The sequence below is a fragment of the Bacillus sp. EB106-06-01-XG163 genome (assembly GCF_058791615.1).
Genome location: NZ_JBYTDS010000008.1, coordinates 1 through 57671 on the forward strand (window position 1 = coordinate 1; position 57671 = coordinate 57671).

General features: G+C 49.7%; 35 protein-coding genes (1 of these 35 running past the window's edge). 17 read left to right on the forward strand and 18 right to left on the reverse strand.

Features of this window, described 5'->3' with window-relative positions:
- Positions 1 to 102 precede the first annotated feature (102 nt).
- Genes AC3WTF_RS11170 through AC3WTF_RS11185 form a run of 4 tightly spaced genes read right to left on the reverse strand, consistent with a single transcriptional unit; the run spans position 103 to position 2847 of the window.
- Positions 103 to 564, reverse strand: a complete 462-nt coding sequence (locus tag AC3WTF_RS11170) for a hypothetical protein (protein WP_007410251.1) — start codon at positions 562 to 564, stop codon at positions 103 to 105.
- Positions 564 to 791, reverse strand: coding sequence for a non-oxidative hydroxyarylic acid decarboxylases subunit D (locus tag AC3WTF_RS11175; protein WP_007410250.1), 228 nt, complete (start codon positions 789 to 791; stop codon positions 564 to 566). Before AC3WTF_RS11175 ends, AC3WTF_RS11170 begins: the two co-directional genes overlap by 1 nt.
- A 17-nt stretch (positions 792 to 808) precedes the next feature.
- Positions 809 to 2230 (reverse strand): phenolic acid decarboxylase BsdC, encoded by a 1422-nt coding sequence (gene bsdC, locus AC3WTF_RS11180; RefSeq protein WP_007410249.1) that lies wholly within the window; start codon positions 2228 to 2230, stop codon positions 809 to 811.
- A 2-nt stretch (positions 2231 to 2232) separates the two neighbouring features.
- Positions 2233 to 2847 (reverse strand): non-oxidative hydroxyarylic acid decarboxylases subunit B, encoded by a 615-nt coding sequence (locus AC3WTF_RS11185; protein WP_106080111.1) that lies wholly within the window; start codon positions 2845 to 2847, stop codon positions 2233 to 2235.
- 93 nt (positions 2848 to 2940) lie between these two features.
- On the opposite strand from AC3WTF_RS11185, the gene AC3WTF_RS11190 reads away from it, so the two are divergent.
- The 6 genes from AC3WTF_RS11190 to AC3WTF_RS11215 all read left to right on the forward strand — a co-directional run bounded on the left by AC3WTF_RS11190 (position 2941) and on the right by AC3WTF_RS11215 (position 7687).
- A complete protein-coding gene (locus AC3WTF_RS11190) occupies positions 2941 to 3813 on the forward strand; it encodes a LysR family transcriptional regulator (protein ID WP_015416796.1) in 873 nt (290 codons plus the stop codon).
- A gap of 128 nt (positions 3814 to 3941) precedes the next feature.
- Entirely contained in the window at positions 3942 to 4739 is a 798-nt protein-coding gene (gene tcyA / locus AC3WTF_RS11195) for a cystine ABC transporter substrate-binding lipoprotein TcyA (protein WP_020955311.1), read from the forward strand.
- A complete protein-coding gene (locus AC3WTF_RS11200) occupies positions 4726 to 5430 on the forward strand; it encodes an amino acid ABC transporter permease (protein WP_003156375.1) in 705 nt (234 codons plus the stop codon). Before tcyA ends, AC3WTF_RS11200 begins: the two co-directional genes overlap by 14 nt.
- Positions 5431 to 5442: 12 nt before the next feature.
- Complete coding sequence (tcyC, locus tag AC3WTF_RS11205) at positions 5443 to 6186, forward strand: cystine ABC transporter ATP-binding protein TcyC (protein WP_012116781.1); 744 nt, start codon at positions 5443 to 5445, stop codon at positions 6184 to 6186.
- Between the two features lie 81 nt (positions 6187 to 6267).
- A complete protein-coding gene (locus AC3WTF_RS11210; protein WP_077392018.1) occupies positions 6268 to 6915 on the forward strand; it encodes a YczE/YyaS/YitT family protein in 648 nt (215 codons plus the stop codon).
- A gap of 97 nt (positions 6916 to 7012) precedes the next feature.
- Positions 7013 to 7687 (forward strand): 4'-phosphopantetheinyl transferase family protein, encoded by a 675-nt coding sequence (locus AC3WTF_RS11215; protein WP_007410244.1) that lies wholly within the window; start codon positions 7013 to 7015, stop codon positions 7685 to 7687.
- Here AC3WTF_RS11215 and AC3WTF_RS11220 read toward each other — a convergent pair.
- Complete coding sequence (locus AC3WTF_RS11220) at positions 7682 to 8992, reverse strand: aminotransferase-like domain-containing protein (RefSeq protein ID WP_007410243.1); 1311 nt, start codon at positions 8990 to 8992, stop codon at positions 7682 to 7684. The two genes, AC3WTF_RS11215 and AC3WTF_RS11220, sit on opposite strands and share 6 nt — an antisense overlap.
- A gap of 118 nt (positions 8993 to 9110) precedes the next feature.
- Between AC3WTF_RS11220 and AC3WTF_RS11225 the strand changes: the two genes are divergently transcribed.
- Entirely contained in the window at positions 9111 to 10073 is a 963-nt protein-coding gene (locus AC3WTF_RS11225) for a DMT family transporter (protein ID WP_007410242.1), read from the forward strand.
- On the forward strand, positions 10070 to 10609 hold the full coding sequence (locus AC3WTF_RS11230) for a YcxB family protein (RefSeq protein WP_007410241.1): 540 nt from the start codon (positions 10070 to 10072) through the stop codon (positions 10607 to 10609). The genes AC3WTF_RS11225 and AC3WTF_RS11230 overlap by 4 nt, the downstream gene beginning before the upstream one ends.
- Positions 10610 to 10643: 34 nt before the next feature.
- On the opposite strand, the gene AC3WTF_RS11235 is transcribed toward AC3WTF_RS11230, so the two are convergent.
- From AC3WTF_RS11235 to hxlR, 6 genes are all read right to left on the reverse strand, one after another.
- On the reverse strand, positions 10644 to 11954 hold the full coding sequence (locus AC3WTF_RS11235) for an aminotransferase class I/II-fold pyridoxal phosphate-dependent enzyme (protein ID WP_039062591.1): 1311 nt from the start codon (positions 11952 to 11954) through the stop codon (positions 10644 to 10646).
- A 121-nt stretch (positions 11955 to 12075) separates the two neighbouring features.
- Positions 12076 to 12807: a surfactin biosynthesis thioesterase SrfAD gene (gene srfAD, locus AC3WTF_RS11240; protein ID WP_020953883.1), complete on the reverse strand. Its 732-nt coding sequence runs from the start codon at positions 12805 to 12807 to the stop codon at positions 12076 to 12078.
- A 19-nt stretch (positions 12808 to 12826) separates the two neighbouring features.
- A complete protein-coding gene (gene srfAC / locus AC3WTF_RS11245) occupies positions 12827 to 16663 on the reverse strand; it encodes a surfactin non-ribosomal peptide synthetase SrfAC (protein WP_119001702.1) in 3837 nt (1278 codons plus the stop codon).
- A 34-nt stretch (positions 16664 to 16697) separates the two neighbouring features.
- Positions 16698 to 27458, reverse strand: a complete 10761-nt coding sequence (gene srfAB, locus AC3WTF_RS11250) for a surfactin non-ribosomal peptide synthetase SrfAB (RefSeq protein WP_119001701.1) — start codon at positions 27456 to 27458, stop codon at positions 16698 to 16700.
- Between the two features lie 21 nt (positions 27459 to 27479).
- Positions 27480 to 38234, reverse strand: a complete 10755-nt coding sequence (gene srfAA / locus AC3WTF_RS11255; protein WP_492314260.1) for a surfactin non-ribosomal peptide synthetase SrfAA — start codon at positions 38232 to 38234, stop codon at positions 27480 to 27482.
- Positions 38235 to 38825: 591 nt separating this feature from the next.
- Complete coding sequence (gene hxlR / locus AC3WTF_RS11260; RefSeq protein WP_007409352.1) at positions 38826 to 39188, reverse strand: transcriptional activator HxlR; 363 nt, start codon at positions 39186 to 39188, stop codon at positions 38826 to 38828.
- A gap of 231 nt (positions 39189 to 39419) precedes the next feature.
- Here hxlR and hxlA point away from each other — a divergent pair, with 231 nt between their 5' ends.
- The 4 genes from hxlA to nin all read left to right on the forward strand — a co-directional run bounded on the left by hxlA (position 39420) and on the right by nin (position 41823).
- The gene (gene hxlA / locus AC3WTF_RS11265; protein ID WP_015239130.1) at positions 39420 to 40055 is read left to right on the forward strand and encodes a 3-hexulose-6-phosphate synthase; all 636 of its coding nucleotides are present in this window, start codon (positions 39420 to 39422) and stop codon (positions 40053 to 40055) included.
- Positions 40052 to 40609, forward strand: a complete 558-nt coding sequence (hxlB, locus tag AC3WTF_RS11270) for a 6-phospho-3-hexuloisomerase (RefSeq protein WP_007409354.1) — start codon at positions 40052 to 40054, stop codon at positions 40607 to 40609. The genes hxlA and hxlB overlap by 4 nt, the downstream gene beginning before the upstream one ends.
- A gap of 357 nt (positions 40610 to 40966) precedes the next feature.
- Complete coding sequence (locus tag AC3WTF_RS11275; protein ID WP_003156588.1) at positions 40967 to 41404, forward strand: NucA/NucB deoxyribonuclease domain-containing protein; 438 nt, start codon at positions 40967 to 40969, stop codon at positions 41402 to 41404.
- A 20-nt stretch (positions 41405 to 41424) separates the two neighbouring features.
- On the forward strand, positions 41425 to 41823 hold the full coding sequence (gene nin, locus AC3WTF_RS11280; protein WP_020955304.1) for a DNA-entry nuclease inhibitor: 399 nt from the start codon (positions 41425 to 41427) through the stop codon (positions 41821 to 41823).
- 40 nt (positions 41824 to 41863) lie between these two features.
- Here nin and AC3WTF_RS11285 read toward each other — a convergent pair whose 3' ends face one another.
- From AC3WTF_RS11285 to AC3WTF_RS11310, 6 genes are all read right to left on the reverse strand, one after another.
- Positions 41864 to 43300: a glycoside hydrolase family 1 protein gene (locus tag AC3WTF_RS11285; RefSeq protein WP_042634804.1), complete on the reverse strand. Its 1437-nt coding sequence runs from the start codon at positions 43298 to 43300 to the stop codon at positions 41864 to 41866.
- A 103-nt stretch (positions 43301 to 43403) separates the two neighbouring features.
- The gene (locus AC3WTF_RS11290) at positions 43404 to 43682 is read right to left on the reverse strand and encodes a YckD family protein (RefSeq protein WP_263612330.1); all 279 of its coding nucleotides are present in this window, start codon (positions 43680 to 43682) and stop codon (positions 43404 to 43406) included.
- A 116-nt stretch (positions 43683 to 43798) separates the two neighbouring features.
- Positions 43799 to 44233, reverse strand: a complete 435-nt coding sequence (locus AC3WTF_RS11295; RefSeq protein WP_007409358.1) for an RDD family protein — start codon at positions 44231 to 44233, stop codon at positions 43799 to 43801.
- A 14-nt stretch (positions 44234 to 44247) separates the two neighbouring features.
- On the reverse strand, positions 44248 to 45384 hold the full coding sequence (locus AC3WTF_RS11300) for a zinc-dependent alcohol dehydrogenase (RefSeq protein WP_007409359.1): 1137 nt from the start codon (positions 45382 to 45384) through the stop codon (positions 44248 to 44250).
- A gap of 64 nt (positions 45385 to 45448) precedes the next feature.
- Complete coding sequence (locus AC3WTF_RS11305) at positions 45449 to 46651, reverse strand: GTP-binding protein (RefSeq protein ID WP_042634803.1); 1203 nt, start codon at positions 46649 to 46651, stop codon at positions 45449 to 45451.
- A 188-nt stretch (positions 46652 to 46839) separates the two neighbouring features.
- The gene (locus AC3WTF_RS11310) at positions 46840 to 48045 is read right to left on the reverse strand and encodes an MFS transporter (RefSeq protein ID WP_015239123.1); all 1206 of its coding nucleotides are present in this window, start codon (positions 48043 to 48045) and stop codon (positions 46840 to 46842) included.
- 180 nt (positions 48046 to 48225) lie between these two features.
- Between AC3WTF_RS11310 and nirB the strand changes: the two genes are divergently transcribed.
- The 5 genes from nirB to cobA all read left to right on the forward strand — a co-directional run bounded on the left by nirB (position 48226) and on the right by cobA (position 57061).
- Positions 48226 to 50553: a nitrite reductase large subunit NirB gene (gene nirB / locus AC3WTF_RS11315; RefSeq protein WP_032867337.1), complete on the forward strand. Its 2328-nt coding sequence runs from the start codon at positions 48226 to 48228 to the stop codon at positions 50551 to 50553.
- A complete protein-coding gene (nasC, locus tag AC3WTF_RS11320) occupies positions 50546 to 52678 on the forward strand; it encodes an assimilatory nitrate reductase catalytic subunit NasC (RefSeq protein ID WP_326254675.1) in 2133 nt (710 codons plus the stop codon). The genes nirB and nasC overlap by 8 nt, the downstream gene beginning before the upstream one ends.
- Before the next feature lie 120 nt (positions 52679 to 52798).
- Positions 52799 to 55216, forward strand: a complete 2418-nt coding sequence (gene nasD / locus AC3WTF_RS11325) for an NADPH-nitrite reductase (protein ID WP_020955297.1) — start codon at positions 52799 to 52801, stop codon at positions 55214 to 55216.
- Positions 55217 to 55236: 20 nt separating this feature from the next.
- Positions 55237 to 55557: a nitrite reductase small subunit NirD gene (gene nirD / locus AC3WTF_RS11330; RefSeq protein ID WP_007409365.1), complete on the forward strand. Its 321-nt coding sequence runs from the start codon at positions 55237 to 55239 to the stop codon at positions 55555 to 55557.
- A 64-nt stretch (positions 55558 to 55621) separates the two neighbouring features.
- On the forward strand, positions 55622 to 57061 hold the full coding sequence (gene cobA, locus AC3WTF_RS11335; RefSeq protein ID WP_492314261.1) for a uroporphyrinogen-III C-methyltransferase: 1440 nt from the start codon (positions 55622 to 55624) through the stop codon (positions 57059 to 57061).
- 55 nt (positions 57062 to 57116) lie between these two features.
- On the opposite strand, the gene AC3WTF_RS11340 is transcribed toward cobA, so the two are convergent.
- A protein-coding gene (locus AC3WTF_RS11340) for an NAD(P)/FAD-dependent oxidoreductase (RefSeq protein ID WP_015239119.1) crosses the window boundary here: on the reverse strand, positions 57117 to 57671 show its 3' portion. 456 nt of this gene lie beyond the right edge of the window; the window shows 555 of its 1011 coding nt (coding positions 457-1011); its start codon lies off the right edge, out of view — the gene reads right to left on this strand; the stop codon is at positions 57117 to 57119.

A 57671-nucleotide genomic window follows, 5' to 3' on the forward strand; every position in this document is an offset into this window, starting at 1 on the left:
CCAGCCGCCGGTCACATACCGACAGCTGGCTGCTTAAAGGTGTTTTGATCCCTGTCTCAAAAACGGGGGTCAGTCCCTCGTCCGCAGGCTTTTTTGATGCGTCTATTGTTTTAACTCCTCAAGTGTTTCTCTCCATCTCTTCAAGACATCTTCCGGTTCGTGGAGCTGGATGGCCGGTCCGGATGTCAGATCCGCGTATTTCGCCCGATCTTCCTTGACGGTGATCACCCGGCAGCTGAACCGTTCCCGCTCGTGTTTCGCCTCTTTCAGCGGCGGAAGCGCCTCACATTCCAATGTGACGTAATATGCGGCTCCTCCGTGCCAGGCGATGAAAAGAGCTTGTCCCGAATGCAGAAGGCTGCTTACGGTCGTCGTGTTTTTCCATAAGGCGAGCCGGAGATTTGTTCTGCTCACGGCCACGATTTCACCGGCGCTGATCATGGCCGCGTGCGGACGGCCTTCTTTTGTCACGGATTGGAGCACAAATGCGTCGTGCTGCTTTTTTTCAAGCTCCGTCCCGTCTAAAAGTGTGTAAAGCGCCTCTGGCAAGTGCTCCGTCAGCATTACGCTTTTCTTTCCGGAACAGCGGGTACATGTGCGGCCGTCTCCGTTTCTTTCGGATCGATTTTAAATGCCGGGTTGAATGCCGCCGGATTCGTGATGCTTTCCGGTTCACAGGATCTCCATGTGAAAAAGCAGGTTTGGCATTGGTAAATTTCCCAAGCGCCTTTGACCGGCGATTGGCTGACGGTTTCTCCTTTTTTCGATTCACAGCGCGGGCATGTTTTCATTGCAACCTCATCCTTTCTTATTGATTCATTAAGTCCATCAGTTTTTGTTCCCATTCTTTCGTTGTCAGCGGAGAATCAAGCGGCTGAGAATAATGGCCTCTTGTTTCCGGCGCGGCGGGCGTCGTGGCGTCAAGAATCATTTTGTGTGTCATCCCTGCCGGATCAGACCCCGGGTCAAGCGGAAGGACGGACAGGTCAGGAATGATGACTGCATCGTGTTTCGGATGCATTTTCGTTGAGAGCGCCCACATGACTTGCGGCAGGTTAAACGGATCGACATCCTCATCCACGACAATGACCATTTTGCAGTAGCCGAGTCCGTGCGGCGTGGTCAGGGCGCGCATGCCGACCGCCTTGGCAAATCCGCCGTAGCGCGTTTTCGTTGAAATGATGGCGATCAGGCCGTGCGTATACATCGCGTTCACGGCGACAATCTCGTTCGGATAAGCTTCCTTGAGCTGCTGGTAAAGCGGCACGCACGTATTAATGCCGATCATATAATCGCACTCCGTCCACGGCATGCCTAAGTATAAATGTTCAAAAATCGGATTGTTTCTATGATATACCCGTTTGATTTTGATCACCGGCATGCTGCGGCCGCCTGAATAATGGCCCGTGAACTCACCGAAAGGTCCTTCGTATTCCCGCTCTCCCGCAAGGATCTCTCCTTCCAGAACGACTTCAGCGCCCCAAGGGATGTCTAAGTCAGACAATTTAGATTTGACGATTCTGTAGGGCTCCCCTTGAATCGCGCCGGCCATTTCATACTCGGATTGATCGTATAACAGCGGAGTTGACGCAGCTGTCGTAATCACCGGCTCACAGCCGAGCGCGATCGTAACGGGAAGATTCACGCCGCGTTCTTCAGCTTGGCGAAGATGAATCGCAATATCATGCTGAGGCACGGGCTGAATGCCGAGGCGGTCTTTTCCCTTTACCTGCATTCTGTAAATGCCGACATTCTGCTTGCCGAAATTGTCCGGATCTTCAAGATCGCGGGAAATGACGCACGCTTTATCCAAATAATAGCCGCCGTCCCCCTGGTTGATTCTGAATAGCGGAAGGATGTCAAATAGATTGATATCTTCCGTTATTTCATTTTCATGAAACGGCGCGGTTTCTTCCCGTTTGACCGGCACCGGAAATGCATCGTACCGTTTGGCGAACTCAAAGAATTGTTCTTTAACAGGCGTATCTTTCGGCATGCCGAGCATCATTGCGTGATTCGGCCACGAGCCGATGACATTCAGAGCCACCTGCGCATGGTGATGTCCGTAAATATTGTTAAACAAAAGCGCAGGGGTTTTATCCCCGAGATTGCTGGCTGCACGCGCAGCGGCGCCCAGATCCGGCTCCGGTTTTACCTCTTCGTTGACTGTTAAGAGCTGCCCTTCTTTTTCAAGAGCGGCGAGAAATTCCCTAAAATCCTGATAGGCCATTATCAGATTCCTCCTTTTTGTTTTTCAATTCCGTACCACCGTTTCGCTTCCGGCAGACGGATGCCGAACTGATCGAGCGTCCGGAACACAATATGGTCGATCAATTCATCCATGTCAGCCGGCTTGTTATAAAATGCAGGCATCGGCGGAAGAATGACGGAACCCATTTTTGTAAGCGCTAGCATATTTTCTAAATGGATTTGGCTGAGCGGCGTTTCTCTAGTCAGCAGCACAAGTTTTTTCCGCTCCTTCAGGATGACGTCAGCCGCCCTTGTCAGCAGATTGTCAGCCATTCCGGTGCGGATGCTTGCCAGTGATTTCATGCTGCACGGAGCGATGATCATCCCGTCCGTTTCAAACGAACCGCTTGAAATCGCCGCGGCTTGGTCTTTGTGAGAATACGTAAAGGATGCGAGTTTCTCGACATCTTTTAACGTATAATCGGTTTCATGTGTAATGGTGACATTTGCCCAAGGAGACACGACAAGATGGGTTTCGATCTCCGCGGCTTTTAAATATTCTAAAAGCCTGATCCCGAATATGGCTCCCGTTGCCCCGGTCATTCCGATGACGAGCTTCATATCGACCCCTCCTTTACGCTTGAAATGTGGTGTCAAAACCATCATACTCCTGATATATCCATATGAAAAATATTCGTTAAATCTATGTATCATACCTTAAAGGTATAAAAGAAAGGAGCGAGCGTTCTCATGGATATCCGGCAATTGCGTTATTTCATTACCATTGCCCAAGAGCAGAAAATTACGACGGCCGCCAAAAAGCTTCATATGGCACAGCCGCCTTTAAGCAGACAGCTGAAACAGCTCGAAGAAGAATTGGGCGTCATTCTGTTTGACCGCAATAAAAAGAAACACATGACCCTTACATATGAAGGAAATGTCTTTTTGAAAAGAGCGAAAGAGATTCTTCATAAGTTTGAGGATGCCATTATCGAGGTACAAGAGCTGAAGGAGGAGGTGGCCGGGACACTTGCCGTCGGGTCAACCATTTACTGCGCCGCGCTCATGCTTGAGAAAGTGTCACAGATGAAAGAGCGGTTTCCGCATCTCACCTTTAACATTTGGGAAGATGAGCCTGTCTCACTGCTCGAGCTTCTGGAAACCCGGCAGATTGACGCCGCCGTCACCACCACCTTGATTAAAAACGACGGCATTGAATCGAAGGAGCTTGAAGACATTCCGTGTGTATTGGTGCTGTCCGAGCATTCAAAACGACTGTGCGGTGAAACGATTAAACTGAATGACATCGCCTCTTTGCCTTTGATCCTTTTGCGCACCGTCAATGGAAGAGGTGTGTATGACCAAGTCCTCCAAGTTTGTGAACAGTACGGTCTCGACCTTCAGGTTGTCTGTGAATGCCATGACTCCGCGACGCTCTTGAGCCTCGTATCATCAGGGTTCGGCGCCACAATTCTGCCTTTGACGATGATTCCCGTCCATATGCGCTCGCATGTCAAAACGGTTATCATCGAAGACAACCCGTTTGTCATGACACCGGCCGTCATCTGGAGAAAAGACAGCTATCTGCCGAAGCCGGTCAGACAGTTTTTGGAATTATTTTGATCCGGAACACGAAGAATTCCCGCTTATGAAAACCAATTACTTGACTCATACTAAAAAAAAGTTATCCTTTACAATTGGGAGCTATTTTTTCTCAATAAAACTACTCAGAAAAGTGGGGAATAAAGAAGATGAAAAAAGCATTATTCGCTTTGTTCATGATGGTCAGCATCGCAATGCTTGCAGCCTGCGGAAACTCACAGGACAGCGGATCTAAGTCAAAAGACGGCGATCTTTGGGCTTCTGTCAAGAAAAAAGGCGTACTGACCGTCGGCACAGAAGGAACGTACGAACCGTTTACCTTCCATGATAAAAAGAGTGACAAACTGACCGGGTATGATGTTGAAGTGATTCAAGAAGTCGCGAAACGCCTCGGTCTGAAAGCTGACTTCAAAGAAACACAATGGGACAGCATGTTTGCCGGATTAAACGCGAAACGGTTTGACGTCGTTGCCAACCAAGTCGGCAAAACAGGCCGTGAGAACCAATATGATTTTTCGGATAAATACACAACGTCAAATGCAGTCGTCGTGACGAAAAAAGACAGCACGATTGCGAAAGAGGCTGATGTCAAAGGAAAAACAGCGGCTCAGTCATTAACAAGCAATTACAATAAATTAGCGAAAGAAGCCGGCGCGAAAATTGAAGGCGTTGAAGGCATGGCTCAATCCCTTCAGCTCATTCAGCAGGGCCGCGCTGATCTGACTTACAACGATAAGCTTGCCGTACTGAACTACTTAAAAACGTCCGGCAATAAAAACGTGAAAATCGCGTTTGAAGCAGGCCAGCCGCAGCAGACGTATTTCGCATTCCGAAAAGGAAGCGGCGAACTTGTGACTCACGTCAACAAGGCGTTAAAAGAAATGAAAGAGGACGGGACTCTTTCTAAAATAGCGAAAAAATGGTTCGGCGAAGATGTTTCTAAGTAACATGCCGGAACCCGTGATTGCAACAGCCATTCCTTGGGATCTGGTGCAGCAGTCATTCTGGCCGATTCTTTCCGGGGGAATCTATTACTCGATTCCCCTTACCATTCTTTCCTTTATTTTTGGAATGATCATCGCGCTGATTACGGCGCTCGCCAGAATGTCAAATATGAAACCATTGAGATGGGTGTTCAGCGTATACGTATCAGCGGTGCGCGGCACTCCTCTTCTCGTTCAATTGTTCATCATTTTTTATCTGTTCCCGACATTTAATATTACGCTGGACCCTTTCCCAAGCGCAGTCATCGCGTTTTCATTAAACGTGGGCGCCTACGCTTCTGAAATCATCCGGGCATCTATTTCATCCGTGCCGAAAGGGCAATGGGAAGCCGGTTATACGATCGGCATGACCTATCGCAAGACATTGTTCCGCGTGATCCTGCCGCAGGCGTTTCGCGTGTCCATTCCGCCATTATCAAATACATTTATCAGCCTGATCAAGGATACATCTCTCGCGTCACAGATTCTCGTCGCGGAGCTGTTCAGAAAAGCGCAGGAAATCGGCGCGCAAAACCTTGATCAAATCTTGGTCATCTATATTGAAGCCGCCTTTATTTATTGGATCATCTGCTTCTTGCTGTCAATCGTACAGCACGTGATCGAACGGCGTCTCGACCGTTATGTGGCCAAATAAGGAGGTTTCGATATGCTTTCCGTCAAAGGATTAAATAAATCATTCGGACAGAATGAAATTTTAAAAAAGATAGATATGGAGATAGAAAAAGGGAAAGTCATCGCCGTTCTGGGGCCGTCCGGTTCAGGAAAAACGACGCTTCTGCGCTGTCTGAACGCGCTTGAGATCCCCAATCGCGGCGAGCTGGCATTCTCCGATTTTTCAATAGATTTCTCCAAAAAAGTGAAGCAGGCTGATATTCTTCGCCTCCGCCGCAAATCAGGCATGGTCTTTCAGGCGTATCATCTGTTTCCTCACCGCACGGCGCTTGAAAACGTCATGGAAGGACCCGTTCAAGTGCAAAAGCGCGACAAGGAGCAAGTCAGAAAAGAAGCGATGGAGCTTCTGGAAAAAGTCGGACTGAAAGACAAAATGGATTTATATCCGTTCCAGCTTTCCGGCGGTCAGCAGCAGCGTGTCGGCATCGCCCGCGCGCTTGCGATTCAGCCCGAGCTGATGCTGTTTGACGAACCGACGTCAGCGCTTGATCCGGAGCTGGTCGGCGAGGTGCTTAAAGTGATTAAGGATCTGGCGAACGAAGGCTGGACGATGGTCGTCGTCACCCATGAAATCAAATTCGCGCAGGAAGTGGCCGATGAAGTCATCTTCATTGACGGCGGCGTCATTGTGGAACAAGGACCGCCGGAGCAAATTTTCTCCGCGCCGAAAGAAGAACGCACGCAGCGGTTTTTAAATCGTATACTGAATCCTTTGTAGGAGCGGGAGAAGAAGCGAAACACTGATTTCGCTTCTTCTTTTTTTTGGCGGTTATGCTACAATGACAATTAATGAAATTTTATGAAAGAAGGGACCTCTTTGAAGCGGGAATTCTTGATGCGCTGGACGTTTTATTTTGCCGGTCTGTTAATTTTGTCTTTCGGGGTATCGTTAACCATTAAAGGAAAAGCTCTCGGCATCAGCCCTTGGGATGCCTTTCATTATGGGCTTTTTCAGCATTTCGGGCTTTCTGTCGGCCAATGGTCCATCGTGGTCGGCGCGGTCATCGTGGCTTTAACCTGCCTGTTCACAAGGACACTCCCGAAAATCGGCGCTATCTTAAACATGGTGCTGATGGGAATGTTTATTGATTTCTTTTCGTTTCTGCTTCCTGAGACGCACGCTTTTTCCTTAGCGGCCGTGTTTTTTTCTATCGGATTGCTGCTGATCGGCTGCGGCGTCGGTATTTACGTATCAGCAGGGCTCGGCGCGGGCCCCCGGGACTCTCTGATGATGCTGATATCTGAAAAAACGGGCTGGAACGTGCAATGGGTGCGGAACGGCATTGAGCTGACGATTCTTGCCGCAGCCTGGATGATGGGCGGACCGATCGGCGCCGGAACCATTATTACGGCTGTTTTGACGGGGCTGATTCTGCGTTTTTCTTTGCCGCAGTCCTCTAAACTGTTAACATACGCGATCTCCGGGCGGGCAACGTCCGTTCATTAAAAACAAAGCCGAAACGGTTTTGTTTTTTTATTTTCGGACAGCTTTCGTCTGATATGATAGGATGGTTTTGACAATATTTTCAGACGGAGGATCGGACATGAAGATTTACGGAGTATATATGGACCGCCCGCTTTCTGCAGGGGAAGAGGATCGGATGATGGCGGCCGTGTCCGCCGAAAAGCGGGAAAAATGCCGGCGCTTTTACCATAAGGAGGATGCTCACCGCACCTTGATCGGCGACATGCTGATCCGCACCGCTGCGGCGAAGGCTTACGGACTTGATCCGGCAGGGATTTCATTCAGCGTTCAGGAATACGGAAAGCCGTACATCCCCGCGCTTCCGGACATGCACTTTAATATTTCCCACTCCGGTCGCTGGATCGTGTGCGCCGTTGATTCAAAACCGATCGGCATTGATATTGAAAAAATGAAGCCCGGCACGATTGATATCGCCAAACGGTTTTTTTCGCCCACGGAATACAGTGATCTGCAAGCGAAACACCCCGATCAGCAGACCGATTATTTTTACCATCTGTGGTCGATGAAAGAAAGCTTTATCAAACAGGCCGGAAAAGGGCTTTCCCTGCCGCTTGATTCATTCAGCGTCCGCCTCAAAGACGACGGCCATGTGTCCATTGAACTTCCGGACGGACATGAACCTTGTTTCATCCGCACATATGAGGCGGACGAGGAGTATAAGCTGGCCGTTTGTGCGGCGCATCCCGATTTTTGTGACGGGATTGAGATGAAAACGTATGAAGAGCTGTTATAAGCAATCCGTCAGCATTTTGATGCCTCGCGTGATATCCCCTGTCTTGACGTTGGACACGTTGAGTTTGATGATATTTTCTTTCGGAAAATCCGATAGGTAATGGCTCTCAATCGGCTCCACCAGCACGCCTTGCGCTTTCAGACGCTGCACAACTCTTGAAGCGGAAAGGCTTTTCTCCAGCACGAGATGGGTATGGATCGACGTTTGCTTTACAGAAAAACCGCCGTACTCCTGCAGCGCGTTTTGGAGCAGCTCGGAACGTGCTCTGTAAGAGGCCCGGATTTTTTCTTTATGCCTTTTGAACATGCCGCTTTTGATATACACTTCAAGGGCCGCTTGGGATATCATCGAACAGTCGATATCGCTCAGCTTTTTATACGTATGGAAAACCGGGGCCAGCGAATCCGGGAGCACAGCCGCTCCAACACGCAGCCCCGGAAAAATCATTTTCGAAAAGCTTTTCAAATAAATCACGCGGGAAGACAGATCGTAGGCGTACAGCGGGTCTGCCTTCTGATTGTCCTCTAAATCTCCTAGGAAATCATCCTCAACCAAATAAACGTCATACGCCTCCGCTAATCGGACAAGCTCTCGTTTTTGCCATTCTGTCAGAGAGCTGCCGAGCGGATTATGAAATCGGGGCATCGTGTAAAAAAACTTAATTTCCTCCGTCTGAAACAGCCGCTCGACTTCCGCCATATCAAGCCCCTCAGCCGTCCGTTTAATGCCGCAGGCGGGAAGGCGCAGCGCTTCAAGCTGCTCCACCATCAGATGATAGCCCGGCTGTTCGATTAAAATCTTCTTTTTTCCGTTCGGAAACGGCATCAGAGACAGCAGGGATAACGCCTGCTGCACACCCGAGGTGATAAAAATGTTCCGCTCTTTTGCAAATACCTGATAATCGGATAACAGCGTCTGAAGCACCCGGATTAAAGACGGAAGCCCCTGCGGCGTGCCGTAAATGAACAAATCATTTTTATACATATCAATGGCTTTGTTGATGCAATGCTGAAAGTCGCGGTACGGAAAAATATCAGGGTCCGGCGCCGAGGCTGCAAAATCAATGATACCTGTTTGTTCTCGCTCCTGCTTTTTTTCATTTTTAATAAGATAGTAGCCGCTTTTCGGCACGGCATAAATAATGTGCCGTTTTTCAAGCTCCTGAAGCGCACGGATGACGGTGCTTTTACTGACGTGAAAACGCTCGGCCAGCTGCCTGATAGAAGGCAGCCGCGCCCCTTCCTGAAAAGTGCCGCCTTCAATGAGACTCTCCACTTCTATCATCACGTTCATATACTTTTCCATGCTGAACCTCCATCTGTACCGGTACAGTTTATCATTATTCTCATTGTACTGCTTCTTCCCTTCCCATACAATAAAAGGGAGCGGCCGGCGCTCGATCTCATTAAAGGAGTTCGTAAAGATGATTAATCAAAACCGTTTGGCTGCTGCTTACCTCGCTGCCATTTTAAATGCGCTGATTATCGGTTTTTCCTTTATATTTGTCAAGATTGCGCTTCAATCCGCCAATCCGTTTGATATATTGGCTCATCGGTTCACAGCGGCCTTCATCTGTGCAATGCTTCCTGTTTTATTCGGCTGGATCAAACTGTCCGTCAGCTGGAAGAATGTGCTGGCGATCTTGCCTTTGGCCCTTTTATATCCGGCTTTGTTTTTCAGTTTTCAGGCGTTCGGCCTTTTGTATTCTTCATCATCGGAAGCCGGTATCATTCAAGCCGCCATCCCGATTTTTACGATGCTGTTTTCGTCTTACTTTTTAAAGGAACGTCCGACATGGGCGCAAAAGGGATTCACATGCCTGTCAGTGGCCGGGGTGGTATTTATTTTCACAATGAAAGGGGTGTCCGCGGAATCGGCGAGTTTTAAAGGTGCTTTCCTGATCCTGTTGTCCGCGCTGTCCTCCGCCCTTTACAATACGGCAGCGAGACGCATGACCCAGCGTTTTTCATTGGGTGAGCTGACCTGGTGCATGTCTGCGATCGGCTTTGCTTCCTTCAACTGCATCGCTCTCTTCCGGCACGGAGCGGAAGGAACGATCGGGCAGTATTTTCTGCCCTTCCGCGATCCCGGTTTTATCGCAGCGATTCTGTATTTAGGCATTTTGTCTTCTCTCATTACATCATTGATGTCAAACTACGCGCTGTCCAAGATTGAAGCGTTTAAGATGAGCGCCTTTAACAATTTTTCCGTCCTCGTGACGATGCTTGCGGGTGTCCTCGTTCTCCATGAGTCACTCCGCTGGTATCATATCGCCGGCGCCGTCTGTATCGTCATCGGAGTCTTGGGAAGCAATGCTTCAGGACGGCGGAAAAAAAACATATTACGACATAGGGAAAAAATGAAAGGAAACGAAGACGGAATATGATCAACACACGAAATGAAAATATCTATCTCGCGGGCTGCTTAACATTTGCCGATGTAAGAAAACACTTTGCTTATCATCAAGGAAAATCCGCGGCTGTCTGTTTTTTGATTATGCTGCTGGCTTCTGCCATCTGTTTTGAAATGAACGGCCCGGTTACAGGCGGCACATGGGGCGTCAGAGCTCTCCTGAATTTCCTTGCAGCTGTGATTCTCTCTTTGGCAGTCACGGTGATCGCAACGGCAATCTCATTCTTCCGTCTTTACAGAACATACAAAACGAATCAGCGGCTGAAATCTGCCAGAAGTATTACGATTCATCAGCTCGGAATCAGCCAAAAACAAAAAAACGCAAGCATTCTTTTTGAATGGGATGAACTGCTCTCGGCTAGGGAGCACAAAGATATGTTTCGATTACAAACATCGGGTTACGGAACACTTCTGCTGCCGAAACGACTTTTCTATTCGCAAAAAGATATCGCCGTTTTCAGGCAAATGCTCCGGGAAAATGTGAATGGGAAAGTAAATGTAACAGAATAAAAGACAAAAAGGAGGGTGTCCCCCTCCTTTTTTGTCAGCCTGATATTTCCGCCTGTTTCTGCAGCTGCTTTGCTTCCTGATAAATTTCTTCGAACAGATCCGCGATGTGTTCTTCTTCAACACATGAAAATGCGATTCGCAAATCGGTTTCATTAATGGATATCGTCCCGATTCCTCTCTTTTCAAGCAACGACACTCTCAATTCGCCGGCGTTTATGTCTTTCAGCCGGACACACATGAAATAACCAGAGTTAAACGGGTAAGGCGTCCATACGTCATCATAGTGCTTGTTTTCTGCAAGAACGGCTTTCACTTTGTCAGCCCGTTTTTTCATGATGTTATATTTCAGCGATTTTTCTTTCTCGTATTCCGGTGACTGCATCGCCCGCAGCATAAACGTTTGGGACGGGTGCGGGGCGCTTGAAATCGTTCCCCTGATAATCCCTTTTGTTTTTTCCTCGAGCACGCGCAGCGCTTTTTCGCTTTTTGTGCTGTACGTAATAAAACCGACGCGGAAGCCCCACGCGTAATTTTCCTTCGTCGCGCCGTCTATTTTCACGCAAAGCACCCGGTCGTGCACTTGGGCGAGTTTGCTGAAGATGGATTCCTGAATGGCCGTTTCATCGTAAAACAGATTGTAATACGCATCGTCTACGAGCACGACAATCTCTTTGCCGGCTTCTGCCGCCTCCAGGATCACGCTGACGATTTCTGACGCTTCCTCTTCTCCCGGCGTGTAGCCTGTCGGATTATTCGGGAAATTCAGCACGACAATCGCCTTTTCTTCCTGCTTTTTCAGCAGCTCGGACAGCCCCGCCGCATTAAAACGCCCATCCTGCTGAAAAAGCGGGTAGGTCTCAATGGATGCCTTGCGCCGGACACCGAAAATGAAATTGTAATTTCCCCAATATTTATCAGGCAGAAGCAGCGTATCCCCTTCATTGACGAACAAGTCGGCGGCGATGCTCAGCCCGTGTGTTAAAGCGTTTGTCACGATCGGCGTGCTGATGTCTTTGCCGGCTAATGAAGGATTTTCGAGACGCATTTTTTTCAGCCATTCCTGTCTGAGCGGCTCTTTTCCCTGCGGCGGAGCATAATCGTAGATATCATCGGGGTTATAGGCGGACAGTGTCTCTTGAATATGGGAAAAGTGCATGGACTCGCCCTGTGAGGTGGCAATCCCGATCGTGGCATTATACTTTCCGGCCTTGGCTTTCGCTTCCGCCGATTGTGTCAGCACCCCTTTCGGATAAAACAACTCTCTGCCCAAATCAGAAAGCATATGAAGCACGTGCGGGTTTTCTTCAGATAATGTTCTGTTCAGCTCTTTTGCTGCATCATTCATGTACGACAATCCCTTCAAAATTATATTCCATCAAATCATAACATAAAATTTTTGATAAATGAGAAAACTCGCGGGCGGATTTTGTTACAAAAAACAGACAGCGAATGCTGTCTGTCATATCCTATAACAATTGGCCTGCAGTGCTCCTGTTAATAATCTCATAGATTCGTTCCGCCACTTTTTCAGTTTCACTTAATATGAACATGTGGCCGTCCGAAAACTCATGAAATACGGGATTGTCGGCCCATTTTTTCCATCCGTCCGCATCTTTGATACATTTTTTATCTTTCCGCCCGTTAAATATATGGACGGGTGATTGAATGATGTGAGAATCAGACGGACGGAAGCTTTCAAGCGCGCGGTAGTCGGATCTGAAAGAAGGCAGGAAAAATGACATGACCTCCTTATTCTCCACTAACTCCTGCGGCATTCCGCCAAGCTCGATAATATGGGCGAGAAATTTTTCATCATCAAGATGAGACACTTTTTTCCTTTCAACATGCGGCGGCTGAATGGCTGAGATGATCACGGCCTGCGGGTAAATGCCCTCCCGCTCCAGCTTTTGCGCCAGCCTGAAAGCGACCATGCCTCCCATACTGTGGCCGAACAGCACAAACGGGCGGTCAGGATGGAGATTCAACTCCTGCTTGTATAAACTGACAAGCTGTTCAAAATCCTCAACGGGGGACATTTGATTTGTTCCGTGTCCCGGCGGTTCCGCGGCAAGCATCTCACACTCACCTTGAAGATAGGTGTGGAGCGGGCGGAATGATGCGGAATAGCCTCCTGCGAACGGAAAACAGATAAGCTGCGTTTTTTCCGTGGTATCGAACGATTTAAAGAGCTGGACCATTGGCGGGCTTCCTCCTTTTCTATCGTGAAGTTGTCAGCTTCAGATGTTCCTTCCTTAGGAATTCGAGCAAATATGCCGCATTCCTTTCGAGACATTCTCCCTGAAGCATTTCTGCGTGCGTGCCGCAGCCTTTTTTCACACGGTATTCACCTGTCGTGGCTTCCTCCCACGAAGCGAGCCACGGCGGCATCGCAAAGTCCGGTTCTGACGTTAATAGATCTATATCCGCATTGACCGTGCCGGTGCTGACGGTATGCACGAAATAAGAATAAAACGCGTTTGTTTTTTTGGCGAGCCCTTCTTTGACGGCTTCATTATTCAGCGCTTCATTGTCCCGGTTTACCTTCATCAGTGCCTGGACATCACTTTCTACGGTGCGGCCTTCCAAGTCGCTGACGCCTTGTTTTTTATAGGAATCAACCATGATCAGCCGCTCCACTTCACGGCCCGCTGCTTCAAGGCGTTTGGCCGTTTCAAAGGCGAGCGTGCATCCTGCCGAGTATCCGAACATCTTGACCGGTCCTTCCGGCTGGAGCTGATTGATCAGCTCTGTGTAGCGTTCGATGCGGTTGTCTTCCTCGATAAAATCAAACGCACAGATTTTATAGCCGGACAGCTGTTTTGCCAGCGGCTGGTACATCAGCCCGTAACCGAGAACCGGCGGGAACGCAAACAGTGTGTCAGACTGATTTTTATTCATGATGGTGAGATCTTTCATTCCTTTTTCTTCACCGTGAAGCAGATAACCGGCAATGTCTGCGATTGTCGTCGCTTCGAATAACAGCTGCACCGGAATGTCCGTACCGAGCTCTTTTTTAATGCGCGACGCTGCCGTCATCGCTTTTAAGGAATGGCCCCCGAGCGCGAAGAAATCATCATGAATCCCGATCTGCTGTCTGCCGAGAATCTCGGACCAGATGTGTGCAATCGTTTCTTCTGTCGCGTTTCGAGGCCCGATCCATTCTTTCGCCGCCTGAGCCTGATCCGGTTTCGGCAGCTGCCGTTTATTGACCTTCCCGTTTGTCGTTAACGGAAGCTCCTCTAAGAAAGTAAAGGTTTGCGGCACCATGTAAGCAGGAAGCTGTTTTTTCAGGTGCCTCTTTACGTCTTCAGCTGAAAGCGGCGTCCGGTTCACGAGGTAGGCGTTGATTGATGCATCTCCAGACTCATGGCGGTCCGCAACAACGACCGCATCTTTCACACCCGGGTATTCCTGCAGCTGCTTTTCGATTTCTTCAAGCTCAATCCGGTGTCCGCGTATTTTGACCTGGTCGTCAATACGCCCGGCGTATTCAATTGTTCCATCCGGCAGCCAGCGTGCTAAATCCCCTGTGCGGTAAAGCGTTTCTCCCGGCTTGAACGGATTTGGGATAAACGTTTGCTTCGTCAGGTCATGACGGTTCAGATATCCTTTTGATACACCCATTCCGCTGATGCACAGTTCACCGACAGCTCCGAACGGCTGAAGCTGATTTTGCCCGTTAAGAATATAAACACTGGCATTGCTGATCGGCTTTCCGATCGGCAATGAGGAAATGGAATCCGGTATGTCGTGCACGACGTGAGCTGTCGCAAACACCGTTCCCTCAGTCGGCCCGTAGCAATTAATCAGCTTGCCAGGCCCCATGATCTCAAGCGCCTTTCTGACGTGAGGCACTGACGCGCGCTCACCCCCGAATAACACACAGCGAAGCCCCTTCAGCCACTCCTCTCCCGCATCGGTGAGAAGATTAAAAAGTGCGGTTGTCGCAAACATGACATTGACATTCTCCTGCCGGATCAGATCAGTGAGCCGTTCTGTATCAAGCAGTGTATGTTCATCTGCGATAATGAGCCGTGCCGCATTCAGTATTGATGCGTAGAAATCAAAGGTAAATGCGTCAAAGGCGTAATTGGAAACAGATAAGAACGTATCTTGTTCAGAAAATGCCATGTAGTCTACATGCTTGACCAATCCTTGAATATTGGCATGAGTGGTGATATTGCCCTTTGGCTTTCCGGTTGTGCCGGACGTATACATAATATACGCCGGATCATCGGGATCAATTGCGGCTGCAGGATCGCTTGCCTGTTCCTCAAACCGTGCTCGATCATCGATGATGAGTGTTGTTCCTGTATACGGCAGCTGAGCCGCTTTTTCTTTCATCTCCTGATGTGTCAGCAGACAGGCTGCCGCACTGTCAGCCAGCATGTACGAGATTCGGTCCTCCGGCAGCTTCGGATCAACCGGCAGATAAGCCGCTCCCGCTTTTAATACGCCGAGAATGCCGATCACCAGCTCAAGCGAGCGCTTCGTGTACAACGCGACAACGGTGTCCTTACCCGCACCTTGCTTTTGCAAACGGCGCGCAAGACGGTTCGCTTCCTCATCTAATTCACGATAGGAAAGAGTCTGGCCGGAATACGTAAGCGCCGGTGCATCTGGATTTACATTCACCGCTTCCTTGAACCAATCTGTCAGAGGCTTCGCCTGATGAGTCTGAGCCGGCGGGTTTAAGCCGGTAAGCAGAAGCTCTCTTTCCTTTTCATCAACAAGTCTGATCGTATTGACAGGCTGATCCGGCTTCTGGATGAGCTGCTGAATCGCTGTGAGAAGCTGAGATTTTAAGCGCAGGATAAACGCCTCATCAAACACATTCCCGTTATAGGCAAGCTTAATCAGCATCTCATCACCTGGAGAAGCCATCAGGTTGAGATCATAATTCGATTTCTCAAAAACATGGACGTCCTCCATATCAAAGCCGTTTTCACTGTTTTCTTCATTTTTTGCATCCTGAAGCGGATAATTTTCAAACACAATGATGTGGTCAATCAGCTTTGGCTGATCGGCCTGGCTTTGGATGTCATAGAGCGGCACATATTGATGCGGCTCAGACTGCAGCGATTGCTCCTGCAGCTGCTTGAGCAAGCCGTTAAATGTGGTATCCTCAGACAGCTTCACCCGCCTCGGGACAGCATTGATAAACAGCCCGACCATATGTTCAACGCCTTTGATTTCTGCGGGACGCCCGGAAACGACTGTGCCGAAGATCAAATCTCCGGACTGCTGGTAGCGGCTGATTAATACACTCCAAACCGCCTGAAGCGCCGTACTCAAAGTGGTATGCTGCGATTTTGCAAGCTCGGTAAATGCTTTTGTTTCCGCCTCCGGCAGTGAGAAGAGCAGCTCTTTCGGCTCATAGCCGTCCTTTTGTTTCTTTCTTTGCTCCGCAAATGTCGTTTGTCCTTCAAAATCTTCTAAGTACCCGCGCCAGTAATGCAGTGATGCTTGTTTATCCTGCTTTTCAAGCCACTTGATATAGTCTTTATACGGTTTGACCGGCGGCAGGCTGTACGGCTTTTGTTCGCGCAGGGCATTGTATACCTTAAACAGATCCTGCACGACGATGCCGAAGCACCAGCCGTCCAAAATGATGTGGTGGTAGCTCCACACCCATTCAAAGCTTTCTTCCGATTTTTTAAAAATGGCTGCCCGCATCGGAATATCCCGCGTCAAATCAAAGCCCTTGATCTTATCCTGTTCTTTGTATTCATTGATTTTGGCTGTTTGCTCGCTGTCCGTTACATGTGTCAGATCGATTTCTTCTATCTGAAACTGCCGTTTTTTCAATACGACTTGGACCGGCCTTTTTACTTTTTCGTGAATGAACACGGTACGAAATACATCGTACCGGTCCATGATCACATTCATGCTTTCTTCAAGGCATCTGATATTCAAGCTGCCTTTTACTTTCATTGTCATTTGTTCGATGTAAAAACTTTGGCCGGGATTCAGGAGAGTATGAAACAGCATTCCCTCCTGCATCGGCGACAAATAATACATGTCCTGAACCTGATCTTTGCTGAATTGGCTCATCTGCTCCGCTCCCCCCTTCTGTTAACTGTTTTTGTCACGTTAAATTCTCCTCAAGCATGTCAAAGATGTCTCCCATTTCATCCATCTCAAGATCCTGCGCGCTGAAATCGCTCGGCGTAAATTCTTTCTCCTCTTTGGCTGTGCAATGGCGGATGATCATTAAGAGATTGTCTTTAAACCGCTGCATCTGTGTTTCGACGGTGCTTCTTTCATATTCTTCCTGATTGTATGAGCAGGAAATGACGAAGCGGCCGCCTGTAACCATCCCGCTGAAGCTCAGTGCGTATAACGCCTCTGACTCTTCGCTGACTTGACGTCCCATATCATATGGAGACGGCTCAAACCATTCCGTTTTCACTTCATTGTCAAACTGCCCTAAGTAGTTAAAACTGATTTCAGGCGTGACGCCTTTTTCTGTTTCATCGGATGACAGATACCGGAGAATCCCGTATCCTACACCTTTATCAGGAACGCGCCGCACCGTCTCTTTTACCGTTTTAATGACGGAAGAGACGCCGTCTTCCTTGCTGATCTGCAGAATCAACGGATATTGGGCCGTAAACCAGCCGACCGTCCGTGAAATATTGACATTCGGTATGATTTCTTCCCGGCCGTGTCCTTCTAAGTTGATGCCGACTTTGCCGTTTTCCGTCCATTCACCGATCGTTAAGCCGAGCGCGCTGAGCAGAATGTCGTTGATTTCCGTTCCGTACGGATGATGAACATCTGTGAGCAGCTGTGCCGTTTCTTCCTCAGTCAATTCACATTTCACGGCCGCCGTATGTTTGACGAGCCGTTTGTTCGGATCATGGTCTTTCGGCAGCGGCTGGAGTTCTTCCGCATCTGCCTGCGCCCAATAAGCCGCCTGCTTTTTCAGCTCTTCTGATTGCGCAAACGTGTTCAGCGCCTCCGCCCAATCTTTAAAGGAGTGGGTTTTCTGCGGGAGGACGATGCTGTTTTGCTGCTGCGCCTGTTTATAACCTGAAGCGAAATCCTCAAGCAGAATTCTCCATGAAACCCCGTCCACGACGAGATGGTGAACCGCGATTAACAGATGATCGCCTTGTTCTGTCCGGTATTGCTCCGCTTTTAACAGCGGGCCGTTCTCCAGATCAAGACTTCCCTGAAGATGATCGGCAAGCCGCTGAATCTGGCTTTTCAGCATATCCTCGTCAGTTCCGTACAGATCAACGATTTCAAAGCTTGCCTTGCATTCTGTGACAGGGAGGTATGTCTGAATGATGCCTTCCCTTTCTTCACGGTAAACCATGCGGAGCGCATCATGGTGTTCAATCAATGCTTGCAGGGTTTTTTCCACCAGGTCCGGATCAAAGCCGTCTTTCGCGTGAAGCATGACGGATTGGTTCCAGTGGTGTTTGTCGGTAAAGTTTCGTTCAAAGAACCAGCGCTGGATCGGCGTTAACTCCGCTTCGCCTTCGACAGGGCCCTGGTCGGCCTGCTTGCCTTCCGTCCGCTCCACATAGGAGACGAGCTCTTCGATGGTCGGATGCTGGAAGAGATCTTTCATCTCCAGCTTGTAGCCGTGCTGGTTCAGGCGGCTCGCCATTTGGATGCCTTTGATCGAATCCCCGCCGAGCGTGAAGAAATTGTCGCTTACGCCGATCTGATCAAGACCGAGCACTTCCTGCCAAATGTCGGAAAGCAGGGTCTCCATCTCCGTTTCCGGCGCTTTGTACGCGGCGCTTCCCGCTTCAATGTCAGGCGCCGGCAGGGCTTTTTTGTCAATCTTTCCGTTTGCGGTGACCGGAAGCTCGTCCATCTCCACCCAGAACGCCGGCACCATGTAGTCAGGCAGCTTGTCTTTCAGCGCGGCTTTGAGCGCTTCAATATCGTCCTGCTGAGGAGCGACATAGGCGCAAAGCGCGGTATTGCCCGCTTTGTCTTCCACGGCCGTCACCGCTGCGTCATGAACGTCCGCAAGCTGGGAGAGGCGGACTTCGATTTCTGAAAGCTCGATCCGGTAGCCCCGCACTTTGACCTGCTGATCAATACGCCCGATGTATTCGATGCCGCACTGCGCGTTCCATTTGACGAGGTCGCCGGTCCGGTACATGCGCTCGCCGGGCACGAACGGATCTGCGGTAAACCGCTTCGCCGTTTCTTCTTCACGGTTCAGGTATCCGCGCGCAAGACCGCGGCCGGCCACGCACAATTCACCGGCAATGCCTTCCGGCTGCACCTGATCGCCGTCGCCGAGAATATAAACTCTCGTATTGGCAATTGCCCGTCCGATCGAAAGCGATCCTTCCTCCGGATTGATGACGCCGCTTGTCGCGACGACGGTGTTTTCCGTCGGGCCGTAGTTGTTGACGATCGTGTACGGCTGTTTCACCGCCCGCTTCAGCTTGTCGCCGCCGACGAGAAGCATGCGGAGAGAGGTATTTTCCAGCTCCATAAATTGTTCGGCCAGCTGCGTCGGCAGGAAGGTGATGGTCACGCCGTTCTCCTCGAAATAGTGATTTAAGCGGGTGATATCCAGCCGGATCGCTTCGTCAATGACATGAAGCTCCGCGCCGATGGTCCATGTCGGGAACATCTCCCAGATGGAGGCGTCAAAACCGAAGCCCGCGTATTTGGCGCTTTTATCATCCGCCGTCATGGCGAATGCGTCGTGATGCCAGAAACACAGGTTCACCAGCGCATGGTGTTCGACCATGACACCCTTCGGCTGTCCGGTCGTTCCTGACGTGTAAATCATATAAGCGAGATGATCCGCCGTTGTTTCCGTCTGCGGGTTCGCTTCATCGTTTTCATCAAGCGGCAGGCTCAGAATGGAGCGGCTGCCGTCAAGCAGGATCGTTTCTCCGTTGTAGCTGTCCGGCACGCCCAGCGCTTCCTGTGTGAGAAGAAGCTTGGCGCCGCTGTCCTGCAAAATGTAGCTGATGCGCTCTTCCGGGTAGTCGGGGTCAATCGGCACAAATGCCGCGCCCGCTTTCAGGACGCCGAGTACGCCCGCGGCCATTTCCAAGGACGGTTTCGTCAAAATGCCGACACGTTCGTCAGCCGTGACGCCGCAGTCCATGAGAATGCGCGCGATGCGGTTCGCCCTTGCGTTCAGCTCGCCGTACGTCCATTTCGCGCCGTTATATGCCGCGGCCGGCCGGTTCGCGTAGCGGGCGGCCGTTTCTTCAAAGAGACGGTGAACCGTTTTGTCCCGCGGCACAGAAAGTGTTTTTCCTTTCCATGCGTCAAGGAGGGCTTGTTTTTCAGCATCGCTGATCAGTGAAATCTCAGGCAGCTTTCTGTCCGGACTTTCTGCCGCTTGCTTCAGAATCCGCAGGAACCCGGCGCTCCACTTTTCAATTGTTTCTTTTTTAAACAGATCAGTCGCATATTCAAACTGAAGGCCGAGACCTTCTTGATCCGTAAAGCCGCCGAGTGTCAGATCGAATTTCGCCGTGCCTTGGTTTGACTCATACGGAGTGATGCGCAGGTTCTCCAGTTCCAGTGTTTCTTTATCCGGATCTTCTGTCGTCACCATAACCTGGAACAATGGGTTGCGGCTCATATCTCTCGGCAGGTCAAGCTTTCCGATCAGATCCTCAAACGGATAATCCTGATGCGCCAGCGCGTCGAGATTGGTTTGTTTCACTCGTTCGAGCAGCCCGGCGAAGGTCTGCTCTTTTCGCGTTTCATTGCGAAGCGCAAGCGTATTGACAAACATCCCCGGCATTTCCTGAACTTCGGCGCTCGTTCTTCCGGCGGTCACCGAGCCGATAATGATATCGCGCTGCCCCGTGATTTTGCTCAAAAAGACATGGAACGCGGCGTGAAGCACCATATGAAGAGTCGCTCCCGATGATTCCATTAATTCACGCACCGCTTTTTCCGTTTCACGCCCCGCTCTGAAACGGACGGATTGTCCTTTAAAACTTTGAACCGGCGGACGGGGGAAATCGGTCGGCAGATTCAATTCAGGAAGCTCGCCGGAAAATGCGGAGAGCCAATAACGCTCATGGTCTTTCATCCGTTCGGCCTGCTCGGGTTCATTCTGCCAGACGGCGAAGTCTTTATAGTGCAGGTTCGGCGACGGCAGGCTTCCGCCTTTGTAAAGATGAGCGAGCTCTTTGACCAGCATGCTTCTGGACACGCCGTCGGCAATAATATGATGCATATCCAGCAGCAGCAGGTGTTTCTTTTCATTCAGTCTGACAAGAGCGGCCCGAATGAGCGGAGCCGCACTCAGATCGAACGGCTTAATGAATGCCTGAATGATAAGATCCGCTTTCTCCTCGTCCGCTGCTTCAAAGATGTGCAGGTCGATGTCAGCCTGTTCTGCGATCTGCTGCATCGGGCGGCCGTTTTGATCGATAAAGGACGTCCGCAAAGATTCGTGGCGATCGATCATCTGATTGAGCGCTTCCTGAAGCCTTGAAATATTGACTTCTCCTTCCATCAGAAGAACGGACGGCATATTATAACTGATTGTCTCCCGGTCAAGCTGGTTCAGGACGTACATCCGTTTTTGGGCGGATGATAACGGGTACGCGTCTGCACTGTCGGCCGGTGAGATCATCCGATATCCCTCAGATACCGCTGATTTTTCAATATATGCGGCAAGCAGGCGGACAGTCGGCTGTTCGAACAGCGCTTTTAACGGAACCGTTTTGTCCAGTTCAGCCTGAATATTGGCGAGGAGCATCATGCCTTTTAAAGAGTGCCCGCCATAATCGAAGAAATTATCGTCAATGCCGAGAGTATCCGTACCGAGTGTCTGTTTCCAAATGCGGCACAGCTTTTCCTCCAATTCCGTTTCCGGCAAGGCTGAAGCTGTTTGCGCCGTTTGGCTGACGCCCGGTTTCGGAAGGGCGTTTTTATCGGTTTTTCCGTTGGCTGTAAGCGGAATGCGGTCTACCTGCACGAAATAGGCCGGAAGCATATGAGACGGCAGTGTTTCGGAAAGCCGTTTGCGAAGCTCAGAGCCTTTCAGCTCGCTGTCGGCTTTATAGTACGCGCACAGTTCCGGCAGCCCGCCTTCGCTGACTGCGAGAACGACAGCCTCCTGAATGCCGTTTACGCTTAACAGCACAGTTTCAACCTCTTTTAATTCAATGCGGTAGCCCCGGATTTTCACCTGATCATCCGCACGGCCGATAAATTCAATCGTCCCGTCAGGAAGCCTGCGGACGACATCTCCCGTTTTGTACATGAGGCTGTCCGGTGAAAAAGGATTTGAGAGAAATTTCTCCGCCGTCAGCTGCGGACGGTGAAGATATCCTCTGGCAAGCCCCTTCCCGGTAATATAAAGCTCGCCGCTTGCGCCCGGAGGAACGAGCTGCATTGCTCCGTCCAATACAAGCGCGCCGGTATTTGCGATCGGGCGGCCGATGACGGGACGCTGCTCATATTGATCAAGACGCTCCATATTGATCCGTTCCGCAATGGCGCCGATCGTCGTTTCCGTCGGCCCGTAGTGATTGATGAAGTCGGTATGGGCGTATACGTCATGAAATTTGCGGACATCGGACGTGATGATCTTTTCTCCGCCGAGCACCACTAAACGAAGCGGGCTGAAACGGCGTTCTGCCGCAAAGCGGGCTGTATTGACGATCATATGGAACAATGACGGCGTCAGTTTCATATACGTAATGCCGTTTTCCTGTATATACTCACCAAGCTGATCAGGCGCGGTGTACGTCTCTTTCGGCACAATGTGCAGCTCGCCGCCCGCCTGAAGAATCGGGAATATAGCCGTATAGCCGAGATCAAATGCGTAAGAAGACAGCAGCACGGATTTGTCAGCTTCGGTCAAACCGGCTTCACGGCTGAACCATGTGACATAATTGATTAGATTGCGGTGCTCCAGCTGGACGCCTTTCGGTTTGCCCGTTGTTCCCGAGGTATAAATGATATATGCAAGCTGGTCGGCGCCGGGCTCCGTTTCAAGCCGGTCGGCGCTTTCGTTCTGCCATTCTCCGTCTTCCATTACGACCGTATTTCCTTTATAAACGGCGGCCGCGGTCATGTTTCTCTCATTGACGACCAGAAGCTTCGTTCCGCTGTCTTCAAGAGAGTAGCGGATTCTCTCTTCAGGAGTCTCCGGATCAATCGGGAGAAATGCCGCTCCGGCTTTCATGACGCCGAGAATCGCGGTAATCAAGTCGGCCGAACGATCCATCATAATGGCCACGATGTCCTCACTGCCCGTTCCGCAAGCCTGAAGGTGGCGGGCAAACCGGTTCGAGCGTTCATCAAGCTCACGATATGTCAGACTTATTCCGCCCGCAACCGCCGTGAGATCAGGCGTTTTTTGCGCTTGCCGTTCAAACAGCGAAACAAAAGTGCCCTCAGGCAGATCCGCCTCCGTCCGTTTTTCATCAGAAAGGAGCGCTTCCCGCTCAGGAGCTGACAGCAGGCTTGCATCGGCCAGCTGAATATCCGGATTTTCAGCGCAGGCTTTAATCAGATTGACAAAATGAGCGCTCCAGCGGCGGATGGTTTCGTCCGCAAATAAGGCTTTCGCGTAATCAAAGCTCAATCCGACCTCTTCTCCGCGCTCAGCCGCTTCTAAGGAAAGATCAAATTTAGCGACATGATGATGCATGGAGTAAGAAGAAATCTCCAAATCTCCGAGCCGCAGGGCCGGGATCTCCATGTTCTGCATATTAAATAACACGCTGAACAGCGGACTCCGGCTTGTGTCCCTCGTTAACGGCAGTTTTTCAATTAATTCTTCAAGCGGATAGCTTTGATGCTCAAAAGCTTGAAGGCTCGCCGTTTTCACCTCATCCAGAAATTGTTTGAACGTTTTTTTGCCGGCAGGATGCGACCGAAGCGCAACTGTGTTGACAAACATGCCCGGCACGTCTTGGAGATCAGGATGCTGTCTTCCGGCCGCCGGAGACCCGACTACGATGTCTTCCTGACCCGAATATTTGGACAGCAGCACTTGAAAAGCGGCTAACAAGAACATGTACATCGTCGTATCCGTATCAGCCAGCAGCTTCTTAATCTGCGCCGTCACCTGTTTATCAAGCCCGAAGATGACGCGTTCCCCTTCAAAACTGCGCTCGGCAGGACGCGGGAAATCAAGCGGCAGATCCAACACCGGCAGATCGCCTTTGAACGTATCAAGCCAGTAGGCTTCGTGCTGATCGAGACTTGCTTTTTCACGCTGCCAGACTGAAAAATCCTTATAATGAATCTTTGGCAGCGCAAGCTCCGTGCCTTGATAAAGCTTCGCAAGATCACCGATGAAAATGCCCATTGAGCTTCCGTCCGTAATAATGTGGTGCATGTCAATCAGCAGAAGATGCCGGTCTTCTTCAAGCCGGATCAGCTTCGAACGGACCAGCGGCGCACGATTGAGCGCAAACGGCCTGATAAAGGCTTTTGTCAGCTCTTCTGCATCTTCTTCCCGGCCCTCGGCGGTTTCAAGCTCAAACGACACATTTTTATGAATGGTCTGCACGACTTCTCCATCTGCCATGTCAAACGACGTACGCAGTGTCTCATGACGGTTGATTAATGCCTGCATGGCCTCTTCAAGACGGTTTTTGTCTACTGATCCTTCCAGCAGAAGTACAGCAGGGACGTTGTAGCTCGTGCTGGCCTGTCCGAGCTGATTAAGGATATACATCCTGCGCTGTGCTGAGGAAACAGGATAATGCTTCTGATAAGGCGCTTGTCGGATCGGTTCAAACTGCTGTTCCTCCTCGCTCTCATGCTCCAAATAATGCGCAAGCTCCTGAATGGTCGGCTTTTCAAATAACACTTTAATCGGTACTTCTTTTTGAAAGTGCTCCTGGATTTTAGCGGTCATCATCATGGCTTTTAAAGAATGTCCGCCAATCGTGAAGAAATTGTCAGTCACACCCGCTTTTACACCGAGAATGCCTTCCCAAATGTCGGCGAGTTTCTGCTCCGCTTCCGTTTTCGGCGCTACGTATTCTTTTTGAACGGCTTCAGCCTGAGGCTCAGGCAGCGCTTTTTTATCAATTTTTCCGTTCGCCGTCAGCGGAAACTGATTCATCTGGATGAAGTGCGCGGGAATCATATATTCCGGAAGTGATTCCGAAAGTGTTTTGCGCAGGTCTTCCGGCGAAAGGGCTTGGTCTGCCGTAAAGTAAGCGCAGATTTCATTTTCATCCGCTTTATTTTTCCGGATCACAGCCGCAGATTCCGTCACATTCTCCGCCTGGCTGATTTTCGCCTCGATTTCGCCGAGCTCGATTCTGAAACCGCGGACCTTTACTTGGTTGTCAATTCTGCCGAGAAACTCGATCGTGCCGTCCGGAAGCCACTTCGCCAAGTCCCCCGTCCGGTATATCATTTCATCCGGTCTGAACGGATCGCGGACAAACTGCTTCTCCGTTAATTCAGACAGGTTCACATAGCCTCTTGCCACTCCGCTTCCGCCGACGCACAGCTCACCGGGCGCGCCGATCGGCTGGAGGTTGCGGTTTTCATCCATAATGTACGCAGTGGAATTTCCGATCGGCTTCCCGATCGGGACCGAACCGTCATAATCCTGATCAATGAGAAAACTCGTCGAAAACGTCGTATTCTCCGTCGGCCCGTATCCGTTCCAAAGCGACAGCTCCGGTGATGCCTTTCTCACTTTGCTGACGATATGCGGCACAAGCGCATCACCGCCGATGATGAGGTGCCGGAGCGTGTTAAACATGCCGGCATCCTTTTGGGCAAGCTGATTAAACAGCGGAGACGTCAGCCACATGGTCGTGATCCGCTGCTCTTTCAGAAATTGGGCGAATTGTCCGGCGTCAAGCAGCGTCTCTTTTTTCACCGGGTGCAATGACGCTCCGTTCAGCAATGCGCCGAAGACTTCGAAGGTTCCGGCATCAAAGCTGACGGCTCCCGTTTGCGCCATCCGGTCTTCTTCATGAACCGGCACGTAATTCGAATGTTTGACGAGCCTGATGATATTTCTGTGTTCAATCATGACGCCTTTCGGTTTGCCGGTCGATCCGGATGTATACATGATATACGCCAAGTCGTTGCCGCCGGCCGGAAGATTCAAGTCTGTTCCGCTTACCGTTTCATCCGCGCTTTCATCCAGCATGACGACCGGGACTTGCAATGTGCCCGCTTGTTCTTGATAGTCCTGAACTGTCAGCACGAGCCGAATCGAGCTGTCTTCCGCCATAAAGCGGAGACGGTCCTCCGGAAAAGCCGGATCAATCGGCACATATGCGCCGCCTGCTTTTAGGACGGCAAGCATTCCGACAACGGTTTCCGCAGACCGGTCGTTCATAATAGCGGCGGTCCGGCCTTTTTCCAGCCCGCTCTTCACAAGGTGTCTCGCCAGACGGTTGGCCGCTTCGTTCACTTCACGGTAGGTCCATTCGCGTCCCGCTTCTTTTATCGCGATGCTTGCAGGCGTCCGGTTTGCCTGTGTTTCAAACAAACGGTGAACGGCCTCCTCTTCCGGAAGCGCCGTTTTCGTATCATTGAATATCTCAACAATCTGCCGCTCTTCTTCGCCTGAAACAAGGCCGAGTTCCCGCACGGGCGCGTCAGGCGTTCCGACCGCGGCTTTCATCATGCGGGTCAGATGGTGCGCCGTTCGTTCGATGGCATCATGAGCGAAAGCCGCTCCGTTGTATTTGATTTTGACAGTCCACGTTTTTCCCGGATACACGATGAGATTGAAATCAAAGCTCGTCTGCTCAAAAGCATGTTCAACTTTAATGGAAAAGCCGAGTCTTTCCTCCATGCCCCCGTTTTCCAGCTCTTTGTCCAGCGGATAGTTTTCAAACGCGACCAAATGATTTAAGAGGCTGCCGTCCAGGGCGGAGCGCTTTTGAATGTCATAGAGCGGCACATAATCATAGCGCTCGGCTTCCACGGCGTTTTTCTGAACTGCCGCCATCACGTCCGAAAAGGCTGCATCTTTGTCAATTTTGATTCTGACGGGAATTGTATTGATGAACAGCCCCGCCATCGTTTCTATGCCGTTGATTTCTGAAGGACGGCCTGATACGACGGTGCCGAACACCACATCGTCTGTATAGTTGTATTTGCTGAGCACCGCACCCCAAACGGCCTGAAACAGGTTAGGTCCCGTGACTTGATGCCGGTTGGCGGTCTGCTGAATCTGCGCGACCAGCTCTTCATCCCAGACAAAAGAATATTCTTCATTTTGGTAGTCTTTCTTTTCTGATGCCAGACGGCCCGGGAGCAGGCTCGGCTGTTCGAAATCCGCCAGTCGGCTGCTCCAATATTGTTCCGCCTCCTCATAATCCCGGCCTCCGAGCCATTTGATATAGTCAGAGTAAGGTTTGCCCTGGCTTCCCCCGGCGGGCCGGCCGGCACGAAGCGCTTCATAGTTTTGGAACAGGCTTTTCATCAAAACGCCCATACTCCAGCCGTCCATGACGATATGATGATTGCTCCAGACGAGATACAGCTCCTTCTCACTGAGTCTGAACACCGCTGCTTTAAAGAGAATATCTTTCGCCAGATGAAAGCCCTGCTGCTGCACGCCGCGTTTATAGCGTTCAATATATTCGGTTTGGCGCGCTTCATCTAATTGACTGATATCTTCATAGTGCACCTTCGTCTTCCGCTCGGCTAATACGACTTGGCGCGGTTTTTGAAGCTGCTGGTGCACGAATACCGTACGCAGGATGTCATATGTCCGGATCAGCTCATTGACGCTTTTTTCAAAAAGCTCCAGCTGAAAACTTCCGTGAATCCTAAGCTCTAATTGTGTGAAGTAGGAGGAAGAATGCGGATCAAGCAGCGCATGATACAGCATTCCCTCCTGCATCGGTGTGAGTGCATACACCTTTTGAATCGATTTTTTGCTCATATGTCACCTCTGTCTTTTCTGTTAGAGAATTTCCATTAATTTATCAAGTTCATCAAGCGTCAGATCATCATCGCCAAGATCGCTAGGCGTAAGCTCAGGTCCGTCTTGGGCCAGGCAGTGATCTATGATTTTCAAGAGGTGCCCTTTAAAGCTGTCACTGAACGATTGAATGGTTTTTTCATGAAATTCGAGAGAATGATAGGCAAACGTCATCGTCATCTGCCCATTTTCTATAAATCCGACAATATCAAGCGCATTCGGCTTCTCTGTGTCAGGGCTCAGCGATTGTCCTGACGGCATCCCGGATCTTGTAAATAAGCCGGAATCCGACATCTCATTAAACTGGCCTAAGTAGTTAAAGCTGATATCCGGATCAATCTCAAATGAAAGATTCTCTTTATGCTCAGGCGCCGTTACATAACGCAGAATGCCGTAGCCGACTCCTTTGTTCGGGATGTGTCTGATGTCTTCTTTCATTTGTTTCAGCTGATATGAAAGATCGTCGGCGTGCTTCATCTCAAGGATCATCGGATACATGCTCGTAAACCATCCGACCGTCCGGGTGATATTCAAGCTGTCAAGAATGTCTTCGCGCCCGTGGCCTTCCAAATGAACGCCGATCGTGTCTTCACCCGTCCACTCTTTCAGCGCCAGTCCGAGCGCCGTGAGCAGGATGTCGTTCATTTCGGTGTGATAGGCTTCATGTACGTTTGTCGTCAGCTGTTCAGTTTGTTCAGGCGTCAGAGAGAAGCTGACCGTTCTCGTATGTCTCATGCGCTGATCACCAGACTGCCTGTCTTTCGGAAGCTGAGTGCATACCTCTTTTTCCTCAAGCTCTCTCCAGTAATCCGCTTCTTTCAGAAACGCCTTCGTATTTGCGTATTCTTTGATTCTCTCGGCAAATTCGGCGAATGAATGTGTTTTCGGCGGCAGCGCCGGTTCATTGCCTTGCTTCAGCTGCGTATACACGGACGTAAAGTCCTCCAGTAAAATCCGCCAAGATACACCATCCACGACTAAGTGATGGATTGCGAGAAGAAGGTGGTCTCCATCTTCAGCCCGGAAGAGCCCGGCTTTCAAGAGATGTCCTATTTCCAGTGAAATACTGCTTTGAAGACGGTCTGCTTCCCGTTCGATACGGTCCTCATGGTCTTCAGCAGGTCCGTTCAGCTCAAAGACGTTCAGTTCAACAGACACATCCTCAAGCCCTCTGTAATACGGTTTTTGTTCACGATAAATCATCCGGAGCGCATCATGGTGTTCAATCAATGCTTGCAGGGTTTTTTCCACCAGGTCCGGATCAAAGCCGTCTTTCGCGTGAAGCATGACGGATTGGTTCCAGTGGTGTTTGTCCGTGAAGTTTTTCTCAAAGAACCAGCGCTGGATCGGCGTTAAGGCCGCTTCGCCTTCGACAGGGCCCTGGTCGGCCTGCTTGCCTTCCGTCCGCTCCACATAAGAGACGAGCTCTTCGATGGTCGGATGCTGGAAGAGATCCTTCATCTCCAGCTTGTAGCCGTGCTGGTTCAGGCGGCTCGCCATTTGGATGCCTTTGATCGAATCCCCGCCGAGCGTGAAGAAATTGTCGCTTACGCCGATCTGATCAAGACCGAGCACTTCCTGCCAAATGTCGGAAAGCAGCGTCTCCATCTCCGTTTCCGGCGCTTTGTACGCGGCGCTTCCCGCTTCAATGTCAGGCGCCGGCAGGGCTTTTTTGTCAATCTTTCCGTTTGCGGTGACCGGAAGCTCGTCCATCTCCACCCAGAACGCCGGCACCATGTAGTCAGGCAGCTTGTCTTTCAGCGCGGCTTTGAGCGCTTCAATATCGTCCTGCTGAGGCGCGACATAGGCGCAAAGCGCGGTATTGCCCGCTTTGTCTTCCACGGCCGTCACCGCTGCGTCATGAACGTCCGCAAGCTGGGCGAGGCGGACTTCGATTTCTGAAAGCTCGATCCGATAGCCCCGCACTTTGACCTGCTGGTCGATACGCCCGATGTATTCGATGCCGCACTGCGCGTTCCATTTGACGAGGTCGCCGGTCCGGTACATGCGCTCGCCGGGCACGAACGGATCGGCGGTAAACCGCTTCGCCGTTTCTTCTTCACGGTTCAGGTATCCGCGCGCCAGACCGCGGCCAGCCACGCACAATTCACCGGCAATGCCTTCCGGCTGCACCTGATCGCCGTCGCCGAGAATATAAACTCTCGTATTGGCAATCGCCCGTCCGATCGAAAGCGATCCTTCCTCCGGATTGATGACGCCGCTTGTCGCGACGACGGTGTTTTCCGTCGGGCCGTAGTTGTTGACGATCGTGTACGGCTGTTTCACCGCCCGCTTCAGCTTGTCGCCGCCGACAAGAAGCATGCGGAGAGAGGTATTTTCCAGCTCCATAAATTGTTCGGCAAGCTGCGTCGGCAGGAAGGTGATGGTCACGCCGTGCTCTTCGAAATAGTGATTTAAGCGGGTGATATCCAGCCGGATCGCTTCGTCAATGACGTGAAGCTCCGCGCCGATGGTCCATGTCGGGAACATTTCCCAGATAGAGGCGTCAAAACCGAAGCCCGCGTATTTGGCGCTTTTATCATCCGCCGTCATGGCGAATGCGTCGTGATGCCAGAAGCACAGGTTCACCAGCGCATGGTGTTCGACCATGACACCCTTCGGCTGTCCGGTCGTTCCTGACGTGTAAATCATATAAGCGAGATGATCCGCCGTTGTTTCCGTCTGCGGGTTCGCTTCATCGTTTTCATCAAGCGGCAGGCTCAGAATGGAGCGTCCGCCGTCAAGCAGAATCGTTTCTCCTTTGTAGCTTTCCGGCACGCCCAGCGCTTCCTGTGTGAGAAGAAGCTTGGCGCCGCTGTCCTGCAGAATGTAGCTGATCCGCTCTTCCGGGTAGTCGGGGTCAATCGGCACAAATGCCGCGCCCGCTTTCAGGACGCCGAGTACGCCCGCGGCCATTTCCAAGGACGGTTTCGTCAAAATGCCGACACGTTCGTCAGCCGTGACGCCGCAGTCCATGAGAATGCGCGCGATGCGATTCGCCCTTGCGTTCAGCTCGCCGTACGTCCATTTCGCGCCGTTATATGCCGCGGCCGGCCGGTTCGCGTAGCGGGCGGCCGTTTCTTCAAAGAGAAGGTGAACCGTTTTGTCCCGCGGCACAGAAATTGTTTTTCCTTTCCATGCGTCAAGGAGGGCTTGTTTTTCTGTTTTATTCACCAATGAAAGCTCAGAAAGCTTCGCAGCCGGATTTTCCGCTGCGGCTTCTAACAGTTGAAGCCAGTAATGCTTCCATGTCTCTGCCGTTTCCGGTTTAAACAGCGCGGTGTTATATTCAAGCACAAACGTTAAACCTTCGTCTGTGTCCTCAGCCGTCATTGTCAGGTCAAACTTGGCTGTTTTTCTGTCAAACGGATGGTGCTTCAGCTCAATTCCTTCCATGACCAGATCTTCCGCATTTGCATTTTGCATTGAGAATACCGCATCAAACAGCGGATTTCTGCTCGTATCACGCTGCACCTCAACCTTTTGCAGAAGGTCTTCAAGCGGATAATCCTGCGCGTCAAATGCATGTAAAGCGGTTTGTTTTACTTCTTTAAGATAGTCCGTGAACGTTTTGTCCGCTTCCGGATACGTACGAAGCGCGAGTGTATTCACAAAAACACCGATGACGTTTGCGAGATCCGCATGTGACCGTCCCGCAACCGGCGAGCCCACAATGATGTCATGCTGTCCGCTCAGTTTTGAGAGAAAGGCGCTGTATGACGCCAGCAGCACCATGTACATGGTAGAATCCGTTTGTTTCGCAAGACTGCGAAGAGCCGACGTCTGTTCCTCAGTCAGAGAAAAGACCAGCTTGTCTCCTTCAAAGGTTTGCACGGCCGGACGGCTGTAATCAGCCGGCAGCGTCAATACCGGAAGCTCGCCGTCAAGCTCCCGAAGCCAATGCTCCTCCTGCTTGCGGTACTGCTCTGATTGAATAAATTTCTGCTGCCATACCGCATAGTCTTTATAATGAATCCGCAACGGCTCAAGCGTTTCACCGCCATACAAGCGGGACAGTTCATCTATCAGCACGCCGACTGAAGCGCCGTCCGAAATGATATGGTGCATGTCAAACAGCAGCAGGTGGTCATGTTCAGCCAGCTTGACCAGTCCCGTTCTGACGAGAGGAAGCTGATCCAGGCGGAACGGCCGGATAAAGCTCTGAATAATCCGTTCAGCATCTTCTTCAGAGGCTTCATAATATTCCATGTTGATATCAGCTTCCGTCCATATGCGCTGAACCGTTTCTCCATCCTGTATGTCAAATGTCGTTCTGAAGGCTTCATGGCGTTCTGTCAGCTGTTTCATGACGGATTTCAGCTTTTCTGCATCAAGCTTTCCTTTTAAGCGGAGCACAGACGGCATGTTATAGCTTGTTTCAGCGCCTTCCAGCTGCTGAAGCACGAACATCCGCTTCTGCGGTGAAGAAACCGGATACGTTTCCCGCTCGGCCGCCGGTGCGATGCTCTCAGCCGCCTTCCGCTCAGCCCCTTCAATCAGCTGCGCCAGCCCCGCGGCCGTCGGAGAAGTGAACAGATCCTTTAAGGTAAGCTGCACGCCGAATGTCTTCTGAATAAGGGCCAGCAGTTTCATCCCCGCTAACGAGTGGCCCCCGATCTCAAAGAACTGGTCATGGACGCCGACCCGCTCCATTTGCAGCACCTCAGCCCAAATATCCGCCAGTTTTTGTTCTGTTTCATTGCGCGGCGCCGTATATGACACGGCATTCGCTGCGGTCACATCCGGCATTGGCAGCGCCCGCCTGTCGATTTTTCCGTTCCCTGTAAGAGGCAGTTCATCCAATTGAATAAAGACGGACGGAATCATATAAGCCGGAAGATCCTTCGCCGAATGCTCCCTCAGCTCCCGGGAAGAGATTTCCCTGAGGCCGACAACATACGCGCAAAGAAGTTTGTCACCCGCGCCCTGATCCACAGCGAGCACAATGCATTCCTGAATCTGGTCATGACTTTGAAGCTGATGCTCAATTTCGCCAAGCTCAATTCGCTGACCGCGGATTTTCACCTGATGGTCGATACGTCCGATAAACTCGATATCGCCATTCGGAAGCCATCTGGCCAAGTCGCCCGTTTTATACATCCGTTCACCTTCCTTAAACGGATGCTTTACAAATTTTTCTTCCGTCAGTTCAGGACGGTTGTAGTAGCCTTCTACGAGACCTTCCCCGCTGACGCACAGCTCTCCCGCGATACCCGCCGGCTGAATGCGTCCGGCTGAGTTCATGATGAAGACTTCCGTATTGCTGACCGGTTTCCCGATCGGAACGGAGAGCGTATCCTCTTCAATGACATCCACCGGATGGTATGTCGCAAACACCGTGCTTTCCGACGGACCGTACATATGAAGCAGTCTTCCTTTTCCGACTGCCGCAAGCGCCTTTTTGACATGTTCTACAGACGCTCTTTCGCCCCCGAACATGATTTTCCGAAGCGTCGTCAGACAGGACGGCTCCATATCAACAAGCAGGTGGAACAGGGCCGTCGTAATCATCAGAATGCTGACGTTCTCCCGTTTGATCACACGGGACAGGCGTGACATATCCAGCACGGTATCTTTCGGGACGATCACAAGCTTTGCACCGTTTAACAGCGAACCGAACATATCAAACATAAAAGCGTCAAAAACGTAGTTTGACAGACCGAGCACTGTGTCCTCTTCAGAAACAGTCAAATAGTTCGTGTTTTTTACCGTCCGCAAAATGTTGGCATGTGTGACGATGTTTCCTTTCGGCGTTCCCGTCGTGCCTGATGTATAAGTGAGATTGGCAATCGTTTTGGAATCAAACGGCAATGCTGGATTGTGAGAGTCCTTTTCATAGCTCGCCTCATCATCAGCAAGCACAATGACGCCTTGAAAACCGGCCTTTTCCGCAAGCGGCTTGAGGCTTTGCTGAGTCAGGAGCACATTCGCCCCGCTGTCGCGGAAGAAATGCTGAATCCGCTGAACCGGATGCTCAGGATCAATCGGCACATAGGCGGACCCCGCTTTTAACACAGCCATAATGGAAACAATCATATCCATTGACCGTTCACACAGAACAGCCGCGGTTTTTCCGCCGCCTCCGACCGAAAGAATATGCCGCGCAAGCATGTTGGCGCGTTCATTCAGCTGCTGATACGACAGGGTTTCCCCTTCGAACTGTAGAGCCGTCCGGTCAGGGTTCTTTCGGACTTGTTCTTCAAAGATCTGCACGATCGTTTGATCTTTCGGGTATACCGTGCGTTCCGGGTTGAACCGCTGTAATTGATTCAAAGCCTCCCGTTCAGAAAGCAGATCATATTCGCTGATTTTCGCATCCGGCTGAGCTGCCGCGCTTTCCAGCAGACGGACATAGTGCGCAAGCATGCGATCCGCAGTTGAGCGCTTAAACAGCTTCGTGCAATAATCCAAATCAAGCGCAATGCCTTCCGCTGTTTCCCGAGCCTGCATGGTCAGGTCGAATTTGGCGATATTGAAGTTTGTTTCATGAAGAGACAGCGTCAGATTACCGATCTCCGCAATTCCGTCCGAAGCATTTTGCAGACTGAACATCGTGTCAAATATCGGATGCCTGCTCATGTCCCGGGGCACGTTCAGCTCCTCGGTCAGCCACTCAAACGGATAATCCTGATGAGAAAACGCATCCAGCACCTGCTTGCGCACATGACCTAACAAGCCGGCAAATGTCTGATCCTGCTTCACGGAGCTTCGCAGCGCAAGCGTGTTGACAAACATCCCGATAAGCCCCTCGGTATCGGAGTGATTTCTTCCCGCTGACGGTGTTCCCACGATGATGTCTTCCTGTCCCGAATACTTAGAAAGCAGCGTATAGTATGCTGATAACAGCACCATGTAAAGGGTGGCTCCGTTTTTCTCCGCAAGCTTCCGCAGCCGTTCCCGCAGCATTTTCGGCAGCTTGGCGGACACGCGGTCACCTTCAAAGCTTTGCACCTGCGACCGCGGATAATCAGGGAGCAGCTGAAGCACCGGCAGTTCTCCGCTGAAGACTTCTTTCCAGTACGCCCGCTCCTTCTTGTAGCCTTCTTTCGCCCGTTCCGCCTGCCATACGGCATAATCTTTATATTGAATGCGCAATTCAGGCAGCTGATTTCCGCCGTAGATGTCAGCCAGTTCCTTCAGCATGATGGAAATAGACACCCCGTCAGAAATCAGGTGATGCATATCAAACAGCAGCATATGGCGATTGTGACCGAGCGTTTGCAGGCCGATTCTGAACAGCGGCGCCTCAGATAAATCAAAACGGCGCACAAAGTCCTTCATGACCTGTTCATTCGTTCTTCCGCGCGCTTCGATCATTTCAATATGAAACGGAACATGCTCGCCAATCACTTGTCTCGGCGTGCCGTCCTCTGATTGAAACGATGTTCTGAGCGCTTCATGCCTGCTGATTAAGGCAGAAAATGCACGCTCAAGCTTTTCACGGTCTAAAGCGCCCTCAATCATGGCCGCAGCCGGCATGTTATATCCGACTCCCGCGTCTTCAAATTGGCTTGCGATATAAGTCCGCTGCTGAGCGAGCGAAAGCGGATAGCTCGCCTGCTTCTCAGCCGGCTCAATTGCACTGAATGCCGGTCCTTCGTTTCGGTTTTCCGCATAATCGGCAAGCGCCGCAATCGTCGGATGCTCAAACAAGTATTGCAGCGGAATATCAACGCCCATTTGCTTATGAATTTTCGTCAGAAGCGTCATTGCCTTTAATGAATGACCGCCTGACTCGAAGAAATGATCATAAATGCCCGCCTTGTCCATTCCGAGAACTTCCTGCCAGATGACGGCAAGTGTTTCCTCCGTTTCATTTCTTGGCGCGGCATATTCAGATGAGCTGACAGCCTGCACATCAAGCGCAAACAGCTTTTTGCGGTCCGCCTTCCCGCTCGGCGTGAGCGGAATTTCGTCCGTTTTTGTAAAGTAAGCGGGCACCATGTAATCAGGAAGGTGCTTGGACACATACTCCCTGTACTCGGCAGGGTGAAACTCGGTTCCTTTTTCCTGAACGATATATGCGCAGACATCTAAGCTGCCCTGCTGATCCGGCCGTGCCAGCACGACGGCCTGCGCCGCGCCCGGGGCTTTTCTGAGCACCGTTTCAATTTCTCCCAGCTCAATGCGGTAGCCGCGGACTTTCACCTGATCATCTTCACGGCCGATATATTCGATCGTCCCGTCCGGCAGCCAGCGCGCCATATCACCCGTGCGGTACATGCGGCCGCTTCCGTTAAACGGGTCCTGCAAAAACTTCTCTGCGGTCAAATCCGGAAGATTTAAATAGCCGCGGCCTACACCGTCACCCGCGATATACAGCTCACCGGCCGTGCCGTCGGGCTGAAGCCGCTGGTGCTTATCCAATATATACAGACGGGCGTTGCCGAGCGGTTTTCCGATCGGAACGTACGCCGCCTGTTGATTCATTCCGTTATCCGCAGACATCTGATGCACGGACGCATCTACGCACGTTTCTGTCGGCCCGTAGACATTCGTCAGACGCGGCGTCCTGCCCGATTGATGAAAGAGCGTCATCAGCTGTTCAGCAACAGCCGCGGACAGACCCTCTCCCCCAATGAGCATGTGGCGCAATTCAATTCCGCTGACATCTCCCGCCGCAACCATCATCTGCAGATGCGCAGGCGTTCCGTCAGTGGCTTCAATCCGGTTTTGACGATAATAGTCCAGCAGTGCCGAGCCATTCGTTACAGTCGTTTTCGGCACGATATAAAGCGTCTGTCCCAAAAGAAGCGAGGCAAATATCTGTTTGACGGACGCATCAAAATGAAACGGAGCCAAAAGCGCCATTCTTAACGTCTGCTCACCGCATTGATAAATCTCCTGCTGCAGTGATTGCACCAGATGATGAACTTGCCGGTGCTCAATCATCACGCCTTTCGGCCGCCCCGTTGTACCTGACGTGTAGATGATGTAAGCCAGCCGGTCTGATTGTGTGCTGACACCGTCCGCAGCCGTTTCATACTGAACAGCCTCGTCAAAATCAATCCGTTCGGCATCCGCTGCAGGCGCCTGTATTCCGGCCTCCGTCAGAACAGCCTTCGCTCCGCTGTCCTCCAAAATGTACTGAATCCGATCCGCCGGAAAGTCAGGATCTATCGGCACATAGGCGCCGCCCGCTTTCAAAATTCCCAATATTGCCGCAATGACACGCTCAGAACGGCCAAGCAGCACCGCGACAGGAGAATCGGCTGATATCCCGGCTTGAAGAAGGCGTCCGGCAATACGGCCTGACTGTTCATGCAATGTGCGATAGGACAATGTTCGGCCTTCATACACAACCGCGGGTTTGTCAGACAGTGACTTCACTTTCTCTTCAAACAGCCCCGGTATCGTCATCTCTCCGCGGTAATTCACCGGATTGCCGGAGGCCCGTTTCAGCAGCCGCTCTTTCTCGGATTCAGAAAGAAGAGTAAGTTCATCAATTATGCGATCAGGAGATGAAATCGCATCTTCAATCAGCGTGATCAAACGTTCAGAAACAGATTCAATCTCTTCCCCCTTGAAAATGTCGCTGCGATAGTCAAAATCAATCGTCAATTTCCCGGTGTCCCATCGTTCCTTCACATGAATTGAAATATCATTTGTACCGCTTCCGCTGAAAATAGGGTCTGTCAGGAAGGACAGATTCTCTTTTTTCTGCCACTGCATCACCTGGTACTCCAGAGCCACCGTAAACAATCTGCTCAGCGAACTTTTCGAAGCGCGCAAATCATTGACAAGCAGGTTATACGGATACTTTTGGTGGCGGAGAATTTTCATCAGATCCTTCATCCGGCCTTTAACGAATTCCAAGAACGACTGTCCTCCGTCAACGCTTGTCCGCACAGGCACCGTAGATACGAACATCCCGAGCATCTGCTTTTCTTTCGCATTCGTCCGGTTTCCCATAAACGTACCCGTGACAACGTCATCCCGGCCGGTCACTTTGTAGAGATAAGTGATCAGAGCTGACTGGAACAGAGATAGTACGCTGACTTTATGCTCCTCGCAGAATGAATGAATGCGGCCATATAAGTCGTGAGGAATTTCTTGAGAAAACCGTTTCGCATCAAGACCCGCATCTGCCTGGCTCCGTTTCAGGGACACAAGCTCCGGCACGGTCTCAAACTGCCCGTTCCAAAAATCCCGATCCTTTTTAAACCGCTTCGACTGCACATATTCCTGCTCTGTCAGCACGTGCTCGATAAAAGAAGGAATCTCCGTCTGCTCCTCACTTGTCCCGCCTGAAAGCTCCAAATAAATATCAGTAATCGCATTGCCCAGAATCGTCATGGAAATCCCGTCTGAAATAATGTGATGCACATTAGCGTAAAACCAGACCTCATTTTCACTGATCGTGTGCACGGAAAAACGGAATAAATCCTGATCATATAACGCCAGAGGCTTGCCAGCTTCTTCACGCCCCCATTTGGACAGCTCGTCCGCAGAGCAGCCGGCTTGCCTGATATCTGTGTGCCCGATAGAGAGCGGACGGTATTCGCTCACATATTGAACGGGCTCCCCCTCATCATCAAGCCGCAGACGGATTCTCATCGACTCATACCGCCGGACGAATTCCTGTATCGCTTTCTCAACGTAATGAGCCTGTACGCCGTCTTCAGAAATGAGTTTCCCGAACCCGGCAAGATTTGAAATACTTGTGTTCGGATAGAATTTTTCTGTATACCAGATACGTTTTTGAGCATTTGTTAAAGGATAAAAAGTTATTTCCATATGTGTGCGCCTCCCCTTTTTAAGATAAAGATGTCAATTCTCCCTTAGAAACAGCCTCCCTCTATGTCCCTAACTCATTCTCAAGCCAAAAGAACCACTTACCTCCAAAAACGATCCCGATTCAATCACCGCCGAAATCCGTCATCCGTTCACCCGCGCAGTCCGAAATGCGGCATCAAATTTATGAGAAATCAAGACAAAAAGCCATTGATTGTAAGCACGAAAGGTTTACCTATTTCTGCATGTATTTCTATATATCTACTTACGTTCACTTTATATGAAAATATTGTTTTTATCACCGAAAAATGGGTGAAAAGTTTCATGCGGCACACCGAAAAAAAATCCGACGAATTCAGAGGGTATTTTGCGGCATCCCGCAATTTATTTTCAAAAATATTATTTACGTAAAATTAAAAATCTTTAAACTATAATGAAAATCTGTCGAATATCCAGTTATGGCAGAATGAAAAAAATTTACGTACGTAAGCTGACCCGGAAAAAACAGCGCAAGAACCGAAACAAACGGTCCGAATGTTCGCAATATGATTTCATTAAACCGCAAAAAAAGCACTCTATTTTACATAGAGCACTTCAAAAAGATTCCTTTATTGCAGTTTTATCAATGTTGATTAATTCCATATAATCTTTTCCCCACTTATACATGGCGTCCAGAATCGGCATAAGGCTTTCTCCTTGCGCCGTTAAAGAATACTCCACTTTCGGAGGGACGACAGGGTAAACTTCCCTGTGAACGATCAGATCCTGCTCCAGCTCCCTGAGCTGATTCACAAGAATTTTGTGCGTAATATCCGGAATTAAAGCTTTCAGCTCATTAAACCGCTTCGTCCCTTCTTTTCCCAAGTGCCACATAATCAGCATTTTCCACTTCCCGCCTATCACGGCAAGCGTCAATTCCTTTTCGCAATTAAACGTTTTCTCATCCATTCGGCTCACGGACAATTCTCCTTCCTCTTACTTTTTGTACGGTCATCATCTATTCATACACGCTTACTTTTTCACACAACTTTCATCAGTTTATACTACCACGCAGTTTTGCTGAAACAAAGCGCATTGCCTGCGGGGACAGTATCCTCAAAGTAACTATTAGACTTCAAAGTGCGTACTTCTCAACATGCGGGGCACTCTATAGAATGGAAATACATAAAAAAGAGGAGTGGATATAAAGTGGAATTACAGCTGGCATTAGACTTAGTGAATATCCCGGAAGCAATTGAACTTGTGAAAGAGGTCGAACCATATATAGATGTTGTAGAAATCGGCACTCCCGTTGTCATTAATGAAGGACTGAAAGCCGTGCAGGAAATGAAAACAGCCTTTCCTCACTTGAAAGTGCTTGCCGATCTTAAAATCATGGATGCAGGCGGTTACGAGATTATGAAAGCGGCAGAAGCGGGAGCCGACATCATCACCGTTTTAGGAGCGACAGACGACTCAACGATCAAAGGGGCGGTTGCCGAAGCAAAAAAACAGCAGAAAAAAATCCTCGTCGACATGATTAACGTAAAAAACCTTGAAACACGGGCAAAAGAAATTGACCAACTCGGTGTTGATTATATTTGTGTTCACACAGGTTATGATCTTCAAGCAGAAGGAAAAAATTCATTTGAGGAACTGACGGCGATTAAAAAAGCGGTCAAGAGCGCTAAAACCGCAATTGCCGGGGGCATTAAACTTGATACGCTTCCTGAAGCCATCAAACAAAACCCAGATTTAATCATTGTCGGCGGAGGCATTACGGGAGCTGACAATAAAGCGGATGCTGCTGCTAAAATGAAACAGCTGATCACACAAGGATCATGAAAACGACTGAATACTTACATGAAATACTAAATGAAATATCCCGCACCGCAGCATTAATATCCGACAGTGAAGCTGACAAGCTTGCGGATCAGATTTTATCGGCAGATCAAATCTTCACGTCCGGAGCGGGACGTTCCGGCTTTATGGCTAAAGCGTTCGCCATGAGGATGATGCACATCGGTCTGAACGCTTACATCGTCGGTGAGACGCTTACCCCTCCCCTCCAAGAAGGCGGTCTCGTCATCATCGGCTCAGGCTCAGGCGAAACAAAAAGTCTGCTTCATACGGCTGAAAAAGCCAAAAGCCTTAACGGCATCATCACTGCATTAACGATTAACCCCGACTCAAGTCTCGGCAAACTTGCGGATCTTACAATAACGATTCCCGGCTCTCCTAAGGAAGAGACCGGCGGAGACAGAAAGACGATTCAGCCGATGGGTTCTTTATTCGAACAAACTCTTCTGCTGTTTTACGATGCGGTTATTCTAAAAATCATGGAGAAAAAAGAATTGAATTCAGCAGACATGTTTACAAAGCATGCGAATCTGGAATGATTTGCTGACGGCCTTCTTATCAGATGGCCGTCTTTTTATCGTCTTGTTGCGCACGGTCATGCAGACCAAGGTTTTCGGGTCGGACACTCGCAGACGAAGATATCCTGCCGGTGAGCTTATCGCTATAATAAGTCAATTGACGATACACCCGCAACCGTTCATTTCTGAATAGGGAAACGGCAAAAAACACTTTCTGATTGAATTTTTAATGAATAAAGTTGATTTGTGCGGATGGTTTTACAGATATTCAGCTGAATTGCGGCTGAGAAATATATTTTAACAGCTTTACAGCCGGCCGATTCTGCTTTATTCTTGGACCAGCTTTACAGCAATTAAAACTGGAGGTGATTGATACTCTTGAAAACATTAAAAGCACTGCTGCTTGTTCTTATCATCATTGCCGGAGCAGTCGCGGCCCTGATCAAGGGTGATCTTTTCTCAGATAACGAGCAGACCGTTCAGAAGAGTGATTACGACAAAGTAATCTTATTTCCGTCCGATCGATATCCGGAAACAGCAAAGCATATTAAGGACGCGATAAAAGAAGGACATTCCAGCATATGCACCATTGACAGAGACGGAGTACATAAGCGGCGTGAGCAATCTCTTAAACATGTGCCTGTCAAAACGGGATACGATAGGGATGAATGGCCGATGGCGGTTTGTAAACAGGGCGGAAACAACGCCTCCGTAGAATATATTTCTCCGGCAGACAACCGCGGAGCCGGCTCTTGGGTCGGACACCAGCTTACCAATGATCCCGACGGAACGAGAGTATTATTTAAAATCAAGTAAAAAACAGGAGGAACAGCGCATTGAATAAATCATGGAAACCGCAAGAACTGGCCATTTCTTATCATCAATTTACAATCTTCCAAAAAGATTCAGAACCGCCTGTTATCGATTGGACCGATGAAGCCATTGAAAAAGGATATGCGGAAGCTGACGGAGCTGTTTCATTTGAGGCAAGGAGAAATACGAGGGCATTTATCGTCCTCAGGCTTAACACAAGTGAACCGGTACCATCCTATGAGAAAAAAGCGACTGTTCCCTTTGAGGCTGTAAAAGATGGAATTGAGATTGAAAGCGTGATGTCAAAGCGGCTTTTCTTTCATATTCCGAAAGGCCGATACAGCCTTACCTGTTATTCAGTGCCTGCCGAAATATCCGATCTTCATGCGGATACGTATATTATTGATGCAGCCGCAATGTAAAAGAAAGCCCTGAGAGAATCTTATTTCTCTCAGGGAACTTTTATAAACTTTTACCGTTTGTTTCAATTACATTCTGGTACCAATAAAAACTTTTTTTCCTGATCCGTTTCAAATCCTTTTCATCTTCTTCATCTCGATTGATATAGACAAAACCGTAGCGTTTTTGATAGCCGTTCAGCCAGCTTAATAGATCCGTGAATGACCAGCTGCAGTAGCCGATGAGATGAACTCCGTCACTAATGGCCTCTCTGCACTGTTCAAGATGGGAGCGTAAATAGTCAATTCTGTAATCATCCTGAATTGAGCCGTCTTCTTCTATTTTATCGAATTCCCCCAGCCCGTTTTCTGTTATAAAAACCGGCAGCTCATAGCGGCTCGTTATACGCCGGAGGCCGATGCGCAGACCTATCGGGTCAATCGTCCAATCCCAATTACTCGTCACGAGGTTAGGATTCTTTTTCGTTTTAAACAGCCCCGGTATACCAGTATCCTGGTTTGTCCCTTTCTGACCAGTCGTGTTCATTTTCCCCTCCGATACACCGTCAAGAGGATTTCTTTCGTACGTAATCGTCTGATAATAATTAACACCGATAAAATCCGGCTTGCCTTTTGCAAGCAATTCCATATCCCCGGCTTCAATGGCGGGCGCCCATCCCTTTTCCTTTAAATAATTGAAAGGAATTTGCGGATAAGTCCCCCGGCAATACATATCAAGCCACCAATGATTCATAAATTCCTCTGCGTTTTCAAATGCAGTTATGTCTTCAGGATGACTTGTAAGCGGATAAGCCGGTGAATAAGCGAAGCTCGGGCCGATCATGCCGCCAGGAACATATTGTCTGAAGGATTCAATCGCTTTGGCATTAGCTAAAAATGCGATATGATTGGCTTCATAAAATCGTTTTCTGTCCTTTACGCCGGGCGGATGTGTAGCTGTAATAAACCCGTTATGAAAATTATAATTCTGCTCATTTAACGTGACCCAGTATTTCACCTTGCCGGCGAATCTTTTGTATAACGCAATACAGTAATTATTAAAATCATCAATAATTTTTCTTGATTCAAAGCCGCCGTATTCATCCATCAGCGCCTGAGGCAAGTCCCAGTGATAAAGAGTCAGCACCGGCTCAATATCGTTAGAAATCAATTCATCGATCAGGTCTTCGTAAAATGCGATCCCTGATTCGTTGATTTCCCCTCTGCCATTCGGAAAAATTCTCGGCCAGCTGACAGAAAAGCGGTAAGCTTTCAAACCCATTTCTGCCATCAAGGCGATATCTTCTTTATAACGCTCATAATGGCCGACTGCTGTATCGCCATTTGAGCCTTTAAACGTTTTACCCGGTATTTTCGTGAATAAGTCCCATACTGAAGGTCCTTTACCGTCTTTATTCCAGGCTCCTTCAACCTGATAGGCAGCCGAGGCTGACCCCCATAGAAATGTATCAGGGAACAGGCCCTGTTTTTTATGTATCATGTGTTTCATCCTCCTGATGCGTATGATATTGATATCATACGTTATGAAACGCGTTTCAGAGCAATCCCGATAAAAACAAAAAAGCATCCGGCTTGCCGGATGCTTAAGAATGATGGTGCCGCTTTTCCAATTTATGAGGCGGAGGCTTCGGGACAAACCCATTTTGTTTCATCATGTTAAAGCGCCTATCCATATGCTGTTTAATATGTTCTGCTTTTTCTTTCGGCAGGACTCCGTACTCAACATATTTGGATATGACATGTTTTCGTTTTTCGAGCACTTCTTTTTCAAGTGATTCAATTTCTTTTTTCTGCTGTTCCGTGAGTGACATGGTTGAAGGCATTTTTGTTCCGGCGGCGTGTGCCGGCATTGTGAAAACCATTGCTGTAATGAAAAACGCAGCTAAAGACAATGCAGCTTTTTTCATGACTCTTTCCTCCTTTAACGTTTGTTATATGTTGCTCCCTCATCCATTTTTTATGCAAAAAAAGAGCGAAATTATTCGCTCTTTTCAATCGATTCGTCCGGCAGCGCGTATGTGACATACGTTCCCGCTACAAAATCGTGGATTGACCGTCTGTCTTCTCTCATTCCGACCATGAATGCGCTCACGATCACACCGATTCCAAACGTCACGCCATATATCAGGCCGCCCACAAGCACTCTCAAAATCATAGTGAGGAAGCCTACCTGAGTGCCGTCTTTTTTGACGATGCGGATACCGCAGATCTTTTTGCCGATAACATAACCGTTCCAGTATACAGGGAGCAAAATAGCATAAAGAGTCAAAATGATGCTGATCATTGTGCTCTCATTCGGATCTTTTCCTGTTGCCAGCATAAAAATAATCGCCAAAGGCACTGAAGTAATTAAATAGTCGAGTACCACGGCTCCCAATCTGATCCAAAATCCCGCCGGTCTGTAAATATTCATCGTGTTTCTCCTCGCTATGGCTTTAAAATCACTTTAATGTTGCCATCTTCTTTTTTGTCAAATATATCATATGCAGCAGGAGCTTCCGCAAGACTCATTTTGTGTGTAATGATATCCGTCGGATCAATTTCATTTTGTTCGATCATTTGATACAGCATCGGCATCAGATGAATAACGGGTGCCTGGCCCATTTTTAAAGAAACGTTGCGTGTGAAAAAATCACCGAGCGGAAAGCCGTCCGCTTCAGAAATGTATGCGCCCGTGAGCTGCACGGTTCCGAACTTCTTAACGGCTTCTGATGCTGTAAGAATCGGACTGATCGTTCCGAACTGATTCGGTTTTTGCTCTGTTTTTTCTTTTGAAAGCGGCGTGCCGTCCATTCCGACACAATCAATCACTACATCCGCGCCCCCTGACGTTTGTTCATGCAGCAGTTTCCCGATCTCATCATGTTCTGAAAAATTGAAGGTCTCTGCTCCGTTTATGCGTCTCGCATGTTCAAGGCGGTGCGGGACTTGATCAACTGCGATAACCCGGTTAGCTCCTTTTTTCCACGCGAATTTTTGCGCCATTAAGCCGATCGGACCTGATCCCAGAATCACGACTGTATCTCCTTTTTTCACTCCGCTGTGCTGGACGCTCCAAAAGGCGGTCGGCATGACATCTGACAGAAGCAGCACCTGCTCATCTTCAAGCTCACTGTCTGCCGGAACCAGAAAAGAAGAGAAATCAGCATAAGGAACACGTAAATATTCAGCCTGCCCGCCGGGATAATTACCGTTAAACTCCGAAAAACCGAATAAGCCGCCGGCATCTGTATGAGGATTTGGATTAGATTCATCACACTGGCTTTCCATCTGGTGCTTGCAATAATGACATTCTCCGCAGCCGATGTTAAAAGGAATCACGACCCGGTCGCCTTTTTTCAGCTTTTTGACTTGACTGCCCGTTTCTTCAACGATTCCCATCGGCTCATGCCCGACGATATAACCCGGATCGGCGGGTATTCCGTTTTTATATAAATGAAGGTCTGAACCGCATATCCCGGTTGCGGTGATTCGAACGATGACATCTCTCTCATCTTGAATGGCGGGTGCCGGGACTTCTTTCACTTCCATATGTTCTTTTCCTTGGTATGTCAGTGCTTTCACACTTGGTCAGCTCCTTTTTCATCACTCCTTCCCTTTTCACCTGCTTCTAAACTTGGCCGGTATGTTATTCGGCCCGCTGAATATCCCATTGAAAAGGTTCTTCAAGCTGCGACCAGTCGGAATCGAACTCAGACGGCGTGAGCAGGCACTGATCCAATTCCTTTGTAATGGCTGCTTCATCTAAATCTGTTCCGATAAACACCAGGTTCGTATGACGGTCTCCGAATTGGTCGTCCCAATCTTCCAGAATCTCCGGTTCCTGCTGTTTGATCTGCTCCTGCTCAAGTTTCGGCATTGCCGCCACCCAATAAGAAACAGGCTCAATCGAAACCGCCGGACCCGCCTGAGACATCAGCAGCGCAAGGCTGTTGCGGGTTGCGCACCAAACAATTCCTTTTGCGCGCACAATGCTGTCAGGCATTGATTGATGCAGCCAGCTGTCAAAACGAGCGGTATGAAACGGCAGACGCCGCGAGTACACAAACGAAGTGATGCCGTACTCTTCCGTTTCCGGAGTGTGCGCTTCATGACCTGCCGTCAGCTCCTTTATCCATCCTGCTGATGAACTCGCTTCCTCAAACTCAAATAAACCGGTATTCAATATGCATTCGGCAGGCACTTCTCCGCGGACGGACCGGATCAGTCTGGCGCGGGGCTGTAATGCGCGAAGGACCGTTTCCAGCTGTTCAAGCTCTTTTTCGCCCACCATGTCGCATTTATTTAAAATGAGTACATCACAAAACTCGATTTGGTCAATTAATAAATCGGCAATCACCCGTTCATCCTCTTCTCCTACCGCTTCCTTCCGGTCAAGAAGGCTGTCACCGGACTGGAAATCATGCCAGAAGCGGTTTGCATCCACCACGGTCACCATTGTGTCCAGCCTGCAGAATGTTGTCAGATCAATGCCCATTTCTTCATCTATATAAGAAAATGTCTGGGCAACGGGAATCGGTTCGCTGATCCCTGTTGATTCAATCACAATATAATCAAATCTGCCGTCTTTCGCGAGTTTCTCAACTTCGACTAATAAATCTTCACGCAGCGTGCAGCAGATACAGCCGTTGGATAATTCTACGAGTTTCTCATCCGTCCTTGACAAGCCGCCTCCCTGCTTCACCAAGCCCGCGTCTATATTTACTTCGCTCATGTCATTGACGATGACGGCAATTTTTAAACCGTTGCGGTTTTGTAAAATATGATTCAAAACGGTCGTCTTTCCGGCACCAAGATAGCCGCTCAATACTGTAACCGGAATTTTTTTCATAAAATAGCCTCCTGACAAAATAGAATGATTACGATTTATACCCTGCACCTGCCTTATTATCATCATGATGTACATTATTATAAATCGTAATCGTTACTATTTATTCTGATGTATTCTCCGTTTAAAATCAAGTGAAAAATAATCAATCATAAAAAAGACACGCTGTCATACGTGTCTTCCGCCCAAACTTAAACATCCGCAGGACTGTTTTCAGTGCCATAGCTTTTTCTCCAAAAATAGCCTGCGGCCAGAACAAGCACAAATGCGAGCAATGTGATACATGAGAAAGAGATAAAACCGATCGCATAAGTTCCCGTCATCTGCTTCAATGATCCTAAAATATTCGGAAGGAAAAAACCTCCTATGCCGCCGGCCGCTCCGACAATTCCCGTCACCATTCCGATTTCTTTTGCAAAGTGCTGAGGGACAAGCTGAAATACCGCTCCGTTGCCCATACCGAGCGCCATCATTCCGATAAACAGCAGAACGATCACCGTTGAAAGCGGAGGCAGGCTGCTGACTCCCGCCATACACAGAGCCGCGATGACAAACAGTACAGCCAGAACTTTCGCACCTCCCGCCCGGTCTGAAATCCAGCCTCCTGCAGGGCGAAAAAAACTGCCCGCTGCGACACATATTGTGACGAAATCACCGGCATGGATTTTTGACAATTGATATTGATCAACGAAAAAAATCGCCAAAAAACTTGATAATCCCACAAAACCTCCGAAAGTGACGCCGTACAGAAGACAGAAACACCATGTTTCCTTCTGCCTGAACACGTGAAGGTAGTTTTTAAGCGGCTGCGGTGCGGGCTGTGCAGGAGAGTCCTTCGCCATGACGATAAACAGTATAAAAACGATCATCAACGGAAGAAGCGCAATTCCCATTACACTGTGCCACCCAAACTGTTCCGCAAGGCGGGGACCGAACAATGTCGCAAACAAAGTGCCGCTGTTGCCGGCACCTGCTATCCCCATTGCAAGCCCCTGCAAGTGAGGCGGATACCACCGGCTCGCCATCGGAAGCGCAACAGCAAAACTTGCGCCCGCTACGCCCAGCAGAATGCCGATCGCATACAGCTCAGTCAAAGAACGGCCGCCGAATGCCCCCCAAAGCAGCGGGATCATCGTGATCAGCATCCCGATCACGGCTGTTTTCTTCGGCCCGATCCTGTCCGTTAACACACCTAAAATGATCCGAAACACAGATCCTGATAAGATCGGCAGAGCCACGACAAACCCTTTTTCAAAAGAAGATAACCCGAAATCCTGAGAAATATAAACGCCGAGCGCCCCCAGCATTACCCAAATCATAAAACTCACATCAAAATATAAGAAGGAACAGAGCAGAGTGAGCGGATGACCGCTTGTTTTTAATTCCGACAGCTTCATAACATTCTCCTTTCCGGTCTTCTATCATTTCAAATTGCTGAATCAAGAATATATGACGGGCATTCACCGGAAAAGACATGTGTAAGATAATGCGACACATTTAATGCGTTAATCAGGCAATGTGCCATAATTTCTCATAGAGAAGCAATCTTACTGGCAGCTGCAAAGGAGGTTTGGCGAATGAAGAAACAACGATTAATTGCAGCAGGGAACGGAATGGCCGGAATCCGCTGTATTGAACACATTTTAAAGATGAACCGTGACATGTTTGAGATTGTCATTTTCGGAAGCGAACCTCATCCCAATTACAATCGCATTCTCTTATCCTCCGTTTTACAAGGTGAGGTTTCGCTTGATGACATTACGCTGAATAGCCGCGAATGGTACGAAAAAAACGGAATTACGCTTTACACGGGAGAAACGGTTGTACACATTGATACAGAACGGCAGGTTGTCACAACGGATCGAAAGCGCAGCATGACTTACGATCAAATCATCCTTGCAACGGGCTCCTCTCCTTATATTCTACCCATACCCGGAGCAGATAAAGAAGGTGTGTACGGCTTTCGGACAATAGAAGACTGCCAATCCCTTATCAATGCGGCCGGCCGGTATCAAAAGGCGGCGGTCATCGGCGCCGGTTTATTAGGTCTTGAAGCGGCCGTCGGCTTACGGCAGCTCGGCATGGACGTCAGCGTCATTCACCACTCTTCCGCCATTATGCAAAAACAGCTTGATCAAACGGCATCCCGCCTGCTGCAGAAAGAGCTGGAACGAAAAGGCTTAGTCTTTCTTTTAGAGAAAGGCACGGCATCCATTACAGGGAACTCACGGGCGGAAGGCATCCGTTTCAAAGACGGTTCTTCCATAGAAGCAGACCTGATTGTCATGGCCGCCGGTGTGAGGCCCAATATCCGATTGGCTCCATCTGCCGGACTTTCAGTGAACAGGGGAATCATCGTCAATCAATTCATGCAGACGAACAAACCGAATGTGTATGCCGTCGGTGAATGCGCGGAGCATGACGGGATTGTATACGGATTGGCGGCGCCGCTTTATGAACAGGGAAAAGTGCTCGCGCAGCATCTATGCGGCGTCCCGTGCGAAGGGTTTCAAGGCTTTGCACAATCTGCGGCCTTAAAAATAGCCGGTATTGATGTATGGTCGGCAGGAAAGGTGCACGAGGATGAGCACACAGCCGGCATATTGTTCCATGATGAGCATGCAGGCATCTACAAAAAAGCGCTCTTTGAGGACGATAAACCGGCCGGCTTTATTTTATTCGGGGACACGCGCGGTAAACAGCGGCTTCTCGACAGTCTTGTGAAGCAAAGAGATATTTCCATCGTGAAAAAACAGCTCATGGAACCGGATCAAGGCGGTATATCCTTTGAATCCATGCCTCCCCATGAAACCATTTGCCAATGCAGCTCAGTGACCAAGGGCTCCATTGAAGAAGCGGTGAACAAATATGGCTTAAAAACCGCGGAGGAAGTGAAGCACATGACAAAAGCGTCCGGATCTTGCGGAGGATGCAGGCCGCTCGTTGAAGACTTGCTGAAGTATATGGCAAGCGATGATTACACAAAACCCTCCCGCCAGCCTTCGTTTTGCGGCTGCACCGATTTGACGGAAGAAGAAGTCATCGCCGAAATTCGCCGCCGTCCGTTCACTGATGCCGCCGAGGTAATGAGAGAGATCGGCTGGAAAACAGAAAACGGCTGCCGCATTTGTATTCCGGCGCTTCACTATTACTTGGAAAGGACGCGGCCTGATTTTATGCAGTTCAATGAAATATCGGCAGAAGAGACATGCACCCTGATTCCGCAAATGTACGGCGGACTGACAAGTGCGGCAGAGCTCAAAAACATCGCAGACGTCATCGAAGCATACGGCATCCCCGAGGTTTCGATGACTGACAGTCACCGGCTGAGGCTTTCCGGAATCAGGCCAAATGACCTTGCAAGCATCAGAAAAGCACTGAACATGCCGGTTTTCTCCCCCCGGCACCGCTGGACGATGCAAATCAAAGCATGTACGTGCGGACAGCATCGCTCCTTTCAAGAGCTGGCAAGCAGGATTGAACGAGATACCGACACGCTTGCCGTACCCGCTTATGTATCCGTCAGCTTGTCATGTGAAAACAATTGCACCGATGCTTACATTCAGGATATCGGCGCGCTTCAGACACAAACTTGCTGGGAGATTTATATCGGGGGCGTCCGCGGAAAACAAGCCCGCGCCGGCAGCCTTTTTTGTGTGACGGATAACGAAGACAGTACCGCCGCTATGATGAAAGGCCTTATTCAATATTATCGCGAAACAGCTCACTACAACGAAGCGATTTATCAATGGGTTGACAGACTCGGCCTCGTCCATATCAGAGAAATGCTGTTTGAAGAAGATATGCGGACACAGCTTCTGAAAAATCTCCGTTCAGACATATCCCTGCTGCAAAACCTGTCTGCCGGGAAAACGCCATACGAAAGGATGAAGCTTTTTGACTGAACCGATGCTCCGTTATTTCCGTGACAAACTGCAAGATGTCCAATCGGAAAAAACATATGAGACGCAATGCCCGTTCTGCAGCATGCAATGCAAAATGCAGCTTACGGAACAAACCTTCGCGGCACGGAAGAAATACACTGCAATCGGCATTGATAATCCGACGACACATGGCCGTTTATGTACAAAAGGCATGAATGCCCATCAGCATGCCGTGCACTCTTCCCGCATTACACGCCCCCTGCTTAAAAAAAACGGTGAATTTGTGCCTGTCTCTTGGGCTGAAGCACTGAATCGCATTAAGGAACAAATCAATCTGATCCAAACCGAACACGGCAATGATGCGATGGCCGTCTATGGGAGCGCCTCAATTACAAATGAAGAAGCCTATCTGCTTGGAAAGTTCGCACGGGTCGGCTTACAGACGAAATACATCGATTACAACGGGCGGCTCTGTATGTCTGCCGCAGCAACGGCGGCCGGCCAGACATTCGGCGCGGACAGGGGCCTGACGAATCCATTATCGGACATTCCGCATACACGTGTCATTATCCTGGCAGGCACCAATATCGCCGAATGCCAGCCGACGATCATGCCGTATTTTGATAAAGCGAAAGAAAACGGGGCTTACATTATCGCCATTGATCCCCGGGAAACGGCGACGACCAAAATAGCCGATCTTCACCTGAAAATCAAGCCCGGTACAGACGCCGCCTTGGCAAACGGACTCGTCAAAATCTGCATTGACGAACAGCTTACAGACAAAGACTTTATCCGCACACGAACAAACGGATTCGATAAGCTCAAACGGCATACCGACGCTTTGGATCTGAAAGAGATCTCCGAGCAGACAAGTGTTCCTTTGGAGCATATACGAAAGGCCGCCGTGAAGTTTGCCAAGGAAACATCCGGCATGCTGTTTACAGCGCGGGGGATCGAACAGCAGACTGACGGTACCGCGGCAGTGAAAGCTTTCTTAAATATAGTGCTGATCACGGGAAAAATCGGCAAGCCCTTCTCAGGTTACGGGGCGATTACCGGTCAAGGCAACGGACAAGGCGCGAGAGAACACGGCCAAAAAGCGGATCAGCTTCCGGGCTACCGTTCTATCGAAATTGAAGAACACCGGGCGCATATTACGAAGGTGTGGGGGATTCATCAGGATGAGCTGCCGCGAAAAGGCGTCTCAGCCTATGAAATGATAGAAAAAATAGATAGCGGCGACATCAAAGGACTGTTTCTCATGTGTTCCAATCCGGCTGTTTCCGGCCCAAATGCGAATTTCGTCAAGCAGGCAATCAAGAAACTGAGATTTTTTGTCGCAGTTGACTTATTTATTTCTGAGACCGCGGCATTCGCGGATGTGATTTTACCCGCCTCCTCTTATTTGGAAGACGAAGGCACGATGACAAATGTAGAAGGCCGCGTGACATTAAGAGAAGCGAGCCGCACCTGCCCCGGAGAAGCGAAACATGATTGGCAGATCATCTGTGACATTGCCTCCGCTCTTGGTAAAGGGCATTATTTTTCCTATACGTCGGCGGAGGAAATCTTTAACGAACTGAGAGAAGCGAGCCGCGGCGGAATCGCTGATTACGCAGGCATCACCTATGACAGGCTCAGGCGGGAAGGCGGCATTCAGTGGCCATGTCCTGAAGCGGATCACCCCGGAACCGGGCGATTGTTTGAGCACTCATTTGCCCATCCCGATCACAGAGCTGAATTAAGCGTGATTCCAAATGAACCGGCCGTCCCGAAAGAGAAACCGAGCGCCGGCTATCCGCTTTATTTAACCACAGGAAGGGTGATGTCTCATTACTTAACGGGTGTCCAAACGAGAAAAAGCTCCGCCCTGGCTGCAAGACATTTCGAATCCTTTGTGGAAATCCATCCAAAAACGGCGGCCGACTATCATATCGAAGACCGTGTTCTCGTGAAAGTAGAATCCCCCCGGGGCAGCATCACGGTCCGGAGCAGATGGTCGGAGAAAGTACGAAAAGACACGTTGTTTGTTCCCATCCATTGGTCTGACACGCAAAACGTCAACGACTTAATTGGTGAAGCCTTGGATCCGGACTGTAAAATGCCCGGTTTTAAGATGTGTGCGGTACGAATCAGCCCTATATAATTTTTCATAAAATTTTTAGATTTTTTAGTATTTTTTGTTACATTTCATAACATGCATCTTAAATATTTGTTTTTGCTGTGCTACGCTAAAAAAAAACAAAGATAAGGAGCGGATCATCTGATGGGAAAAAAACAGCTAGTCCTTGTTGGAAATGGAATGGCCGGGGTAAGAGCGATTGAAGAAATACTGCGTGTTTCAAAAGACGAATTCGAGATTACAATATTCGGGGCCGAACCTCATCCCAACTATAACCGAATCCTTCTGTCAAAAGTGTTGCAAGGCGATACCGACATTCAAGACATTACGTTAAACGATTGGAACTGGTACAAAGAAAACAACATTCAGCTGTATACCGGTGAAACAGTCATCAAAGTCGACACGGAAAACAAAACCGTCATCACCGATGCAGACAGAATCCAGCCTTACGATGAACTCATCCTGGCGACAGGCTCTGTCCCTTTTATCCTTCCGATTCCGGGCGCAGACAAACAAGGCGTCACGGCATTCCGGGATATAAAAGATACAGACACGATGCTCGCCGCGTCAAAACAATATAAAAAAGCAGCCGTCATCGGCGGAGGACTGCTTGGTTTGGAAGCCGCACGCGGACTGCTGAATCTCGGAATGGACGTGTCTGTCATCCACCTCGCCCCATTCCTGATGGAGCGCCAGCTTGACGCAGCGGCGGGACGCCTGCTGCAAAACGAATTAGAAAAACAAGGCATGACCTTTTTCCTTGAAAAGCAAACCGAAGAAATTCTCGGTACTGACCGTGTCGAAGGCGTACGCTTCAAAGACGGCACAAGCATCGAAGCTGACCTGGTCGTCATGGCGGTCGGCATCCGCCCGAATACACAGCTTGGCACAGAAAGCGGCATTCCGGTAAACCGCGGAATCATTGTCAACGATTATATGCAGACTGACATTCCGCACATTTACGCGGTCGGTGAATGTGCCGAGCACCGCGGAATCGCATACGGTCTTGTGGCGCCGCTCTATGAACAGGCAAAAGTGCTGGCCAAACATATTTGCGGCATTGACACAAAACCGTATGAAGGCTCCGTTCTCTCCACTCAATTAAAGGTATCAGGCGTCGAAGTCTTCTCTGCCGGTGACTTTAACGAATCAGAGGACAAAAAAGCGATTAAAGTGTTCGATGAGCAGGACGGCATTTATAAAAAAATCGTCCTGAGGGGCAATCAAATTGTCGGCGCTGTTTTGTTCGGCGACAGCAGCGAGGGCGGCCGCCTGTTTTCTATGATTCAAAAAGAAGCCGATATCTCCGAAACTTCCAAAATATCAATCTTACAGCCTCTTGATCAGGAAGCAGGCGCAAGCATGACCGCGGCGATGAGCGACGATGAAATCATCTGCGGATGCAACGGCGTTTCAAAAGGCGCGATTATTCAAGCCATTCAGGAAAAAGGCTGCACATCTACGGACGAAATCAAAGCATGCACCGGGGCATCCCGTTCCTGCGGAGGCTGTAAACCGCTCGTGGAAGACATTCTTCAATATACACTGGGCTCAGAATTTGACGCGTCCGCGCAAAAAGAAGCGATTTGCGGCTGCACATCACTGTCGAGAGATGAAGTCGTAGAAGAAATCAAAGCCAAAGGGCTGTCCCATACAAGAGAAATCATGAACGTGCTCGGTTGGAAAACGCCGGAGGGATGCTCCAAATGCCGTCCTGCCCTCAACTACTACTTAGGCATGATTAATCCGGCTACATACGAGGATGACAGAACATCCCGTTTTGTGAACGAACGGATGCACGCCAATATTCAAAAAGACGGAACATACTCAGTCGTGCCCCGGATGTACGGCGGCGTGACCAACTCTCAGGATCTCCGCAAGATCGCCGATGTCGTCGACAAATATGAGATCCCGCTCGTTAAAATGACAGGCGGCCAGCGAATTGATCTCATCGGCGTCAAAAAAGAAGACCTGCCGAAAGTATGGGCCGAGCTTGATATGCCTTCAGGCTACGCGTACGGAAAAACACTCCGCACGGTAAAAACGTGCGTAGGCGAACAATTCTGCCGCTTCGGCACGCAAGACTCCATGGCACTGGGCATTGCGCTTGAGAAAAAATTCGAAGGGCTCAATACGCCTCATAAGGTCAAAATGGCCGTGTCCGCCTGCCCGCGGAACTGTGCGGAATCAGGTATTAAAGACCTTGGCGTTGTCGGCATCGACGGAGGCTGGGAGCTTTATGTCGGCGGAAACGGCGGAACCCATTTGCGCGCCGGTGATTTGCTGATGAAAGTAAAAACGAATGAAGAAGTCTTAGAATATGCGGGTGCTTACCTTCAGTACTACAGAGAAACGGCAAACTATCTGGAGCGGACATCCGCATGGCTTGAGCGCGTCGGTTTATCTCATGTCCAATCCGTATTAAACGATCCGGAAAAACGTCAGGAGCTCAACGACAGAATGAATGAGACACTCTCTGTCCACAAAGATCCGTGGCAATACTTCCTTAAAGATAAAAAAGCATCTAAAGATCTATTCGAAAATGTCGTCACGACTTCATAAAACAGTAAGGGGGAACGGACATGGTTAATAAAGATATGACAAAGGTTTGCATAGGCAAAGTAAACGAATTACCCGAGGAGTTAGGAAAAACCGTATATATAGAAGATAAAGAGCTTGCCGTATTTAAACTTTCTGACGGGAGCGTCCGCGCCGTCGAAAACCGCTGTCCCCATAAAGGGGGCGTCTTGGCTGAAGGCATCGTCAGCGGAGAATACGTCTTCTGCCCGATGCATGACTGGAAAATCTCCTTAGAAGACGGAAAAGTCCAAGAGCCGGATCATGGCTGTGTCAAAACATACGAAACACTGATCGAAGGAGAGAATGTATACCTCCTGTATTGATCAGACCGGATCACTTTTTCAAGTGGTCCTTCATTTTTTAAATTGCTGAAGGGATGACGCCATCATGAAAAACGGAATCGTATATTTTGTCGGTGCCGGACCAGGAGACCCGGGGCTGATCACCGTAAAAGGAAAACAGGCTCTGGAGAAAGCGGATATTATTTTGTATGACCGGCTCGCAAACCCAAAGTTTCTTGAGTATGCCTCACCGGACTGCCGGTTCATTTATTGCGGAAAGCTGCCCGACCGCCATTTTATGAAACAGTCTGAGATAAATGCCCTGCTGATTGAAAAAGCGGCGGAGGGCTGCACCGTAGTCCGCTTGAAAGGCGGAGACCCAAGTGTGTTCGGCAGAGTCGGCGAAGAAGCAGAGGCGCTTCATCAGCACGGCATCCGCTACGAAATGGTGCCCGGCATCACCTCGGGAATCGCAGCGCCGCTGTATGCGGGAGTCCCCGTCACCCATCGTGATTTCGCTTCGTCCTTCGCGATGATCACCGCTCATGATACATCATTGCACGGCAGGCCGAATCTCGACTGGGAAGGGCTTGCCCGAAGCGTTCAAACGCTTGTGTTTTACATGGGCGTTAAAAATCTGTCATTTATATGCCGGCAGCTGATGGAGCACGGAAAATCCCCTTCCGTTCCCGTACTCGTCATTCAATGGGGGACGTGGGGGCGGCAGCGGAGCGTTAAAGGAACGCTTCAGGATATCCATGAAAAAGTTCAAAGCCAAAACATCACCAACCCTGCCATTATCGTCATCGGTGATATTGTCAATTTTCAAACACACAGCTGGTTTGAAAGCAAACCGTTCATCGGGCGGCATATCATGGTTGTCACTCATGGCGATGAAGAACATACATTGACAGACAAGCTGCGCGAGTATGGCGCCGATGTTATTGAGTGGCCGAAGCGGATCGTTAAAAAAATGCCCGCAAACGAAAATATCCTGAAACAGATCAGCACCTTTGAACAACTATTTTTCACATCACGCCTTGCGGTATGCGAATTCTTTGACACACTGGCTTTCAAGCAGATCGACATCCGCCGGGTGACCGCAAGCCTGAATGCAGCGACTGAGACCGCAAAGACGGAACTGACAAAACGGGGCTTTCTCCTATCCGAATGTCAAATTGATTCTCCGCATTCACTCATTGTAGGAAGCCGTCAAGCAGCAGAAAACTTGTCAGACTCAAAATCATGCCCGTTTTATATCACCCATGAACATATCGCAGATGAGCGGTTCACTTCCATGATCGAACGCACGATCAGCGAGTCTCCTCTGCAAATGATTATCTGTATGGGCAAAGAATCCGCTCAGCATTTGATCAGCGCCGGAAAACAAATCGGCATATCACCGGATCCGTCAGCAAACCGCCCTCCCGTCATCTGCATGGGCGAAGACGTCCCCGCCGGCTGCGGGTTTACCGCCGTGAAAAATCAGGAACAGTTATTTGCGTTTATACGAAATGAAATGAAAGACATGCTCGTTCACAGCTGATACGCCGGAATGCTTTTCTGACCCCCCAGACTCAACATCGGGGGTCAGCCCTTTTTTATTGTGTCACCAATTTTTTATGGTGAGTCGAATACATCGCCATCTGATCCGCCTGCGGGTCCAAATAGGCTTTGGCGCTGTTCACGGCGGTCGGCCCCTCCGTGAAACCGCCTGCAATCAATCTGAGCTTGCTTTCATAATGAGCGGCGTCACCGGCGACAAACACGCCCGGAAGATTCGTCCGCATATGTCTGTCAGCTTTAATCCTGCCTTCTTCTATCTCAAGCCCCCAGTCCTTCATCGGACCGAGATCAATTTTAAACCCATGGTTGATAATGAGCTCATCAAGCTTGATGACTTCAGAAAGTCCGGACTCAGTTTGGCAAACGGTGACGCTCTCGATCCGTTCTCCGGTGCCGTTGAGGTGCTTTAGACGATATGGCGCAAGCACCCGCACGGAAGACCGCTTCATTTTCGCCACGCTGCTTTCCAAACCGCCGAACTCCTCCCTGCGGTGCAAGACGGTAACAGACGCCGCAATCGGTTCCAGCTCATTCGCCCAGTCAACCGCGGTATCTCCCCCTCCTGAAATCACGACATGCTTATCTCGAAA

Coding starts and splice junctions, on each gene's coding strand:
- bsdC (WP_007410249.1), bottom strand. CDS start 2,230: ATGGCCTATCAGGATTTTAGGGAATTTCTCGCCGCTCTTGAAAAAGAA.
- tcyC (WP_012116781.1), top strand. CDS start 5,443: ATGCTTTCCGTCAAAGGATTAAATAAATCATTCGGACAGAATGAAATT.
- AC3WTF_RS11285 (WP_042634804.1), bottom strand. CDS start 43,300: ATGATACATAAAAAACAGGGCCTGTTCCCTGATACATTTCTATGGGGG.
- AC3WTF_RS11190 (WP_015416796.1), top strand. CDS start 2,941: ATGGATATCCGGCAATTGCGTTATTTCATTACCATTGCCCAAGAGCAG.
- AC3WTF_RS11225 (WP_007410242.1), top strand. CDS start 9,111: ATGATTAATCAAAACCGTTTGGCTGCTGCTTACCTCGCTGCCATTTTA.
- AC3WTF_RS11200 (WP_003156375.1), top strand. CDS start 4,726: ATGTTTCTAAGTAACATGCCGGAACCCGTGATTGCAACAGCCATTCCT.
- AC3WTF_RS11175 (WP_007410250.1), bottom strand. CDS start 791: ATGAAAACATGCCCGCGCTGTGAATCGAAAAAAGGAGAAACCGTCAGC.
- AC3WTF_RS11310 (WP_015239123.1), bottom strand. CDS start 48,045: ATGAAGCTGTCGGAATTAAAAACAAGCGGTCATCCGCTCACTCTGCTC.
- srfAB (WP_119001701.1), bottom strand. CDS start 27,458: ATGAGCAAAAAATCGATTCAAAAGGTGTATGCACTCACACCGATGCAG.
- AC3WTF_RS11170 (WP_007410251.1), bottom strand. CDS start 564: ATGCTGACGGAGCACTTGCCAGAGGCGCTTTACACACTTTTAGACGGG.
- nirB (WP_032867337.1), top strand. CDS start 48,226: ATGAAGAAACAACGATTAATTGCAGCAGGGAACGGAATGGCCGGAATC.
- hxlB (WP_007409354.1), top strand. CDS start 40,052: ATGAAAACGACTGAATACTTACATGAAATACTAAATGAAATATCCCGC.
- tcyA (WP_020955311.1), top strand. CDS start 3,942: ATGAAAAAAGCATTATTCGCTTTGTTCATGATGGTCAGCATCGCAATG.
- srfAC (WP_119001702.1), bottom strand. CDS start 16,663: ATGAGCCAATTCAGCAAAGATCAGGTTCAGGACATGTATTATTTGTCG.
- AC3WTF_RS11210 (WP_077392018.1), top strand. CDS start 6,268: ATGAAAGAAGGGACCTCTTTGAAGCGGGAATTCTTGATGCGCTGGACG.
- AC3WTF_RS11290 (WP_263612330.1), bottom strand. CDS start 43,682: ATGGTTTTCACAATGCCGGCACACGCCGCCGGAACAAAAATGCCTTCA.
- nasD (WP_020955297.1), top strand. CDS start 52,799: ATGGGAAAAAAACAGCTAGTCCTTGTTGGAAATGGAATGGCCGGGGTA.
- srfAD (WP_020953883.1), bottom strand. CDS start 12,807: ATGGTCCAGCTCTTTAAATCGTTCGATACCACGGAAAAAACGCAGCTT.
- AC3WTF_RS11230 (WP_007410241.1), top strand. CDS start 10,070: ATGATCAACACACGAAATGAAAATATCTATCTCGCGGGCTGCTTAACA.
- AC3WTF_RS11220 (WP_007410243.1), bottom strand. CDS start 8,992: ATGGAAAAGTATATGAACGTGATGATAGAAGTGGAGAGTCTCATTGAA.
- srfAA (WP_492314260.1), bottom strand. CDS start 38,234: ATGGAAATAACTTTTTATCCTTTAACAAATGCTCAAAAACGTATCTGG.
- AC3WTF_RS11235 (WP_039062591.1), bottom strand. CDS start 11,954: ATGAATGATGCAGCAAAAGAGCTGAACAGAACATTATCTGAAGAAAAC.
- AC3WTF_RS11295 (WP_007409358.1), bottom strand. CDS start 44,233: ATGAATATTTACAGACCGGCGGGATTTTGGATCAGATTGGGAGCCGTG.
- AC3WTF_RS11215 (WP_007410244.1), top strand. CDS start 7,013: ATGAAGATTTACGGAGTATATATGGACCGCCCGCTTTCTGCAGGGGAA.
- AC3WTF_RS11305 (WP_042634803.1), bottom strand. CDS start 46,651: ATGAAAAAAATTCCGGTTACAGTATTGAGCGGCTATCTTGGTGCCGGA.
- cobA (WP_492314261.1), top strand. CDS start 55,622: ATGAAAAACGGAATCGTATATTTTGTCGGTGCCGGACCAGGAGACCCG.
- nirD (WP_007409365.1), top strand. CDS start 55,237: ATGGTTAATAAAGATATGACAAAGGTTTGCATAGGCAAAGTAAACGAA.